This is a genomic window from Mycobacterium sp. ML4 (assembly GCF_054515735.1).
Genome location: NZ_JBTNSY010000006.1, coordinates 169083 through 225228 on the forward strand (window position 1 = coordinate 169083; position 56146 = coordinate 225228).

Annotated in this window: 56 protein-coding genes, 1 tRNA gene and 3 pseudogenes (1 of these 60 running past the window's edge); 28 read left to right on the forward strand and 32 right to left on the reverse strand. The window is 67.6% G+C overall.

From position 1 onward, the window contains the following. From ACX9NE_RS08570 to ACX9NE_RS08585, 4 genes and pseudogenes are all read right to left on the reverse strand, one after another. Positions 1 to 25, reverse strand: partial view of a PE domain-containing protein gene (locus tag ACX9NE_RS08570; protein WP_459361256.1) — the 5' portion only. The gene continues 2057 nt to the left of window position 1, outside the view; the window shows 25 of its 2082 coding nt (coding positions 1–25); its start codon is at positions 23 to 25; its stop codon lies beyond the left edge, outside the window. Positions 26 to 425: 400 nt separating this feature from the next. After that, positions 426 to 1094: pseudogene (locus ACX9NE_RS08575) on the reverse strand (ketopantoate reductase family protein); the annotation flags it as partial. A gap of 29 nt (positions 1095 to 1123) precedes the next feature. Continuing rightward, positions 1124 to 1465, reverse strand: a complete 342-nt coding sequence (locus tag ACX9NE_RS08580) for a hypothetical protein (RefSeq protein WP_459361257.1) — start codon at positions 1463 to 1465, stop codon at positions 1124 to 1126. Continuing rightward, positions 1462 to 1857, reverse strand: a complete 396-nt coding sequence (locus ACX9NE_RS08585) for a nitroreductase family deazaflavin-dependent oxidoreductase (RefSeq protein ID WP_459361258.1) — start codon at positions 1855 to 1857, stop codon at positions 1462 to 1464. The genes ACX9NE_RS08580 and ACX9NE_RS08585 overlap by 4 nt, the downstream gene beginning before the upstream one ends. A 58-nt stretch (positions 1858 to 1915) precedes the next feature. On the opposite strand from ACX9NE_RS08585, the gene hemL reads away from it, so the two are divergent. The 7 genes from hemL (at position 1916) to ACX9NE_RS08620 (ending at position 9265) form a co-directional block, all read left to right on the forward strand. After that, positions 1916 to 3235, forward strand: a complete 1320-nt coding sequence (gene hemL / locus ACX9NE_RS08590; RefSeq protein ID WP_459361259.1) for a glutamate-1-semialdehyde 2,1-aminomutase — start codon at positions 1916 to 1918, stop codon at positions 3233 to 3235. After that, complete coding sequence (locus ACX9NE_RS08595; protein ID WP_459361260.1) at positions 3235 to 3843, forward strand: histidine phosphatase family protein; 609 nt, start codon at positions 3235 to 3237, stop codon at positions 3841 to 3843. Before hemL ends, ACX9NE_RS08595 begins: the two co-directional genes overlap by 1 nt. After that, positions 3840 to 4442, forward strand: coding sequence for a TlpA disulfide reductase family protein (locus ACX9NE_RS08600; protein WP_459361261.1), 603 nt, complete (start codon positions 3840 to 3842; stop codon positions 4440 to 4442). Before ACX9NE_RS08595 ends, ACX9NE_RS08600 begins: the two co-directional genes overlap by 4 nt. Then, positions 4439 to 5224, forward strand: coding sequence for a cytochrome c biogenesis CcdA family protein (locus ACX9NE_RS08605; protein ID WP_459361262.1), 786 nt, complete (start codon positions 4439 to 4441; stop codon positions 5222 to 5224). Before ACX9NE_RS08600 ends, ACX9NE_RS08605 begins: the two co-directional genes overlap by 4 nt. A gap of 116 nt (positions 5225 to 5340) precedes the next feature. Next, positions 5341 to 6897 (forward strand): cytochrome c biogenesis protein ResB, encoded by a 1557-nt coding sequence (gene resB / locus ACX9NE_RS08610; protein WP_459361360.1) that lies wholly within the window; start codon positions 5341 to 5343, stop codon positions 6895 to 6897. Further along, positions 6894 to 7868 carry a c-type cytochrome biogenesis protein CcsB gene (ccsB, locus tag ACX9NE_RS08615; protein ID WP_459361263.1) on the forward strand — a complete coding sequence of 325 codons (975 nt, stop codon included), beginning with the start codon at positions 6894 to 6896 and terminating at the stop codon, positions 7866 to 7868. Before resB ends, ccsB begins: the two co-directional genes overlap by 4 nt. Before the next feature lie 56 nt (positions 7869 to 7924). Beyond that, positions 7925 to 9265, forward strand: a complete 1341-nt coding sequence (locus ACX9NE_RS08620; RefSeq protein ID WP_459361264.1) for a MinD/ParA family ATP-binding protein — start codon at positions 7925 to 7927, stop codon at positions 9263 to 9265. Here ACX9NE_RS08620 and ACX9NE_RS08625 read toward each other — a convergent pair. Next, a complete protein-coding gene (locus ACX9NE_RS08625) occupies positions 9262 to 9417 on the reverse strand; it encodes a hypothetical protein (RefSeq protein ID WP_459361265.1) in 156 nt (51 codons plus the stop codon). The genes ACX9NE_RS08620 and ACX9NE_RS08625 overlap by 4 nt on opposite strands. A 46-nt stretch (positions 9418 to 9463) precedes the next feature. Between ACX9NE_RS08625 and ACX9NE_RS08630 the strand changes: the two genes are divergently transcribed. Beyond that, on the forward strand, positions 9464 to 9814 hold the full coding sequence (locus ACX9NE_RS08630; RefSeq protein ID WP_459361266.1) for a DUF4229 domain-containing protein: 351 nt from the start codon (positions 9464 to 9466) through the stop codon (positions 9812 to 9814). 147 nt (positions 9815 to 9961) lie between these two features. Here ACX9NE_RS08630 and hpnD read toward each other — a convergent pair whose 3' ends face one another. Continuing rightward, on the reverse strand, positions 9962 to 10825 hold the full coding sequence (gene hpnD, locus ACX9NE_RS08635; RefSeq protein ID WP_459361267.1) for a presqualene diphosphate synthase HpnD: 864 nt from the start codon (positions 10823 to 10825) through the stop codon (positions 9962 to 9964). Next, the gene (gene hpnC / locus ACX9NE_RS08640; RefSeq protein WP_459377715.1) at positions 10822 to 11697 is read right to left on the reverse strand and encodes a squalene synthase HpnC; all 876 of its coding nucleotides are present in this window, start codon (positions 11695 to 11697) and stop codon (positions 10822 to 10824) included. Before hpnC ends, hpnD begins: the two co-directional genes overlap by 4 nt. On the opposite strand from hpnC, the gene ACX9NE_RS08645 reads away from it, so the two are divergent. Then, positions 11651 to 13189, forward strand: coding sequence for a glycosyltransferase (locus ACX9NE_RS08645; protein ID WP_459377716.1), 1539 nt, complete (start codon positions 11651 to 11653; stop codon positions 13187 to 13189). The genes hpnC and ACX9NE_RS08645 overlap by 47 nt on opposite strands. A 55-nt stretch (positions 13190 to 13244) precedes the next feature. On the opposite strand, the gene fabH is transcribed toward ACX9NE_RS08645, so the two are convergent. Together fabH and ACX9NE_RS08655 are read right to left on the reverse strand one after the other, a co-directional pair. Then, positions 13245 to 14258: a beta-ketoacyl-ACP synthase III gene (fabH, locus tag ACX9NE_RS08650; protein ID WP_459361269.1), complete on the reverse strand. Its 1014-nt coding sequence runs from the start codon at positions 14256 to 14258 to the stop codon at positions 13245 to 13247. 120 nt (positions 14259 to 14378) lie between these two features. Further along, positions 14379 to 15251, reverse strand: a complete 873-nt coding sequence (locus tag ACX9NE_RS08655) for a 1,4-dihydroxy-2-naphthoate polyprenyltransferase (protein WP_459361270.1) — start codon at positions 15249 to 15251, stop codon at positions 14379 to 14381. Between the two features lie 16 nt (positions 15252 to 15267). On the opposite strand from ACX9NE_RS08655, the gene ACX9NE_RS08660 reads away from it, so the two are divergent. Together ACX9NE_RS08660 and ACX9NE_RS08665 are read left to right on the forward strand one after the other, a co-directional pair. Beyond that, positions 15268 to 16062 (forward strand): S-methyl-5'-thioadenosine phosphorylase, encoded by a 795-nt coding sequence (locus tag ACX9NE_RS08660; RefSeq protein WP_459361271.1) that lies wholly within the window; start codon positions 15268 to 15270, stop codon positions 16060 to 16062. Further along, the gene (locus tag ACX9NE_RS08665) at positions 16059 to 17090 is read left to right on the forward strand and encodes an NAD-dependent epimerase/dehydratase family protein (RefSeq protein WP_459361272.1); all 1032 of its coding nucleotides are present in this window, start codon (positions 16059 to 16061) and stop codon (positions 17088 to 17090) included. Before ACX9NE_RS08660 ends, ACX9NE_RS08665 begins: the two co-directional genes overlap by 4 nt. A gap of 6 nt (positions 17091 to 17096) precedes the next feature. On the opposite strand, the gene ACX9NE_RS08670 is transcribed toward ACX9NE_RS08665, so the two are convergent. Further along, complete coding sequence (locus ACX9NE_RS08670) at positions 17097 to 18800, reverse strand: DUF7937 domain-containing protein (protein ID WP_459361273.1); 1704 nt, start codon at positions 18798 to 18800, stop codon at positions 17097 to 17099. Positions 18801 to 19112: 312 nt separating this feature from the next. Between ACX9NE_RS08670 and ACX9NE_RS08675 the strand changes: the two genes are divergently transcribed. From ACX9NE_RS08675 to ACX9NE_RS08685, 3 genes are read left to right on the forward strand one after another with little or no spacing between them, the layout of a single operon-like run. After that, positions 19113 to 21206, forward strand: a complete 2094-nt coding sequence (locus ACX9NE_RS08675; RefSeq protein ID WP_459361274.1) for a hypothetical protein — start codon at positions 19113 to 19115, stop codon at positions 21204 to 21206. A gap of 27 nt (positions 21207 to 21233) precedes the next feature. Then, entirely contained in the window at positions 21234 to 21884 is a 651-nt protein-coding gene (locus ACX9NE_RS08680; RefSeq protein WP_459361275.1) for a glycosyltransferase family 2 protein, read from the forward strand. Continuing rightward, complete coding sequence (locus ACX9NE_RS08685; protein WP_459361276.1) at positions 21881 to 22543, forward strand: TIGR04282 family arsenosugar biosynthesis glycosyltransferase; 663 nt, start codon at positions 21881 to 21883, stop codon at positions 22541 to 22543. Before ACX9NE_RS08680 ends, ACX9NE_RS08685 begins: the two co-directional genes overlap by 4 nt. A gap of 114 nt (positions 22544 to 22657) precedes the next feature. Here the strand turns inward: ACX9NE_RS08685 and ACX9NE_RS08690 are convergent, their stop codons facing one another. The 13 genes and pseudogenes from ACX9NE_RS08690 to ACX9NE_RS08750 all read right to left on the reverse strand — a co-directional run. Further along, positions 22658 to 24010, reverse strand: a complete 1353-nt coding sequence (locus tag ACX9NE_RS08690; protein ID WP_459361277.1) for a hypothetical protein — start codon at positions 24008 to 24010, stop codon at positions 22658 to 22660. An 11-nt stretch (positions 24011 to 24021) separates the two neighbouring features. Beyond that, positions 24022 to 25101 carry an o-succinylbenzoate--CoA ligase gene (gene menE, locus ACX9NE_RS08695; RefSeq protein WP_459361362.1) on the reverse strand — a complete coding sequence of 360 codons (1080 nt, stop codon included), beginning with the start codon at positions 25099 to 25101 and terminating at the stop codon, positions 24022 to 24024. A gap of 59 nt (positions 25102 to 25160) precedes the next feature. Continuing rightward, positions 25161 to 25469, reverse strand: coding sequence for a DUF3349 domain-containing protein (locus tag ACX9NE_RS08700; RefSeq protein WP_459361278.1), 309 nt, complete (start codon positions 25467 to 25469; stop codon positions 25161 to 25163). A 63-nt stretch (positions 25470 to 25532) separates the two neighbouring features. Then, a complete protein-coding gene (locus tag ACX9NE_RS08705; RefSeq protein ID WP_459361279.1) occupies positions 25533 to 25820 on the reverse strand; it encodes a hypothetical protein in 288 nt (95 codons plus the stop codon). Then, the gene (locus ACX9NE_RS08710; RefSeq protein ID WP_459361280.1) at positions 25817 to 27055 is read right to left on the reverse strand and encodes an inorganic phosphate transporter; all 1239 of its coding nucleotides are present in this window, start codon (positions 27053 to 27055) and stop codon (positions 25817 to 25819) included. Before ACX9NE_RS08710 ends, ACX9NE_RS08705 begins: the two co-directional genes overlap by 4 nt. Positions 27056 to 27173: 118 nt before the next feature. Then, positions 27174 to 27560, reverse strand: a complete 387-nt coding sequence (locus ACX9NE_RS08715; RefSeq protein WP_459361281.1) for a VOC family protein — start codon at positions 27558 to 27560, stop codon at positions 27174 to 27176. Positions 27561 to 27570: 10 nt separating this feature from the next. Further along, the gene (locus ACX9NE_RS08720) at positions 27571 to 28191 is read right to left on the reverse strand and encodes a maleylpyruvate isomerase family mycothiol-dependent enzyme (protein WP_459361282.1); all 621 of its coding nucleotides are present in this window, start codon (positions 28189 to 28191) and stop codon (positions 27571 to 27573) included. A gap of 16 nt (positions 28192 to 28207) precedes the next feature. Further along, positions 28208 to 29089 carry an SDR family oxidoreductase gene (locus ACX9NE_RS08725; protein WP_459361283.1) on the reverse strand — a complete coding sequence of 294 codons (882 nt, stop codon included), beginning with the start codon at positions 29087 to 29089 and terminating at the stop codon, positions 28208 to 28210. Positions 29090 to 29265: 176 nt separating this feature from the next. Next, complete coding sequence (locus tag ACX9NE_RS08730) at positions 29266 to 30168, reverse strand: 1,4-dihydroxy-2-naphthoyl-CoA synthase (protein WP_459361284.1); 903 nt, start codon at positions 30166 to 30168, stop codon at positions 29266 to 29268. Then, positions 30165 to 30869 carry a hypothetical protein gene (locus tag ACX9NE_RS08735; protein WP_459361285.1) on the reverse strand — a complete coding sequence of 235 codons (705 nt, stop codon included), beginning with the start codon at positions 30867 to 30869 and terminating at the stop codon, positions 30165 to 30167. Before ACX9NE_RS08735 ends, ACX9NE_RS08730 begins: the two co-directional genes overlap by 4 nt. Continuing rightward, positions 30869 to 31321, reverse strand: a complete 453-nt coding sequence (locus tag ACX9NE_RS08740) for a nitroreductase family deazaflavin-dependent oxidoreductase (RefSeq protein ID WP_459361286.1) — start codon at positions 31319 to 31321, stop codon at positions 30869 to 30871. Before ACX9NE_RS08740 ends, ACX9NE_RS08735 begins: the two co-directional genes overlap by 1 nt. A 90-nt stretch (positions 31322 to 31411) precedes the next feature. Continuing rightward, positions 31412 to 33013 carry a fatty-acid--CoA ligase FadD8 gene (gene fadD8 / locus ACX9NE_RS08745; RefSeq protein ID WP_459361287.1) on the reverse strand — a complete coding sequence of 534 codons (1602 nt, stop codon included), beginning with the start codon at positions 33011 to 33013 and terminating at the stop codon, positions 31412 to 31414. Between the two features lies 1 nt (position 33014). Beyond that, a pseudogene (locus ACX9NE_RS08750) lies at positions 33015 to 33083 on the reverse strand (16S rRNA (guanine(966)-N(2))-methyltransferase RsmD); the annotation flags it as partial. A 71-nt stretch (positions 33084 to 33154) separates the two neighbouring features. On the opposite strand from ACX9NE_RS08750, the gene ACX9NE_RS08755 reads away from it, so the two are divergent. From ACX9NE_RS08755 to ACX9NE_RS08765, 3 genes are read left to right on the forward strand one after another with little or no spacing between them, the layout of a single operon-like run. Continuing rightward, positions 33155 to 34759, forward strand: coding sequence for an amidohydrolase (locus ACX9NE_RS08755; protein ID WP_459361288.1), 1605 nt, complete (start codon positions 33155 to 33157; stop codon positions 34757 to 34759). Between the two features lie 50 nt (positions 34760 to 34809). Next, positions 34810 to 35727, forward strand: coding sequence for an o-succinylbenzoate synthase (locus tag ACX9NE_RS08760; protein WP_459361363.1), 918 nt, complete (start codon positions 34810 to 34812; stop codon positions 35725 to 35727). Continuing rightward, complete coding sequence (locus ACX9NE_RS08765; RefSeq protein ID WP_459361289.1) at positions 35724 to 36512, forward strand: alpha/beta fold hydrolase; 789 nt, start codon at positions 35724 to 35726, stop codon at positions 36510 to 36512. Before ACX9NE_RS08760 ends, ACX9NE_RS08765 begins: the two co-directional genes overlap by 4 nt. A 52-nt stretch (positions 36513 to 36564) precedes the next feature. On the opposite strand, the pseudogene ACX9NE_RS08770 reads toward ACX9NE_RS08765, so the two are convergent. Next, positions 36565 to 36781, reverse strand: a pseudogene (locus tag ACX9NE_RS08770) (protein kinase domain-containing protein); the annotation flags it as partial. 78 nt (positions 36782 to 36859) lie between these two features. Between ACX9NE_RS08770 and menD the strand changes: the two are divergent. From menD to ACX9NE_RS08790, 4 genes are all read left to right on the forward strand, one after another. Then, positions 36860 to 38509: a 2-succinyl-5-enolpyruvyl-6-hydroxy-3-cyclohexene-1-carboxylic-acid synthase gene (gene menD / locus ACX9NE_RS08775; RefSeq protein ID WP_459361290.1), complete on the forward strand. Its 1650-nt coding sequence runs from the start codon at positions 36860 to 36862 to the stop codon at positions 38507 to 38509. Positions 38510 to 38535: 26 nt separating this feature from the next. Continuing rightward, the gene (locus ACX9NE_RS08780) at positions 38536 to 39018 is read left to right on the forward strand and encodes a DUF3592 domain-containing protein (RefSeq protein WP_459361364.1); all 483 of its coding nucleotides are present in this window, start codon (positions 38536 to 38538) and stop codon (positions 39016 to 39018) included. A 71-nt stretch (positions 39019 to 39089) separates the two neighbouring features. Further along, positions 39090 to 40235, forward strand: coding sequence for a glycosyltransferase family 4 protein (locus tag ACX9NE_RS08785; protein WP_459361291.1), 1146 nt, complete (start codon positions 39090 to 39092; stop codon positions 40233 to 40235). A 159-nt stretch (positions 40236 to 40394) separates the two neighbouring features. Beyond that, positions 40395 to 41084: a demethylmenaquinone methyltransferase gene (locus ACX9NE_RS08790; RefSeq protein ID WP_459361292.1), complete on the forward strand. Its 690-nt coding sequence runs from the start codon at positions 40395 to 40397 to the stop codon at positions 41082 to 41084. A gap of 221 nt (positions 41085 to 41305) precedes the next feature. Here ACX9NE_RS08790 and ACX9NE_RS08795 read toward each other — a convergent pair whose 3' ends face one another. The 3 genes from ACX9NE_RS08795 to menJ all read right to left on the reverse strand — a co-directional run bounded on the left by ACX9NE_RS08795 (position 41306) and on the right by menJ (position 43716). Next, a complete protein-coding gene (locus ACX9NE_RS08795) occupies positions 41306 to 41641 on the reverse strand; it encodes a DUF732 domain-containing protein (RefSeq protein ID WP_459361293.1) in 336 nt (111 codons plus the stop codon). Between the two features lie 45 nt (positions 41642 to 41686). After that, on the reverse strand, positions 41687 to 42373 hold the full coding sequence (locus tag ACX9NE_RS08800; protein ID WP_459361294.1) for a class I SAM-dependent methyltransferase: 687 nt from the start codon (positions 42371 to 42373) through the stop codon (positions 41687 to 41689). A gap of 104 nt (positions 42374 to 42477) precedes the next feature. Further along, a complete protein-coding gene (gene menJ, locus ACX9NE_RS08805) occupies positions 42478 to 43716 on the reverse strand; it encodes a menaquinone reductase (protein WP_459361295.1) in 1239 nt (412 codons plus the stop codon). Between the two features lie 21 nt (positions 43717 to 43737). On the opposite strand from menJ, the gene grcC1 reads away from it, so the two are divergent. Both grcC1 and htpX read left to right on the forward strand, forming a co-directional pair. Then, positions 43738 to 44745, forward strand: a complete 1008-nt coding sequence (grcC1, locus tag ACX9NE_RS08810) for a nonaprenyl/(2E,6E)-farnesyl/geranylgeranyl diphosphat synthase (protein ID WP_459361296.1) — start codon at positions 43738 to 43740, stop codon at positions 44743 to 44745. 79 nt (positions 44746 to 44824) lie between these two features. After that, positions 44825 to 45688, forward strand: coding sequence for a zinc metalloprotease HtpX (gene htpX, locus ACX9NE_RS08815; RefSeq protein ID WP_459361297.1), 864 nt, complete (start codon positions 44825 to 44827; stop codon positions 45686 to 45688). Positions 45689 to 45839: 151 nt separating this feature from the next. On the opposite strand, the gene ACX9NE_RS08820 is transcribed toward htpX, so the two are convergent. Together ACX9NE_RS08820 and ACX9NE_RS08825 are read right to left on the reverse strand one after the other, a co-directional pair. Then, positions 45840 to 47390: a SulP family inorganic anion transporter gene (locus ACX9NE_RS08820; RefSeq protein ID WP_459361298.1), complete on the reverse strand. Its 1551-nt coding sequence runs from the start codon at positions 47388 to 47390 to the stop codon at positions 45840 to 45842. Positions 47391 to 47595: 205 nt separating this feature from the next. Further along, positions 47596 to 48621 (reverse strand): NAD(P)H-dependent glycerol-3-phosphate dehydrogenase, encoded by a 1026-nt coding sequence (locus ACX9NE_RS08825; protein WP_459361299.1) that lies wholly within the window; start codon positions 48619 to 48621, stop codon positions 47596 to 47598. A 100-nt stretch (positions 48622 to 48721) separates the two neighbouring features. Here ACX9NE_RS08825 and ACX9NE_RS08830 point away from each other — a divergent pair, with 100 nt between their 5' ends. Then, the gene (locus ACX9NE_RS08830; protein ID WP_459361300.1) at positions 48722 to 50131 is read left to right on the forward strand and encodes a trypsin-like peptidase domain-containing protein; all 1410 of its coding nucleotides are present in this window, start codon (positions 48722 to 48724) and stop codon (positions 50129 to 50131) included. Here ACX9NE_RS08830 and ACX9NE_RS08835 read toward each other — a convergent pair. Continuing rightward, positions 50128 to 51633, reverse strand: a complete 1506-nt coding sequence (locus tag ACX9NE_RS08835; RefSeq protein ID WP_459361301.1) for a flavin-containing monooxygenase — start codon at positions 51631 to 51633, stop codon at positions 50128 to 50130. The two genes, ACX9NE_RS08830 and ACX9NE_RS08835, sit on opposite strands and share 4 nt — an antisense overlap. Positions 51634 to 51719: 86 nt before the next feature. Next, positions 51720 to 52211 (reverse strand): YajQ family cyclic di-GMP-binding protein, encoded by a 492-nt coding sequence (locus ACX9NE_RS08840; protein WP_459361302.1) that lies wholly within the window; start codon positions 52209 to 52211, stop codon positions 51720 to 51722. A gap of 69 nt (positions 52212 to 52280) precedes the next feature. On the opposite strand from ACX9NE_RS08840, the gene ACX9NE_RS08845 reads away from it, so the two are divergent. Next, positions 52281 to 52364 (forward strand) — tRNA-Tyr (locus tag ACX9NE_RS08845). A gap of 396 nt (positions 52365 to 52760) precedes the next feature. Continuing rightward, positions 52761 to 53444, forward strand: a complete 684-nt coding sequence (locus ACX9NE_RS08850; RefSeq protein WP_459361303.1) for a class I SAM-dependent methyltransferase — start codon at positions 52761 to 52763, stop codon at positions 53442 to 53444. An 84-nt stretch (positions 53445 to 53528) separates the two neighbouring features. On the opposite strand, the gene ACX9NE_RS08855 is transcribed toward ACX9NE_RS08850, so the two are convergent. Continuing rightward, on the reverse strand, positions 53529 to 53924 hold the full coding sequence (locus ACX9NE_RS08855; protein WP_459361304.1) for a DUF4189 domain-containing protein: 396 nt from the start codon (positions 53922 to 53924) through the stop codon (positions 53529 to 53531). Positions 53925 to 54047: 123 nt separating this feature from the next. On the opposite strand from ACX9NE_RS08855, the gene ACX9NE_RS08860 reads away from it, so the two are divergent. After that, positions 54048 to 55865, forward strand: coding sequence for an AMP-dependent synthetase/ligase (locus tag ACX9NE_RS08860; protein ID WP_459361305.1), 1818 nt, complete (start codon positions 54048 to 54050; stop codon positions 55863 to 55865). A gap of 33 nt (positions 55866 to 55898) precedes the next feature. Continuing rightward, positions 55899 to 56132: a hypothetical protein gene (locus ACX9NE_RS08865; protein ID WP_459361306.1), complete on the forward strand. Its 234-nt coding sequence runs from the start codon at positions 55899 to 55901 to the stop codon at positions 56130 to 56132. The last annotated feature ends 14 nt before the right edge of the window (positions 56133 to 56146 follow it).

The window sequence follows — 56146 nt, forward strand, 5'->3', positions numbered from 1 at the left end:
TTGGGTTTGCCACCAGAAACGACATCGCTTCGGCCCCTTTGCCCGACGGGGTTTCCTGAGCACACCAGGACTCCGGATACCACCGTCGCGCAATCGCGGCTCCCGCGTCCTCGCCTCACTGGAGGGTTCGCAGGATGAAAATTCCTCCCCCCATGGGGGGAGGACACCACCGCCGTCGTTGGCATCCAGCAGCACGGGCCGGACGGCATCCGGCAGAGCCGTGGCGTCAGCGGGTTGTGGGTAGGGACAGCTGTTATGTCAGTGAGCGCGCGCCAGGCGAGGGTTGCCGAGCGCAGCAGGCCCGCGTGATAAGTGCGTCGATGAGCCGGTCGTTGTGCACGAACGGGGGCCGGGCTGGGGCAGTAGCCGGCTGGTCGAAGTGCTTATGGCCGTGAGTATCTGCCGATTACTTGACGCTAAGCCGGCTACTGCCACTGCCTTTCGACGGCCTTGACCAACGCGGCGAGCGTCGCGTTCACCGGTGCGTCAACGCCCACCCGCGCTCCCTGCCGCGGCACGGCGCCGTTGATGACGTCGATCTCACTGACCCGCCGCGAATCATGATCGAGCAGCGCCGAGGGCTTCGCATCCGGCATCCCGGCGCCGAACGCGCGGACGTGCTCGACGGGATCGGCCACGTCGATGGCGATGTCGGAGGCCCAGGCGACCCGTCAGGCCTCCGTCGCCGCCGCCCGGCTCACCGGGCCCATCTGCGGGTCGTCCATCACTTGGCCGACCGTCATCCCGGTCAGCGCACAGGGCGCACTGTAGGCGACATTGCAAATCAGCTTCTCCCACTGCATGGCAGCGATGTCGGTCACCGCCGCGGCGTCGAATCCGGCCTGCGCCCATACCCGCGCGACCGACTCCACCGCCGAATGCGCCAGGGTCGAGTAGGCGCCGAAACGCATTGCGCGCATGGCGTTGTGGTGGACATGACCCGGGGCGACCCGGGCGGCCCCGAAGCCGCTGGCGATCCCGACGATCAGGCGCTGGTCACCGACGATGCCGGCAACGGCCTCCGCCGAGCCCAGACCGTTCTGGATGGTCAATATCGTGGTTTCCTCGCCCAGCATCGGACGGGCGATGGTCGCGCAGGCGGGTTCGTCGTCGAGTTTGGCGTTCAAGTCCCAGCACGCCAGTTCCAGCGCCGCGGCCGCGGCGGCCCGGTCGCCGCGCGCTTCTCGTCGCGCAGGGCACACGCCGATACCGCTGCCGGGTCGAGCCGTCCGGAGTCATTCAGCAGCGTGTCGGCAGGCGCGGCGAGCAGCCGCGGAATCATCCGGTCGCGCAGGATCCCGCTCCGCGCGACGCGGCCGATCGAGTTGAACGCGACGCCTTCGACGCGCTTTCCGCGGTGGACGCCGATCAGCGCGACGTCATGGCCGGAGAAGTTGACCAGCGAGTTCGCCGGGCTGCCGGCCAGGTTGACCGCTCGCTCACAAATCTCGGTGAGTTTCGTCACTCGCTTTTGGTGAGCAGCACGGCTTGTTCGAACGGCAGCCTGGCGAACACCGGCCGCAGCCCGCGGCTGACATACGGTGCCGCGTCAAGCTTGGTCATCACCCGCGGGCCGGTCACGCCGAAGGTCTTGCCGTACCGCTGCAACCGCCCGCCACCGGCCGCTTTGAGGTTCTTCAGCCAGTCCCGGTCGGGCCCGTAAGTCAGCATGATCGCCACCCCGGGCCGTCCGTCGATCTCCGCGGTGAACACCACCAGCGGCGTGCGGAACGGCTTGCCCGAGCGACGCCCGACGTGTTCGAGAATGCCGTGCAGAGGAATCCAGCCGGCCCACAGTCGCTGGATGGGATTGGTCACGTAACGGTTGAACCGCGCCAGCCATTGCGGAAGTTGCATGACGTAACTCTTACACCCTGTAGTTGAACCCGTCGGCGCGGCTGGGACACTGGTCGGCATGGGTAGTGACCAGGCAACCGGGCGGGTGCGCGCCTCGGCGCAGCTGTTCTCCGATGCCTGCGCGGTGATACCGGGCGGAGTGAACTCGCCGGTGCGGGCTTTCACCGCGGTGGGCGGCACTCCGCGGTTCATCACCGAGGCGCACGGCTGCCGGCTCACCGACGCCGACGGCAATATTTACGTCGACCTGGTCTGCTCGTGGGGGCCGATGATTCTGGGTCACGCACACCCGGCCGTCGTCGACGCCGTCACCAAGGCCGCGGCCCACGGTCTGTCGTTCGGGGCCCCGACGCCCACCGAGACCGAACTGGCGAGCGAGATCATCGCCCGGGTAGCCCCCGTTGAGCGGATCCGGCTGGTGAACTCCGGCACCGAGGCCACCATGAGCGCGATCCGGCTGGCGCGCGGCTTCACCGGCCGGCCCAAGATCGTCAAGTTCTCCGGTTGCTACCACGGGCACGTCGACGCGCTGCTGGCCGACGCGGGGTCCGGGGTGGCCACCCTGGGGTTACCGTCCTCGCCCGGGGTAACCGGTGCGGCCGCCGCGGACACGATTGTGTTGCCCTACAACGACATCGACGTTGTCCGGAGTACTTTCGCCCGGCTCGGGGAGCATATCGCCGCGGTGATCACCGAGGCCAGCCCCGGCAACATGGGCGTCGTCCCACCGGCGCCGGGCTACAACGCGGCACTGCGCGCGATCACCGCCGAGCACGGCGCGCTGCTGATCTCCGACGAGGTGATGACCGGATTTCGCGTCAGCCGAAGCGGTTGGTACGGAATCGATTCCGTCGATGCTGACCTGTTCACGTTCGGCAAGGTGATGAGCGGGGGACTGCCCGCCGCGGCGTTCGGGGGGCGGGTCGAGGTGATGGAGCGACTCGCACCGCTGGGGCCGGTGTATCAGGCCGGCACCCTCTCGGGCAACCCGGTTGCTATGGCGGCCGGGTTGGCGACGCTGCGGGCGGCCGATGACGCGGTGTACGCCGCGCTGGACGCCAATGCCGACCGGCTCGCCGGGCTGCTCGCCTCAGCGTTGACCGAAGCCGGTGTCGCGCATCAGATTTCGCGGGGCGGCAATATGCTCAGCGTGTTCTTCGCCGACGCGCCGGTGACCGACTTTGCGTCCGCGCGCGCCAGCCAGACCTGGCGTTATGCGCCGTTCTTTCATGCCCTGCTCGATGCGGGCGTCTACCCGCCGTGCAGCGCTTTCGAGGCGTGGTTCGTCTCGGCTGCTCTGGACGACAGCGCCTTCGAGCGGATCGCTGACGCGCTACCCGCCGCGGCCGCCGCCGCGGCACAGGAGGAACACCCCTGATGGCCGAACAGACCCGGGTCCACGTCATACGGCACGGGGAGGTGCACAACCCCAGCGGCATCCTCTACGGCCGGTTGCCCGGTTTCCGCTTGTCGGAGAACGGCGCCGCGCAGGCCGCCGCGGTCGCCGATTACCTGTCGCACCGCGACATCGTCGCGGTGATCGCCTCGCCGCTGCAGCGGGCCCAGGAGACCGCGGCGCCCATCGCCGCCCGGCACAACCTGACGGTGGACACCGACCACGACCTGATCGAATCCGCCAACTTCTTCGAGGGCCGCAGGGTAAGCCCGGGCGACGGCGCCTGGCGTGACCCGCGGGTGTGGTGGCACCTGCGGAATCCTTTCACCCCGTCCTGGGGAGAGCCATACACCGAGATCGCGGTCCGGATGGCGGCCGCGACGGACAAGGCGCGGGTGCGGGCCGCCGGTCACGAGGTGGTATGCGTCAGCCATCAGTTGCCGGTCTGGACGTTGCGCATGCACGTGACGGGCCGGCGGCTCTGGCACGACCCGCGGCGCCGGGAGTGCGGGTTGGCGTCGGTGACATCGCTGATCTATGACGGTGACCGGCTGGTCGACGTGCAGTACGCAGAACCGGCGGCCCGATGATTCGTTGGTTGATCGCAGCGGTGCTCGCCGGGCTGCTCACGGGCTGCTCCGGGCGTGACGCTGTCGCGCAAGGCGGCACCTTCGAATTCGTCTCCCCGGGCGGGAAGACGGACATCTTCTACGACCCGCCGGACAGCCGCGGTCGTCCGGGCTCGCTATCCGGGCCCAGTCTGACGGACCCGGCGCGGACCATCTCCCTGAACGACTTCGCGGGTCGGGTCGTCGTCATCAATGTGTGGGGTCAGTGGTGTGGCCCGTGCCGGGCCGAGATCGCCCAGTTGCAGCGGGTGTACGACGCGACCCGCGACTCGGGCGTCGCGTTCCTCGGGATCGACGTCCGCGACAACAGCCGCGAGGCCGCGCAGGACTTCGTCAACGACCGGCACGTCACGTTCCCCTCGATCTACGACCCACCGATGCGCACCCTGATCGCCTTCGGTGGCAAGTACCCCACGACGGTCATACCTTCGACGCTGGTGCTCGACCGTCAACACCGAGTGGCGGCGGTCTTCCTCCGCGAGCTGCTCGCCGATGACCTGCAGCCGGTGGTCCAACGGATCGCCGCCGAAGCTCCGGCCACGACGTCGAGACCACAGTGACCGGGTTCGCCGAGATCGCTTCCGCGGGGCCACTGGTGGTGGCTCTAGGCGTGTGCCTGCTGGCGGGTCTGGTGTCGTTCGCGTCGCCGTGCGTGGTGCCGCTGGTGCCCGGCTACCTGTCCTATCTGGCGGCGGTGGTGGGGGTGGACGAGGACCAGGCAGATGGTCGCGGCACCCTCAAGGCGCCCCCGGCCGCACGCTGGCGCGTCGCCGGATCCGCGGCCCTGTTCGTTGCCGGGTTCACCACGGTATTCGTGCTGGGCACCGTCGTCGTGCTCGGCATGACCACCGCGCTGATCACCAACCAGCTGCTGTTGCAGCGAGTCGGCGGCGTGCTGACCATCGTGATGGGGTTGGTGTTCGTCGGGCTCATCCCTGCGCTGCAGCGCCAGGCCCGGTTCAGCCCTCGGCAGCTGAGCACGGTCGCGGGAGCTCCGCTGCTGGGCGCGGTGTTCGCGCTCGGGTGGACGCCGTGCCTGGGGCCGACGCTGACCGGGGTGATCACGGTGGCCTCTGCCACCGATGGCGCCAACGTGGCCCGCGGCATCGCGCTGGTGATCGCGTACTGCCTGGGGCTGGGCATCCCGTTCGTGTTGCTGGCGTTCGGCTCGGCCGGGGCGGTGGCCGGGCTGGGCTGGTTGCGCCGCCACACCCGGGCGATTCAGGTATTCGGTGGCGTGCTGTTGATCGCGGTCGGGGCCGCCCTGGTCACCGGGGTGTGGAACGACTTCGTGTCGTGGCTGCGCGATGCCTTCGTCTCTGACGTGAGGCTGCCGATCTGATGGCGCGAGCAGACACAAAATCGCACAAAACCGGGGGTTTTGGTGCGATTTTGTGTCTGCTCGCGCCAAAAGCGGTCGCCGGGAAGGCGCGCAACACCTGGCGGTCGCTGACGTCGATGGGCACCGCGCTGGTGCTGCTGTTCCTGCTCGCGGTGGCCGCAATTCCCGGCGCGCTGCTACCGCAGCGCAGCCTCAACACCGGCAAGGTCGACGAATACCTGCGGGCGCATCCGATGATCGGGCCGTGGCTCAACGAGTTGCAGGCCTTCGACGTGTTCTCCAGCTTCTGGTTCACCGCCATCTACGTGCTGCTGTTCGTGTCGCTGGTCGGCTGTCTGACCCCGCGGATCTTCGAGCATGCCCGCAGCCTGCGGGCCACGCCCGTGGCCGCGCCGCGCAACCTGAGCAGGCTGCCCAAACACGCCGAAACCCGTGCCGTCGGCGACCCGGAAGCCCTGGCCGACGCCGTCACCGAGCGGCTGCGCGGCTGGCGCACCGCCACCCGCCGCACCGGCGCCGCCGTCGAGGTCTCGGCCGAGAAAGGCTACCTGCGCGAATTCGGCAATCTCGTCTTCCATTTCTCGTTGCTGGGTCTGCTGGTCGCCGTCGCCGTCGGCAAGCTGTTCGGCTACGAGGGCAATGTGATTGTCATCGCCGATGGCGGGCCCGGGTTCTGCTCGGCGACGCCGGCGGCATTCGACTCCTTCCGTGCGGGCAACACCGTCGACGGTACATCTCTGCACCCGGTTTGCTTGCGCGTCAACAACTTTCAAGCCAATTATCTGCCGTCCGGGCAGGCCACCTCGTTCGCCGCCGATATCGCCTATCAGGCGGGGGACGATCTGATATCCAACACTTGGCGGCCCTACCGGCTCGAGGTCAACCATCCGCTGCGGATCGACGGCAACCGGGTCTACCTGCAGGGCCACGGCTACGCCCCCACCTTCACGGTGACCTTCCCCAACGGCCAGACCCGCACCTCGACCGTGCAGTGGCGTCCGGACAACCCGCAGACCCTGTTGTCCTCCGGTGCGGCGCGCATCGATCCGCCGGCCGGCAGCTACCCCACCGCTGAGGAACGCCGGCAGCACGAGATCGCGATCCAGGGCCTGCTGGCGCCGACCGAGCAACTGGATGGCGCCCTGCTGTCCTCGCGGTTTCCGGCGCTCAACGACCCCGCGGTGGCCATCGACATCTACCGGGGTGACACCGGCCTGGACACCGGGCGGCCCCAGTCGTTGTTCAACCTGGATCCGCGGCTGATCCAACAGGGCCGGTTGACCAAGGAGAAGCGGGTCAATCTGCGTGTCGGGGAGCAGGTGCGCATCGACCAGGGACCCGCGGCCGGCACCACGGTCCGATTCGACGGCGCCGTCCCGTTCGTCAACCTGCAGGTCTCCCACGATCCTGGTCAGGTCTGGGTGCTGCTCTTCGCGATCACCATGATGGCCGGACTGCTGGTGTCGCTACTGGTGCGCCGTCGCAGGGTGTGGGTTCGCCTCACGCCCCGGCCCGACACGCCGGGTACCGTCGGGATCGAATTGGGCGGCCTGGCGCGCACCGACAACTCTGGATGGGGCGACGAGTTCGAGCGGTTGACCGAGCGATTGACGGCCGGTTTCGACCGCGACCCCGATGCCGAACGAGCCGAAACGAAAGTGGACGTCACATGAACACCCAGCACATCAACATCGGCCTGGCCCGATATTCCGACTGGGCCTTCACTTCGGCCGTGGTGGCGTTGGTGGTCGCACTGCTGCTGCTGGCCTACGAGCTCGCCTACGTCCGTGCCCGCAAGCTCGAACCGGTCGCCGTACCGGCCGGAACCGTCTGCAGCGACAGCTCCGCACCTGGCATCGTGGCCGAGCATCCGCAGCGGCCGCTCGACGAACGGGTGGGTCGCGCCGGGCTGGCCGTGCTCTACCTCGGCATCGGTCTGCTGTTCGCCTGCATCGTGCTGCGCGGACTGGCCACCATGCGGGTGCCGTGGGGCAACATGTACGAGTTCATCAACTTGACCTGTATGTCCGGGCTGATCGCCGGCGCCGTCGTCTTGAGACGCCCACAGTACCGGCCGCTGTGGGTGTTCCTGCTGCTGCCGATCCTGATTCTGCTGACCGTGTCCGGACGTTGGCTGTACGCGAATGCCGCACCGGTGATGCCGGCGTTGCAGTCCTATTGGCTGCCGATTCACGTGTCGGTGGTCAGTCTGGGCTCCGGGGTCTTCATGGTCGCGGGCATCGCCAGCATCCTGTTCCTGATGCGGACGTCGCGGCTGGGTGAGCCGGACGCCCAGGGCAAGCTACCGCGTCTGGTGCAGCGGTTCCCGGACGCGCAGACGCTCGACCGGATCGCGTACCGCACCACGATCTTCGCCTTCCCGGTCTTCGGCTTCGGGGTGATCTTCGGGGCGATCTGGGCCGAGGAAGCGTGGGGCCGCTACTGGGGCTGGGACCCCAAGGAGACAGTGTCGTTCATCGCATGGGTGGTGTACGCCGCCTACCTCCATGCCAGGTCAACCGCGGGTTGGCGGGACCGCAAGGCCGCCTGGATCAACGTCGCGGGGTTTGTCGCCATGGTCTTCAACCTGTTCTTCGTTAACCTGGTGACGGTCGGCCTGCACTCCTACGCAGGCGTGGGCTGACCGACACCAACCGACCCGATCCCAGGGGCCGCGGGGCCGACAGAGGGGGAGCAGCAGTGTCAGAGCATCCGACGCCGGGCGCGGGGGCGCCGCGAGTCATCCCGGGCAATGGAGTCGACGCCGAGAGCGGAGAGCCCGCGAGCCCGGACCAGCCCACCGCAGAGTTCCAGCCACCGGCGGATCCCGCCGCCGAGGCGCCCACCCGGGCGTTCACCGGGTTCCGCACTGAGCGGCGGATACCGCCCGCCGACCACGGCACGGCGAGCATGGCACCCCCTCCCCAACCCGTCGAACTCGACCGCCCCCGGTGGGATGCCGGTCCAACGACCGGGCCGGTGACCGGCGTGACGCGGGTCGACCCGACGGCCTACGGCGCCTACTACCCGGGTCCGCCGGACGCGCCCAGCACCCAGGAAAGGCCTCAGTTCCGCCCGGAGCCGCTGCCGCACGCGCCGTATCCCGAGTTGTCCACGACCATGCTGTTGCGTCCGGTCAAGCCGCCGCCGTCGGAAGGATGGCGTCGCCTGCTCTACGTGATGTCGGGTCAACTGATCAACCTGGGCGAGAGTCCCCGCGCGACCCGGCACAACAACCTGGTGGCCCAGATCAACCGGCCCCTGCGCGGTTGTTACCGCATCGCGGTGCTGTCACTCAAAGGCGGTGTCGGCAAGACCACCATCACCGCCTGCCTGGGTTCCACCTTCGCCTCGGTGCGGGGCGACCGCGTGGTCGCGGTGGACGCCAACCCGGACCGCGGCACCCTGAGCCAGAAGGTTCCCCTCGAGACGCCGGCGACGGTACGGCACCTATTGCGTGACGCGGACAGCATCGACCGCTACAGCGACGTCCGCGGCTACACCTCGCAGAACTCTGACGGGCTGGAAATACTGGCGTCCGAAAGCGATCCGGCGGTGTCGGAGGCCTTCAACGGCGACGACTACACCCGGGCCGTGGACATCCTGGAGCGGTTCTACGGGCTGGTGCTCACCGACTGCGGCACGGGCCTGCTGCATTCGACGATGCCGGCGGTCCTGGCCAAATCCGACGTGCTCATCGTGGTCGCCTCCGGGTCCATCGACGGGGCCCGCAGCGCGTCGGCGACGCTGGACTGGCTGGAGGCCCACGGCCACGAGGACCTGGTGCGCAACTCCGTCGCGGTGATCAACGCGGTACGGTCGCGTTCCGGCAAGGTCGACATGCAGAAGGTGATCGACCACTTCGCCCGGCGCTGCCGAGCGGTGCGGGTGGTGCCGTTCGACGGCCACCTCGAGGAAGGCGCCGAAATCAGCCTCGACCGGTTGAAGCGCGATACCCGCGAGGCGGTGGCCGAGTTGGCCGCGGTGGTCGCCGACGCGTTTCCCAGCGACCCGCGACGGGCCGTCGCGAGCTTCGCCTAGCGCGGCTTGTTATCGCCCAATCGCCGCAAGAACTCCGGATCGTCGTCGGGCCCGATGACGCGGGTCTTCGGCGGCTTTGTCTGCGACCGCGCCGCGCGCCAGCCAAGATAGATCAACGTCCCCAGAACAAGGACGACGAGCAGGTACAGCACTCGACACCTCCTTTGGGCAAATATACCCGCGCCGTAGGCTCAGGCTGTGCCAGAAGCGCTCAGCGACAAGACCGATGATGGTGCAAACGCCGGCCGGGGTGTATGGGTCATCGGGCTCTACGTGACCGCCCGGCTGTTGCTGTTCGCGGTGATCACCGCCGCGATCTACGGGCTGGCCCGACTGCTCGGCGTGGCCGACTTCCCGCTCGTGTTGGCCGCCCTGGGCGGCCTGATCATCGCCATGCCACTGGGAATGTGGGTGTTCAGCCCGTTGCGGCGGCGCGCCACCGCGACGCTCGCCGTGGCCGGTGAGCGCCGGCGTCGCGAGCGCGACCGGCTCAGGGCCCGGCTGCGGGGAGATGCGGTCGACGCGGAACAAGATGAGGACGAGTCGTGACACCCGGAAGCGCCGAACTAGGACTGGTCGCAGATTCCGTTGTTTTGACCCTGCGGGGTTCCGCGTCGGGGCCTGCGCGGCTGGCGCCGCGAGAAACGATGGATCTACGTGCCGCCGTCGGACGGTCGAGGATGACTCGCCGCTTGTTCAGACTGCCGCCCGCGCAATCGCGGTCGCCGCGACGCGGACTTTTGCCGTGCCGGACAGCGACAGCCGGCGATCGTAGATGATGACCGGTGAGGACTTGATGCACGCCAGCAGTTGCCGGTAGATGCCCGCCATGGCAAGACAGCAGGCACCGCTGCGCCGGTCCAGATGTGGAATGAGCCTCAACCCGAGCGAGTACCAGTCCTCGGCGCGATCCGCGCACGCACGGACCAGCGCGGCGAGGGCACCGTTGGGGTCGTCGAGCACGCCGCGGTCGTCGACGGCCAGTCGCACCCCGGACCGGTCCAATTCGTCGCGGGGGAGATAGATCCGCCCGTTTAGCAGGTCTTCGCGGACATCGCGCAGAATGTTGGTCTGCTGCAACGCAATCCCCAACTGGTCGGCATACAGGGCCGTCTCCCGGTTGACCGGACCGAACACCGACAGGCACAGCCGGCCGATCGAGCCGGCCACTCGGCGGCAGTACACCACCAGCTGGCTGAAGTCTTCATAAGTAGTGCCGTCCACATCCATGCGGACCCCGTCGATCAGTTCGCCGAACGCCGGCAGGGGCACCGGGTAGCGCCGTGCCGCGTCAGCAAGGGCAGTCAACACCGGATCGACCGAAACGTCCGCGTGCTCTAACGATTCGCGCGTCGATGCCAGCGCCGAGCATTTGTCCTCCACCGGCATATCACCGTCGCCGATGTCATCGATGCGTCGTGCCATCGCATACAGGGCGCAGAGCGCCAACCGCTTCTGAGTCGGCAGCAGGCGAATGCCGTAGTAGAAGTTCTTGGCCTGCGTCCGGGTGATCCCTTCGCTGATCCGGTACGCCTCTGCCACCGTCCCTAGCTGCCTCATGGCCAGATACCGTTGTCGCCGCTCGGCCATACGAGCAGCGTCGCGGCCGCGCGCGCGGTGTCGCGGCGACGTGTGCGGGGTACGGCGCCGAGTACGTCATATCCAGCGCGCCGCAGCGCGTCCGCGGCGGCACGACCTCCCGCGATGTAGCCCGCGACGGCGACCCTGGCCCAGCCGTGCAGGCGGGAAAGCAGCGGCACGCCAGATTCGAGCAGACGGACGGCCCGGCGCGTCTGGAATTCCAGGAGCGCACGCAGCGCCGGACTGGCGCTCGGGGCGTCCAGATCGGTGACACGCACCCCGAAAGCGTCGAGGTCTTCAGCTGGTAGGTAGATGCGTCCCGCACGGCGGTCTTCGTCGACGTCCATGCAGTGCTCGAGAAGCTGCAGCGCAGTGCACACCCGGTCGGACAGCTCGGCGGCGGCGCGCGAGCTCTGGCCGAAGATATCAAGCACAAGCCGTCCGACGGGGTTGGCCGACAACCGGCAATAGCCGAGCAAGTCATCGAAGGTCTGGTAGTGGGTGACCCGTTGATCGGTCAGATTGGCCTCGATCAGCAAATCGAACGGCTCGGGGCTCAAGTCATGGGCCCGTACGGTCGGAGCCAGCGCACGCAGAACCGGTCGCCGAGGGCTGCCCCCCGCCCAGATCCGGTGCAGATCCTCACGAAAATCGTCCAGCGCCGCGATGCGGTTCCCGGCTTCTCGGTCGCCCAGGTCGTCGATGGTGCGGGCCACGGCGTAAAGGGCGTGCAGATCTGTGCGCAGCCCGGCGGGCAGAAATCGCATCGCCACCGGAAAATTCTCGTCTCGCTCGCGTTCGGCCATGGCGGCGGCGGAGCGGCGTGCGACACGCGAGCCACCACGCATCATATGCTGCGTCGAATGTCGCAAACCGCTGAGCGCATTCCCGAACGATAGTCCTGTACCGCACCAATTTGTCGCTTCCGACTCAAAATCTCGAAGACAACTCCGTCCACCATCGGCAAACAATTGGCTACGATTGCCTCGCGCTGGGTCAGAGATGTCAACGACCCTGGGTAGATCTGACACGCCGGGCATCAAGGGGTTGCGAATGCGCATCGCAATTGCCTGTGTCGGTACACGTGGGGATGCGCTACCGCTGCTGGAAATCGCGAAACGTCTCCGGGATGCGGGCCACGATGTGGCATTCGGCGGCAATGCCGACGTCGCGTTCCTGGCGGAACGTTTCGGATTCGCGCCGGTGATCCTCACGGCTCTTGATCTCAGCGCGTTTCTTGCCTCACCGGAGGGGCAACGAGCATTTTTCGAACGCGGAACCGTGGCTCAATTGCGGGCCATCGGGGACCAGTACCGTCGACACAGTCCGGAGATCGATGCCGCCCTGATCGAGTTGTGTCGCGGGACTGACTGCGTGATCACCATGCGAACGCTGCAGGAGAAGGTGGCGATCATCACCGCCGCCGCCGACGTGCCGATCGTATCCCTGCATTTACAGCCATTATCGCCGGCTGCGCCGGTGGCCCATCCCCTCGTCACTCCGGGCCTCCAGCGGCTTCCGTACCCGCTGTCCGGGCTGACCTATCAGCTGTTCGATCTGGGGCTGGACCTCAGTATTTGGCGCGATACCCGACGTCTGGCGCGACGCATCGGGTATCCGCGACCGGTCCTGCGGCCGTCGAAGACATTCCAGCGCAGTAAGCATCTGATCGTGGAAGCCTTCGGCACCGCCATCGTTGCCCGCAACAAGCGCGATTCCGCTGACTGCCGACGGATCGGGTTCATCCGTCCGGCCGGACAGCATGCCCCGTCCATGACTCCTGATCTGGTGAGATGGATCGACGCGACCGAAGAGCCCCTGGTCTATATCGGATTCGGCAGCACCCCGATGCCACGGTTGGGGCGGCTGTTGACCGAATTCGACACGGTCTGCGGTGTCCGTGGCTACCGCGCGATTGTCGCGGTCGGCTCATCGCAAATGAACACGATTACAGCGCCGTCGAATCGGATCCGGCTGGTGTCGGAGGTCGACCACACCGCTCTGTTCCCACGTTGTGCGGCGGTCGTGCACCACGGTGGCGCAGGTACCGTTGCCGCCGCGGCAGCCAGTGGCACCCCCTCAGTCGTGTGCAGCCAGGTGACTGATCAGTACTTCTGGGGACGGGCACTCAGGCGTCTGGGGGCCGGTGAACTCGTTCCACGAGGAACGTTGAGCGCGGTCGTCCTCGCCGATGCCGTCGAGCGGGTGCGAGCCGACCGGGTGCAGCATGCCGCAAAGCGGCTGGCCGCACGGATCCGCGGTGAACTCCGCGGTGCCGATCAGTTCATGACGGTCTTCGACGAGATGATCGCCGGGCGCACGTTTGATGCTCAGGCCTATTGACTAGTGCCGGCGGCCGAACTGTTCGACATCCATCCGCGCAGACCGCGCTGATCGTTCAGTCGCTGTGCAACGGCATCCGCACGACCTGCGCGGCGTAGGTCAGACCGGCACCGTAGCCGATCAGCAGAGCCAGATCACCCGGCTTTGCCGCGCCCTTGTCCATCAATTCCGCGATGGCCAGCGGGATGGAAGCCGCGGAGGTGTTCCCGGCGTGCTCGATGTCGTTGGCGACGACGGTGTCCGGGCGCAACTCGAGGTTCTTGACCAGCAGGTCGTTGATCCGCGTATTGGCCTGGTGGGGCACGAACACGTCGATCTGATCGGGCGCGACGCCGGCCGCCTCGAGCGCCCGGCGGCCGACATCGCCCATCTTGAACGCCGCCCAACGGAACACCGCCGGACCTTCGAGTCGCACGAACGGGCGCGGACCGCTCGGGTTCTGCGCGAACGTGATCCAGTCGATGTCCTGGCGGATCGCACTGGACTGCTCACCGTCGCTGCCGGCGATCGTCGGGCCGATGCCCTGGAACGGTGTCTCGCCCACCACGACCGCGGCGGCGCCGTCGGCGAAGATGAAGCAGTTCCCGCGGTCGTACATGTCGATGGTGGGTGACAGCTTTTCGGTGCCGACCACCAGCATCGTGCGGGCGCCGCCGCCGCGGATCATGTTTGTCGCGGTGCTCAACGCGTAGCCGAATCCGGCGCAACCCGCCGAGATATCGAAACCCAGCACATCTTTGGCACCGAGCGCGGCCGCGACCATGGGTGCTGCCGGCGGCGTCTGCAGGAAGTGGGTATTGGTCGTGACGATCACGCCGTCGATGTCAGCCCCGGACAGATCGGCGTTCTTCAGAGCCCGCCGGCACGCCTCGGCCGCCATCGAGGCGGCCGACTCATCGTCGGCGGCGAACCGGCGCGTTTTGATTCCGGTGCGGGAGTAGATCCATTCGTCGGACGAGTCGATCTTCTCGCAAATCTCGTCGTTGGTGACGACCCGCTCGGGACGGTACGCGCCGACACTGAGCAGTCCGATGTTCGTGGGGCCACTGACTGTGGCGATCTCGGTCATCAACCTCGTCCTTCCCGCACGCCGCAGCACCATCGCTTATGCCGCGGCGGGCGTGATCGACTCTAGGCGTGCTTGCTGAGCGCGTGCACCGGGGCCTTGGACACGCAGGGTCGAGAAGGCTTACCGGTTCAGCGCCAGCGCGCCGGCGACGGCGACGGCCCACACCACCATCGCCAGCCCGGTGTCGCGCAGCACCGGGATCAGCTCTGGGCCGCCGCTGCCGGAGCGCACCGGCCGGTCGGCCCGCACGGCCAGCGGGGCGGCCACCAGACCCACCGCGCACCAGGGCGTCGCAATCATCAGGACCAACGTCAGCAGGGCCGGGACGACCAGCAGCGTGTGGTAGAGCACACGGGTGCGGCTGTCCCCCAGGCGTACCGCCAGGGTGATCTTGCCGGACTGCGAGTCAGTGGGGATGTCGCGCAGGTTGTTGGCCACCAATACCGATGACGACAGCGCCCCAATGCCCACCGCCAGCACCAGACCCACCCAGTCCACCCGCAGGGCTTGCGTGTACTGCGTGCCGAGCACCGCGACCAGACCGAAGAAGATGAACACGGCGGCCTCACCCAGCCCCGCATAGCCGTACGGCCTGGACCCTCCGGTGTACAGCCAGGCGCCCAGCACGGATACGGCGCCCACGGCGATCAGCCACGGCGCGCTGAGCAGCGCCAGTGCCAGCCCGGCCACGCAGCCGACCGACAAGCTCACCAGCGCCGCGGTCAGCACCGCCCGCGGGGTCGCCGACCGCGAACCCACCAGCCGCATCGGGCCGGCGCGCTCGTCGTCGGTGCCCCGGATGCCGTCGGAGTAGTCGTTGGCGTAGTTGACCCCGACGACGAACGACACGGCGACACCGAAAGCCAGCAGCGCCTTCCACCACACCGCCGCGTGCAACCACGCCGCGGCACCGGTGCCCGCGATGACGGGGGCAACCGCGTTGGGCAGCGTGCGCGGACGCGCCCCGGAAACCCATTGGGCAAAACTGGCCACCAACGCATCCTGCCCTATGCCTAAGATTGCGCGGGTGCTCGGAGTGATCGGCGGTACCGGTTTCTATACGTTCTTCGACTCGGACGTCCGCACCGTCCGTCCGGAAACTCCGTGGGGTGAACCCAGCGCCCCCATCACCGTCGGTGCGATCGGCGAGCACGAAGTCGCCTTTCTGCCCCGGCACGGCACGGGGCACGAGTATTCGGCGCACACCGTCCCCTACCGCGCCAACCTGTGGGCCCTGCGCGCGCTGGGCGTGCGGCGGGTGTTCGCGCCGTGCGCGGTCGGCAGCCTGAGGCCCGGGATCGGGCGGGGCACGGTGGTGGTGCCCGATCAACTCGTCGACCGCACCACCGGTCGGGCCGATACCTACTTCGACACCGGCGGGGTGCACACCAGCTTCGCCGACCCGTACTGCCCGACACTGCGCACCGCGGTCACCGAACTGCCCGAGGTGGTCGACGGCGGCACCATGGTGGTGATTCAGGGCCCCCGGTTTTCCACCCGGGCCGAAAGTCAGTGGTTCGCCAGCGCAGGTTTCAGCGTGATCAACATGACCGGATACCCGGAGGCCATCCTGGCGCGCGAACTCGAATTATGTTATGCAGCAATAGCTTTGATTACCGACGTGGATGCGGGGGTGGCTGTCGGCGAGGGCGTGAAGGCAGAGGACGTCTTCGCTGAATTCAAACAGAACATGGGGATGTTCAAGGAGCTGGTGCGCACGGCGATCGGCCGCGTCGCACCCGAGCGCACCTGTACCCACTGTCTGCAGCATGCCGGGGTTTCGCTGCCGTTCGAGCTGCCATGAGGGTGCTGCTCACCGGCGCGGCCGGGTTCATCGGGTCCCGGGTGGATGCCGCGCTGCGCGCAGCCGGCCACGAGGTGATCGGTGTGGACGCATTGCTGCCCGCCGCGCACGGCCCCGATGCCGTGCTCCCGCAGGGCTGTCACCGGGTCGACGTGCGCGACGCCGACGCATTGGCTCCGTTTCTGGCGGGTGCCGACCTGGTGTGTCACCAGGCCGCGATGGTCGGTGCCGGGGTCGATGCCGCCGATGCACCCGAGTACGGCGGGCACAACGATCTGGGCACGACCGTGCTGTTGGCCCAGATGTTCGCCGCCGGGGTGTCGCGCCTGGTATTGGCGTCGTCGATGGTGGTGTACGGGCAGGGGCGGTATTCCTGCGGCGAGCACGGACTGGTCGACCCGCGGCCCCGGCGCCGCAGCGATCTGGACGCCGGGGTATTCGAGCACCGCTGCCCGTACTGCGGCGACCCGGTCGGTTGGCAACTGGTGGACGAGGACGCGCCGCTGCGACCGCGCAGCTTGTACGCGGCCAGTAAAACCGCGCAGGAGCACTATGCGCTGGCGTGGTCAGAGGCCACCGGCGGCTCCGTCGTGGCGCTGCGTTACCACAACGTGTACGGCCCGGGCATGCCACGGGATACGCCGTATTCCGGGGTGGCGGCCATCTTCCGCTCGTCACTGGAAAAGGGTGAACCGCCGCGGGTTTACGAAGACGGCGCTCAGATGCGTGACTTCGTGCATGTCGACGACATCGCCGCCGCCAATGTGGCGGCGGCGACGGCGGAGGTGCAGGGCTTCATCGCGGCCAACGTCTGCTCCGGTCGCCCCATCTCGATCCGCGAGGTGGCCGTCGCGTTGTGCCAGGCGCGCGGCGGGGAATCGTCCCCGGTCGTCACCGGGCAGTACCGCAGCGGGGACGTGCGCCACATCGTGGCCGATCCTGCCCGCGCCGCCGATGTGCTCGGGTTCCGAGCCGCCATCGAGCCCGCGCAGGGACTGCGGGAGTTCGCCTTCGCTCCGTTGCGGTAGCCGTCCTTAGGACGGGTTGCCGGGCGGCCGGTAGATCTTGGGGCGCACCGGTCCGGTGGTTTCGCTGGACCGGAAGATCCGCGGCGCCGGCCCCGGCGCGGACAGCACCGCGTTCGGGGCGTCGTGCTGGGTTCGGGCCGCCCCGAACTGCATCGTCCCGGCCTCCGACGGCGGCGGGGCAGGGCCGGGGCGGGTGGGGATGGGCACCGGCGGGCGGGTCGTGGGACGCTGGGCCGGACCCTGCCGGCGCGGGCGTCGCCGCGGCTTGCGGATCCGGGCCGCGATGATGACCGCGGCGAAGACGCACAGCGCCAGGCCGCACAGCGTCACGTCGAAGGTGCTGGTGATCTGCTGGGCCAGACTGTTCCCGTAGACCGGGTTGACGGGCCCTTGCGGCGCGAAGCGCGGGGCCAGCACGACCCCGAGGATGACGCGCGAAAACATCAGGGAGACCACCAGTCCGCTCAACACGGTGATGAGCCGCGACCGCAGCGGGCCGGACGTCAGCCGCGCGCGCAGCCACAGCGCCAGCGCCGCAGCCGTCACATCGAACGTCGCCAACGTCAGGGAGGTGTAGGGGAAGGCGGGATAGTTGAGCATCACCGCGACCACCAGATCGGTAATCCGCATCAGCGCCGAACCCGCGCACCCGACGACTATCAACATCAACGCTTTTCTGATCGCGCCGCGCCACACCTCCCGGTCGTTGCGCACCTCCGCGCCGCAGAACAGGGTCAGCGGAACAAACAGGGCCGCTGCCGCCACCCAGGCCAGATAACCCTCGTAGCCCACTCCCGCCATCGAGGTGTTCTGAGCGATGCCGTGAAACGCGTCGATCTCACGGCCGACCGGAAGAAGCCACACCGTCATCGCGGCCACCAGCGCAGAGCCGGCCAGCGCGACGGTGGCGAACCGCGACGCCGGGGTGTTGCGCAGGATCCACCGTGAGGCCACCAGCACCGCGGTCAGGGCCACCACGCCGTACACCACCGCGGTGAGAATGACCGCGGTGTTGCGGGTACCGAATTCCGAGCCGTCGACGCCCTGCAGGGCGTAACGCACGCGCCAGCACAGGTTGAACCCCGCGGTCAACGATGCCCCGAACATCGATGCGTAGCCGATGATCCGGGCGGCGCGCAACCATCTGTGGTAGCTCGCTTCGTCCATGGTCGGGCTGGTCAACATCGGTTGCGCCGCCAGCAGCGCACCCGCGACCCCCAGCCATCCCCCCGGGCCGATGCCGCCGGGCACGTTGACCTGACCGCCGAACCGGATCGACTCGAATACATCGAAGACTACGAAGCCCAGCACCAGCAGCAGGTAGGGGATGTTGAGTGCGAGCCGCAGACCTGCGCCCCGGCGGGGTTCCGAGCGGGCAAGCGACACGATCGCCGATGTGACGGACAGCGCGGTGACCGACCACAGCAATATCCACAGCACCGTTCTGCTGTCCGGGACTGCGTAACCGAAGTACAGGTTCCACGGAAAAAGCAGTGCCAGGGCGAGGAAGACGATGGCGACCAGATCACGAAGGACGTTGCGCGCCCGGGTGAGTCGCCGGGAATTCTGCGGGCCGGGGACCGGCGGCTTGAGGCTGACGTCGCTGGGCCCGCTGTCCGGCCCCGGCTGCGGCTGCCGGCCGGCACCCGGGGGCGCCTGTCGCACACCCGCGATGGGTCCGGTCGGCGTGTCGTCGGTGTTCAGGCTCACGATGCCCCCCAGGGATCGAGGTCGGGTGCTGCCGGGGCAGGTTCGGCGGTGTTGTCAGGGAACCCCCTGCCGGGCCCGCTGCGTTGTTCCCTTGCGAACATATTCTCCATTCGGATGTGCGGCCGTGGCTGTGAACAGGTTATGAACGTGGACGGGATCCTTGGTGAGCATCCCTAGGAGTGGAAATCCGATTACGCTGCGCTCATGGGGTTGCCTTGACGCCCGAATGACGAATATTTGCCGACGGTACAAAGTGTAATGATGCCGGGACATTGCTGGTCGTGGGGTGGCCGGCCCGAAGGGGAGCCATAAATGGACGTCGTGTTGGGGGTGGCCGTCACCGGCCGGGTCGCACGCCTGGCTCTGGTCGCCGCGGGCGGCCGCGGTAACCAGGTGATCGACCAGTCCACGGTCGAACTGTCCCATGACCCGGTCGCGGACCTCACCGAGACGGTCGTCGGCACGAATCGACTGCTGGCCGACGAGGGCCACCGCCTGCGGGCCACCCGACTGGTCTGGTCGGACCCGTACCTGGCCCGCCAGCTGCGGGATGCCCTGGATTACGCCCGTCTGGCGAACGTCGAGGTGGTGTCGGAGTCGCGGGCTGCCACGGCCTTGCTGAACCCCGGGCGCGGCGCCGCCGCCGTGCTGTTGGTCGGCAATGAGACCGCCAGCCTGGCGGTGACGGGGGATCCGGACTCGCCGCCGACGGTACTGGCGTCGACGCCGATGGAGAGTGATCCCGGGGCAACGTTCGACACCCTGATGTCCCAGATCCCCGGTCAGGCCGGTAGCCCGAACGATGTGCTGGTGGTGGGTAGCTCCTCCGAGAACACGGCCATGTTCGCCGACCATCTGCAGTCTGCCTCGACCATGGGCGTACAGATCCCGGCGGACCCCGACTTTGCACTGGCCCAGGGTGCGGCCGCCGACGGCGTCAGTGCCACGACGGCTCACCCGGCGTTGCCCGCCGACGCGACGATGGCGGCGCCGGTGATACCTGCCGACGGGCCTGGCGCGGCCGCGGGTTCTTCAGTCGACGCTCCCATGGCGCATCAGGGTTGGTCGTCCGGGGCGCCCGGGGGTGGACCGACGTCGTCGCCGGACGCGCCGGGGTGGTCGGCCGGTGGACCGACGTCGTCGCCGGACGCGCCGGGGTGGTCGGCCGGTGGGCCGGGCGGTGGGCCCGGTGGCCCGACGTCGTCGCCGGACGCGCCGGGGTTGGGTGCGACGATGGCGCATCAGGGTTTCGCCCAACACGCGCACGGACATCAGGGCTTCGCCGGCGACGCGACGATGGCCGCGCCCACCGCGTCCCCGGACGCGACGATGGCCGCACAGGTCCCCGGCGATGCGACCGCCTACTTGTCCTCGCCCGACGCCGGGCAACCCGGCACCGGAGGCGAGCAGCTGGCCTATTCGGAGGCCAGTGAGTACGACATCCTGCCGATGGACACCGACGGCTTCGGTGAATACGGCGATGAGTACGACGAATTCGACGACGGCGTCGACGAGGACGACCCGGAAGCCGGCGGACAGCCGCACAATCTGCGGCGACTGCTGATCAGCAACGCGGTCATGGGGTTCGCGGTACTCGGATTCGCTTCGCTGGCGGTCGCGGTCGCGGTCACCGTCCGCCCCACCGCGTCGACACTTCCGGTCGAAGGCCACCAGAACGCTCAGCCGGGCAAGTTCATGCCGCTGCTGCCCACCGAACAGCAGGCTCCGGTTCCGCCGCCGCCGCCCGACCTGCCTACCGCGGGCTTCCAGGGCGGCAGCATTCCGGCCGTGCAGAACGTTCCTCGACAGGCGCCGGTGCAGCCGGCACCCGCGCCTCAGCCCGCCGCGCCGGTGCCCGTCCCGGCGCCGATTCCGGTTCCGATCGTTCCGCCCTACCCCGGCTGGGTGCCGGGCATGCCTACGTGGCCGGTGGTGACGCCGACCTACACGACGCCGCCGACGACGCCCTACACCACGCCGGTGACCACCACACCGCCGACGACGCCCCCCACCACGCCCCCCACAACGCCGCCCACCACCCCGCCCTCTACGACGGTTCCGACGACCACGCCACCGACCACGCCGGCGACGACTCCGCCCACCACCGCACCGACGACGCAGGCCCCGTATTCGACGACGATTGCGCCCACCACGGCCGCGCCGACCACCGTCGCGCCGAAGCCGACTACCGCTGCGCCGCAGCCCACCACGTACGCGCCGCAGCCCACCACGTACGCGCCGCAGCCCACGCAGGCGCCGCAGCCCACGCAGGCCCCGCAGCCCAGGACGCAGGCACCGCAGACGCAGGCACCGCAGACGCAGGCGCCGCAGACTGTGGCGCCCAAGCCGCCGACGCAGCAGGCGCCGAAACCGCCCTCGGGCGGCAGCAGCGGCGGGCCACGGTGATCTGATCCGGCCGCGACAGGATTTCCCGTGTCCGCTGTGACGGTTGTGCTGCCCTGCCTCAATGAGGAGGAGTCGCTCCCTGCGGTGCTGGCCGCCATTCCGCCGGGCTACCAGGCGCTGGTGGTGGACAACAACAGCACCGATCGCACCGCTGCCGTGGCCGCCAGCCATGGTGCCCGGGTAGTCACCGAGCCGCGGCCGGGATACGGCGCGGCGGTCCATGCGGGTGTGGTCGCCGCGACGACACCCGTCGTGGCTGTCATCGACGCCGACGGATCGATGGACGCCGCAGAGCTGCCCAGGCTGGTCGCCGAATTGGACCGAGGCGCCGACATGGTGACCGGCCGGCGCCGCCCGGTGCCCGGACTGCACTGGCCGTGGGTCGCACGGGTGGGCACCGTGGTGATGAGCTGGCGACTACGTACCCGCCACGGTCTGCCGGTACACGACATCGCGCCCATGCGGGTTGCCCACCGTGAGGCGCTGTTGAAGCTGGGTGTCACCGACCGGCGCTCTGGCTATCCGCTGGAGCTGCTGGTCCGGGCCGCGGCCGCCGGCTGGCAGGTGGTCGAACTCGATGTCAGCTACGGCCCGCGGACGGGCGGCAAGTCCAAAGTGAGCGGGTCGCTGCGAGGCAGCATCACCGCGATTCTGGACTTCTGGAAGGTGATCTCGTGAATCTGCCGGTCACGGTGCTGGTGGTCGCCAAGGCGCCGCAGCCGGGCCGGGCCAAGACCCGGCTGGCGGCGACGGTCGGCGACCGCCTCGCCGCCGAGATCGCGGCCGCCGCGCTGCTCGACACACTGGATGCCGTGATGGCGACCCCGGTGGCCGCGCGGGTGGTCGCACTGACCGGTGACCTGGACGCCGCAGCGAACGCCGACGAACTCCGGCGGCGGCTCGAGTCGTTCACGGTGGTCGCGCAGCGCGGCGACGACTTCGCCGATCGCCTGGCCAACGCGCACGCCGACGCCGGCCGCTGCGGCCATCCCGTGTTGCAGATCGGGATGGACACGCCGCAGGTGAGCGCGGGGCTGCTGACCCAGTGCGCGCGACGGTTGCTGCAGTCCGCGGCCGTGCTGGGGATGGCGCTCGACGGGGGATGGTGGGTGCTCGGCGTGCACAACCCGGCTTTGGCCGGCTGTCTGCGCGGCGTCCCGATGTCACAACCGGATACCGGTGAACTGACGCTGAAAGCTCTGCGCGGCAGCGGTATCGAGGTCGATCTGGTGCAGCGGCTGGCCGACGTCGACGTCATAGACGACGTCGCGGCCGTGCGCGAAGCCTGCGGTTCGGACAGCCGCTTCGTGCGCGCGACGCGTGCCGCCGGTCTTTGAGGTGCCTGACTCCCGACGGCTGGGTTGGACCGACGTGCCTGTTCCGGCTGGATCGTGTGTTGTCCGGCGCGATTGGGAGTAGCCGCGACCGGATGGTGGCGGTCTTGCGTGCTCCTACCAGTTGGTGAAGATCACGGTATTGAGCAGCATTGCCCCAGTGGCGTTGATCGCCAGCCATACCCGATGTGATCGCACCGGTAACAGCGCCGGCGCCGCGGTCAGCCACACGGTGAACGGCAGCCAGATCCTTTCGGTCTCGGCCTTGCTCAGCATGCTCAGGTCGGCGCAGATGATTGCGGCCAACGTGGCCAGCAGCAGCAGGTGCAGCCCGGATCGGCGTCGGATGGCTGCTCTGTCGAAAACGCGACTGATTCCGGCGACGGAGCCCAGCCCGATCGAACACACTACGCACGCCAGGTTGGCCCAGCTCCAGTACTGGAATGGCCGGTCCTTCGCGATGCCTTGCCAATAACGTTGGTGCACAAAGGTATACCCGTCGAACCAGTAAAACCCCGCCACCGCGAAGGTCGCCGCCACCGATACCGCAGCCAGCGCGGCCGGTCCCAGTGCGCGCAGCGCCGCGCGCCAGTCGGCCGCCGAGACCAGCACCGCCACGGCCGGCAACCCGATCAGCACCAGGCCGTAGCTCAAGAAGATGCCCCAGCCGAGCACCAGTCCCGCTCCCGCGCCGGTCAATGCGGGAAACCGAACCCCACCGTGAACCGCCAACGCCAGCAGCGCGATCCCCCAGGCCGCCACGCCGGCGAAGTATCCATCCGCCGATACCGCGACCCAGATCGCCGTGGGGGCAACGGCGACAAACGGGGCCGCGCGCCGCGCCGTGCTCTCGCCGGCCAGTGCCCGCACGGCGACCACCGCGGCCGCGGCCGCACTCGAGCCCAGCAGTAGACACCAAAGCCCGGCCCAGGCACCGCCGTGCAGGCCGATCCGGTCCAGCCAGACGAACGTCAGCACCGCACCCGGAGGATGGCCGGAGACGTGGGTGGTCCACGAATGCGGCTGGAAGTCGACGATCCGACTGGCGAACGTACGCAGCGTCGCCGGGATGTCCGTGATGCCCGGCACCTCCCACAGGTACTCGTCACGGGTGGTCAAGCGGCCTGCGAAGCCGCGCTGCCAGCCATCGATCATGGCCAGCGAAAACGCCCACAGCGCCGCCGTCGCCCACGCGGCCAGCGTCAGTGCGCGCCACGAAACGCGTTGCGCCACAACCGGCCCCCACCACACCGCAACTACCGCGATAACAAGCGCCGCCATCGTGCCCCAGCCGAAGTGAACATCCCAGTACCCGAAGATCGGCGCGGCGCCCGCGCGCATGGCGAACCGCTCCAGCCCGATGTCCGACCTCGGTTTGACGCCGACGTCCATTCGAGGCAGCACGAACGCGGCCGCAACCAGAATGGCCGCGACCGCGACCGCGAATATTTCCCGGCGGGCAGTCTTCACGATCGATCAGCCTATTGACCGAACCGTTGCCTCAGCGCCCGGCGGTCGACCTTCCCGATACCGCGCCGCGGTAGCTCCGCGACCACATGCAGCTCCCGCGGTGCGGCGCTGGCATCCAGCATGCGTGCGACGTGGGCCCGCAGCTCCGCCAGCGTCGGCGCCGTGGATCGGGCACCGACCACCACGGCGGCGACCACGCGTTGGCCGAGCCGCTCGTCGTCGACCCCGAACACCGCACAGTCGTGGACCGCGGGATGGGTACACAAGGCGGCCTCGACGGGTCCGGGCAGCACGGTCAGCCCGCCTGTGTTGATCGCGTCGTCGCTGCGGCCGAGCACAGTCAAAACACCCGAATCATCAAGGGAGCCAATGTCATCGGTCAGAAACCAGCCCGCTTCGAACGGGTTGGGCTCGACCGGGTTGCGATACCCCTTGGCCAGGGTGGCACCGCCGAGTGCGATCCTGCCGTCCTCGCGGACCCGCAACTGCACGCCGTCCAGCGGCACCCCGTCGTACACGCAACCGCCTGCCGTCTCGCTCATGCCGTAGGTCCGTACCACGCTGATGCCCGCCGCTTTTGCGGCATCGAGCACCGGTCGCGGCGCCGGTCCGCCACCCAGCAGGATGGCATCCAGTTCCCGCAGCGCGGCCGTGGCGGCCGGGTCGGCCAGTACCTTGGCCAGCTGATTGGCGACTAGCGACGTGTATCGCCGCCCCGACCCCAAACGCGCTACCGCAGTTGGCAATTGGCGGACATCGAAGCCGGCCGACACATCGAGCTCGACCGGCTCGGAATCGGCCAGCGCACTGCGGATCAGCACCTGCAGCCCGGCGATGTGGTACGGCGGTATGGCAAGCAGCCACCGCCCCGGGCCGCCGAGGCGGTGGTGGCTGGCCGTCGCGCTCGCGGTCAGCGCGGCCGACGTCAGCAATGCGCCTTTGGGCGCTCCGGTGGTTCCTGATGTCGCCACCACCAGCGCGACGTCATCATCGATCTCCTCACCGACCCGCAAGCCACCCACGACGGACTCGAGATTGTGCTCCGGCGCGGCGACGAGCGCGCCGTCCCGACCGTCGAGAACTCGCCGCAGGGCGGGCAGCAGCTGCCGGGTCGCCGAACCCGGTGCGACGCGCAGCGCCCGCAGGACCGCTATAGGTGGTCTCCATTGTCGCGCACGTCATCGAGCGGCCAGCCCTGGACGGCCAGTCGCTGCCGGACGCGCTCGACGTCCGCGGGGGAGGGCAGTTCGTCGGTGAGCTGAGTGATCGCCACGCCGATGTCGATGTTGTCGATGTGGAATTCGCCGCGCCGCATCAACTCGCTGGCCACCGTGACGATTTCGTCGTTGGTCAGGCGACGCGCCAGCAACGCCAGCACGGCAAAGGTATCCGTCGGCGGAATGCCCTCCGGATATCCCGCGCGCAGCCACGAGACGATCGAACTCAGGAAATGGTTCATTGTGCGATCAACTTACCCCCAGTGTCGTCGCCGAAACTTGAGTCTTGTCGAGGGGGATCCGGGTTACGGTTTGGCGCCCAGGAATGGATAGTGCGTGTGGTGGGCGATAAAGTCGCGGGCGATGTAGAGCACGCCGAGGATGACGACCACGAGGACCACCGCGTAGATCGCCCAGGCAATGGCTGTCAGCAACGGCCGCTGCTTTCCGGCGAGCCCGTTGGTGTTCAGGGTGCCGCCCCCTGCGGCCTGCAGTCTTACACCCAGCGCGAACAGTCCCGGCAATGCCGCGCCCGCCAGCAGGCTGAAGATCAGGATCTTCCCGGTGGCTTCGTAGTTGAACCAGGCGTTCATGAGACGTTCCGTGCGGGGATCTGGCCGTCGGAACCGAACTGCTGGGCTGGACCTCCTGGCTTGGACCCCGTGTCGGGTGGTTGCGGCGGCTCGGTGGCGTCCAGTCCGGCCGTCAGGTGGCCTTCCCATTCGGCGTTGACGTTCTTGTGGTCGATCTTCGCCCTGCGCGACCGGAGGTAGATGGTGGCCGAAACCGCGATCAACAGCGAGAAGCCGATGATCGCGCCGGGGTATCCGCCGATGAAGTGCACTATCCAGTAGGTGAGCGCACCGACCAGACCCGACAACGGCAGCGTGACCAACCATGCCGTGGCCATCCGACCGGCCACTCCCCAACGCACCTCGGCGCCGGGCTTGCCGACCCCGCTGCCCAGCACCGAGCCGGTGCAGACCTGGGTGGTCGACAGCGCGTAGCCGAAATGAGCCGACAGCAATATCACTGCGGCCGAAGATGATTCGGCGGCCATTCCTTGCGGCGACTTTATCTCCACCAGGCCCTTGCCCAGCGTGCGGATGATCCGCCAGCCGCCGAGGTAGGTGCCGCCCGCCATCGCCACGGCGCAGGCCACGATCACCCACAGCGGCGGCATCACGTCGGTCTTGCTAACCGCACCGTAGGACATCAACGCCAGGAAGATCACCCCCATGGTCTTCTGTGCGTCGTTGGTGCCGTGCGCCAGCGAGACGAGTGACGCCGAGCCGATCTGTCCCCGCCGGAACCCGGACTCGGTGCGCTCGTCCGTGGTGCCGCGCGTGATCCGGTAGACCAGCCAGGTGGCCGCCGCACCGACGACGATCGCCAGCAGCGCGGCGATGACGGCTGGGATCAGCACCTTGGAGACGACGCCTTTCCAGATCACTCCATGTCCGCCGACCGCCGCGATGGTCGCGCCGACAATCCCGCCGATTAGTGCGTGTGAGGAGCTCGAGGGAATGCCGAGCAGCCAGGTGAGCAGGTTCCAGACGATCCCGCCCACCAGCCCGGCGAATACCAGCTCGAGCGTCACCAGGTTCGCGTCGATCAGACCCCTGGCGATGGTCGCCGCCACTGCCGTGGACAGGAAGGCGCCGATGAGGTTCAGCACCGCCGACAGCGCGACCGCGACCTTCGGCGCCAGCGCGCCGCTGGCGATCGAGGTTGCCATGGCGTTACCGGTGTCGTGGAATCCGTTGGTGAAGTCGAACGCCAGTGCGGTGATCACGACGATGATCAAGAGGAACAGCTGAATGTTCACAGGGCCTGATTCTTGTGGTCGGAGTATCCCTTGTCGAACGGATGAACAGGATGAACGCAGGAATATCGCGAGTCGTCGCCGAATGTTACCCGGTAGTTCATCTTTGCTTCGCCGGGACTCATTGCCGGGTGTCGGTCCGTAACGGATGACCCGGCGGGATCTCGATGAAGATCAGCGTGACGCCGTCGGGATCGGTCACGTGCATCTCGTGCAGGCCCCACGGTTCGCGGCGCGCCTCGCGGGCGATGGGCACGCCCCGGTCTCTGAGCTCGTCCTGGGTTGCGGCCAGGTCGCGCACCTGCAGCCACAGCGCGCCGGGAAAGGGTCCCCGGGAATGGTCCGGTTCGTCGTAGCCGGTCAGTTCCAGCAACGACTGCCCGGCGAAAAATACTGTGCCTGCGCCGTATTCACGAGCGATCGCCAACCCGATCTCGTCGCGGTAGAAGGTCAGCGAGCGTTGATAGTCCGCCGGTCGAAGCAGCATCCGGCTCGCCAGAATCTCCATGTTGTCGTGTCTAGCACCGCTCGCGCAGGGTCGCCACGCCGGGTCCGGTCAGGTCGTCGCAGGCCGCCGCCCGGCCGGTGATGGCCAGCAGCAGCGAGAGCACGGGACCTTCGACCGGCTCGCCCTGCCCGTGTCGCCAGTCCTCGTCGGTGGCCTGCAGCGCCAGGCCGGCGGCCCGGTTCTTGGCACCGCTGAGCATGTTGGAGCCTTTGTAGAAGTCGATCACCTGGCGCACCGCACCGGGTTTGTAGGTGTGCGCGATGCCCAGCGGACGGCGGATGTCGGCGCTGTGGATCACGATCTCGCCCAGCCAGGAGACTTTCGGCCCAGGCGGCGACGAAGTGGAGTCCCGCAGGCTGCGGAAGTCGGCCAGGGTGGCGGCCGGGTCGGGGCCGCGGTGTCGCGCCAGCTGAGCCGCGGAGAACCTGGCGAAGCTGAATCCGGCCCTGGCCATCCCGGCGAAGAATCTGCCGGGGCTCATCGAGGCGGTGGCGGACAGGTGCGCGACAACGTCGCGGACCGTCCAGGCCGAGCAGAGTGACGGCGTGTCCCATTGCGCCGGGGTCAGCGCGGCCAGGTCGTCGGCGAGGGCGCCGCGCTCGGCGGCGATCGTGGTCCAGATATCGGTCATCGGGATCCTTCCTGGCTCAGCCGTGCTGGTTGTTGCGTCTTTGCATCAAAGTGTTGACCCAACGGGGCCCGACGGTGTTGAGCGCTTTGGCCGCAATGGCCATCCGGGGCGCAATCTGCACCGGCCGGGTGCGGGCGGCGGTGATCATCCACTCTCCCGCCTCCTGCGATGTCAGCGCCGGCATCCCGTCGTAGGCCTTGGTCGGCGCGATCATCGGGGTGGCGACCAGAGGGTAGTACAGCACCGTCGAGTGCACACCCCTGGGGCCCCACTCCGTTTCGGCGATCCGGGTTACCGCGGTCAGGGCCGCCTTAGAAGCGTTGTAGACCGAGAACAGTGGCGCCGCCTCGTTGAGCACCCCCCAGGTGGAGACGTTGATGATGTGCCCGTCGCCGCGCTCGATCATCCCCGGCGCCAGCCCGCGGATCAGCCGCAGCGGCGCGTAGTAGTTGAGCACCATGGTGCGTTCCACGTCGTGCCAGCGTTCCAGCGATTCGCCCAGCGGCCGGCGGATGGACCGGCCTGCGTTGTTGATCAGAATGTCGATGCCGCCGATGCGCTGTCTCACCTCGGTGACCAGGGCATCGATGGCGTCCATGTCGGAGCAGTCGCAGGGCATCGACATCGCGGTCCCGCCGGCGGTCGCGATGTGGTCGGCGAGTTCGTCCAGCAGGTCCTGACGCCGGGCGACGACGACCACCGAGGCCCCGCGGTCGGCGAACTGTGCCGCCGCCGCTGCCCCGATGCCCGATGAGGCTCCGGTGAGGAGCACCCGCTTGCCGCGCAGCTCCACGGGCTTGATCGCCGGCCGGTTGAACAGCACCTGAGGCGCAACCGGCGGGCGCATGCTGGCCAACACGATCTGGTCGGACAGGCGGCGCAGCGGACTCTTGCTCACGGTGGGAGTTTAGGCGGGCGCAGTTGGCGATTGCTGGCCGAGCATCGCACCTGCGTCGGTGGCGCGATCACGACAGGCGAATCTTGGCGCCACGCGAAAACGCCGAGTCATGGACTTCGATCGTGGCGGGTTGCAGTCAGCGCTAACTCGGTTCCGCGCTCAAGCCGCAAAACCGCTCAGAAGTACCGCGGGAACGGGCTCCAGTCCGGCGGACGCTTCTGCAGGAACGCGTCGCGACCCTCCACGGCTTCGTCGGTCATATAAGCCAGCCGGGTCGCCTCCCCGGCGAACAATTGCTGACCCACCAGGCCGTCGTCGAGAAGATTGAATGCGAACTTCAACATCCGTTGTGCCTGAGGCGATTTGGCGTTGATTTCGGCAGCCCACTGGATTGCGACGGCTTCCAGGTCGGCATGATCGACGACCTCGTTGACCGCCCCCATGCGGTGCATCTGCTCGGCGGTATACGCGCGGCCCAGGAAGAAAATCTCGCGGGCGAACTTCTGGCCCACCTGCCGGGCCAGATACGCGCTGCCGTAGCCGCCGTCGAAGCTGCCGACGTCGGCATCGGTCTGCTTGAAACGCGCGTGCTCACGGCTTGCCAGGGTGAGGTCACAGACCACGTGCAGGCTGTGACCGCCCCCGGCCGCCCACCCGTTGACCAGGCAGATCACCACCTTCGGCATGAACCGAATCAGCCGCTGCACCTCGAGGATATGCAACCGCCCGGCCCGCGCCGCGTCCACGGTGTCCGCCGTCTCGCCACTGGCGTACTGATATCCGCTGCGGCCGCGGATGCGCTGATCGCCGCCGGAGCAGAACGCCCAGCCACCGTCTTTCGGCGACGGCCCGTTACCCGTCAACAGGACCACCCCTACGTCCGGCGACATCCGCGCATGATCGAGCACGCGGTAGAGCTCGTCGACGGTGTGTGGCCGGAACGCGTTGCGCACCTCGGGACGGTCGAATGCCACGCGCACCGTCGCGTCACGCAGATGACGGTGATAGGTGATGTCGGTCAGATCATCGAAGCCGTCCACGAGCCGCCACTGCGCAGCGTCAAAGGGGTTGTCGGTCAAGGCTCTTGAACTCCATCCTGGTCAATGTTGCGGTCCCCGCAGTTGATCGTCTGAGCGGTGGTCACAGCGGGGTCGTGCGCGGACGTGGCCGCCAGGGTATCGGAGCGTCCATAGGTGGCCTCTATTCCGTTCAGGTCGACTTCCATTCCGTTCAGGTCGACTTCGGTGCGCCGCACGGTCCACTGGCCGCCGCCTTCGAGAGCCTGTAGCGCGACGAGGCGCCGGCCGTCGCCGAAGTCGTCGCATCCCACGCCGGTGCCGGTGCCCGCCAGATTCTCCAGGTCGAACACGAACGGCCGGCCGCGGCGGGCGTCGACGGCGCTGTGCAGCCGGCACTGGGCGAATGCGTACAAAGGTGCGCTGCGGCCCAGACCGGCGATCACCAGGTGAGCGTCTGCCACGTCAACCGCGAACGCGCGCAGCGGGATTGGGCTTGCTGAGGCGACCTGAACCTGGCTGGTCGATCCGCTGGCCGTGGTGATGCCGACGGTCCTCGTCATGGCGCCGTTCGGGCCGCGGGATTTGCCGACCCACAGCATGTCGGGCAGGCCGTCTCCGTCGACGTCGCCGATCTGCCGGGTATTGACGTCAAGTGGTGACGGGTTGCCGCCGGGTGCACACCCCGGCGCGGCTTGCGCGGGTGCTGCCCCGGCCACGCCGGCGGCGGCGAACAGTCCGGCAGCCATCAACACGCGCAGCATCAGATCGGATCGAAACGGAACACGGCGCAGCGCCCGGCCAGGGCCTCGAATTCCTCGGGGCGCCCATCCTTGACCAGTCCGGAACGCTTCATGAAGCCCACACCGGTCGGCACTTCGGTGGGGAATGCGCGCAGCACGGGCCTGGCCTCCGTCGCGGGAAGTTCCACCAACCGGACACGTTCGCTCTTGCGTCCGCGGTTAAGCGTGACTTCGCCCGCGGCCCTGACGTTTTTGACGCAGTCGGCGCCCGGGAAGCCGGCCACCACGTATTGCTTGCCGTCCAACGTCATCGGGGTCACCGGCGTCGAGCGTGGCTTGCCCGACCTGCGCCCGGGCACCGTCAACACGACGGGGCTTTCACCGCCGAAGTTCATGCCCAGCTTCGACATCTGGATGAAGACCTTGTTCAGCGGCTTGAGCCACCAGGGTGGCTTGATGTTGTGCTCGCTCATGCCCGCCAGCGTAGCCACCGTCGCCGAACGTGAAGCCAGCTTCACGCTGGGCCGCGAGCGTGAAGCTGGCTTCACGCTCGGCACCACGGGTCAGCCGACGGCGCGCCCGGCGCCCTCCCAGAACTGCGCGCGCACCGCTTTCTTGTCCGGCTTGCCCAGCCCGGTCAACGGCAGCGCGTCGACGACCACAACACGTTTCGGCGATTGCACCGAGCCCTTGCGTTCCTTGACCGCGGCCTGGATCTCGGCGGTCATCACCTCGATCGCCGTGTCGTCGCGGGCGGCGTCGGCGCGCAGCACCACCACTGCCGTCACGGCCTCGCCCCACTTCTCGTCGGGCGTGCCGACCACACAGGTTTGCGCGACGGCCGGGTGCTCGGCGATGACGTCCTCGACCTCGCGGGGGAAGACGTTGAAGCCGCCGGTGACGATCATGTCCTTGACCCGGTCGACGATGAAGTAGAAGCCGTCCTCGTCCTCGCGGGCCATGTCCCCGGTGTGCAGCCAGCCGTCTTTGAAAGCCTCCGCGGTCGCCTCGGGTTTGTTCCAGTAGCCGGCCGCCAAAAGCGGCCCGCTGACACAGATTTCGCCCGGCTCACCCTGCGGCACCGGCCTTCCGTCCTCGCCCAGCAGCGCCACCCGCGCGAACAGCGTCGGGCGTCCGCACGAGGTCAGTCGCTTCTCGTCGTGGTCGGCCTTGGCCAGGTAGGTGATCACCATCGGGGCCTCGGACTGGCCGTAGTACTGGGCGAAGATCGGGCCGAAGCGGCGGATCGCCTCGGCCAGCCGTACCGGGTTGATCGCAGAGGCCCCGTAGTAGACGGTCTCCAGCGAGGACAGGTCCCGGGTGTGCGAGTCCGGGTGGTCCATCAGCGCGTACAACATAGACGGCACCAGCATGGTGGCCGTAATGCGTTGTTCCTCAATGACTCTCAACACCTCAGCCGGGTCGAACTTGGCCAGCACCACCATCTCGCCGCCCTTGACCACGGTGGGGGTGAAGAACGCCGCGCCGGCGTGCGACAGCGGTGTGCACATGAGGAATCGCGGGTGCTCCGGCCATTCCCATTCGGCCAGCTGGATCTGGGTCATGGCGGCGATGTTTCCGGTGGTGCCGATCACGCCCTTGGGTTTGCCGGTGGTGCCGCCCGTGTAGGCCATGCCGCCGATGTTGTCCGGCGGCAGGTCGGCCACCACCAACGGCTTGGGCTCGAACTTGGCCGCCTCCGCAGACAGGTCGACCGCCACCCCGCGCAACGCTTCCGGCACCGGGCCGATGGTCAGGATCTGTGTGAGCGAGTCCACCTTCTCCAGCAACCCGAGCGCGCGCTCGACGAACATCGGGTTGGGGTCGATGATCAGCGCGCTGGCGCCGCAATCGGAGAGCACGTAGGCGTGGTCGTCCAGCGAGCCGAGCGGGTGCAGCGCGGTACGCCGGTAACCCTGGGTCTGGCCGGCGCCCAGGATCATCAGGACCTCAGGGCGGTTGAGCGACAACAGGCCGACCATGACGCCGGAACCAGCGCCGAGCGCCTCGAAGGCCTGGACGTACTGGCTGATCCGCTCGGCGAGCTGACCACCGGTCAGCGTGGTGTCGCCGAGGAACAGCACCGGCCGGTTCTTGTGGCGCTTGAGGGCGCCCGCGAGCAGATGGCCGTTGTGGGTCGGGTTGCGCAACAAATCGACACTCATGGCGCCGCTCCTCCTCATCGCTTCGTCCCCCGCCAGCGGGAGGTGCCCCCACTGCATCGTCGCTGGCGCGACTCATGAAGCAAGACTAGAACGTGTTGCAATTCGGCTTTTTCGCGCCCTCGATCAGTAGGATTTGCCCACATGAGCGCTGCTGACACGGTCATCACCGGAACCGTACTGACCGTCGACGAAACCCGCCCCACCGCCGAGGCGCTCGCCATCGCCGACGGCCGGATCGTCGCCGTCGGAGACCGCACCGACGTCGCGCAGTACATCGGGGCCAACACTGCGACCATCGACATCGGCGACGGCTGCGTCATGCCGGGATTCATCGAGGCGCACGGCCACCCGCTGATGGAAGCCATCGCGCTGTCCGACCGTATCGTCGACATCCGCCCGGTCACCATCCGCGACCCGGATGACGTCGTCGAGACGATCCGGCGCGAGGCCGCGCGCCGGGGTGCCGAGGGCGCCTACCTCAACGGCTGGGACGCGCTGCTGCAGCCCGGGCTACCCGACCCGACGCTGCGCTGGCTCGACGACATCGCGCCGGACGGCCCGCTGGTGATCATCCACAACTCCGGCCACAAGGCTTATTTCAACTCGCGCGCCGCCGAACTCAACGGCCTTACCCGCGACACGCCCGACCCGAAAGGCGCCAAGTACGGCCATGACGCGAGCGGCGAACTCGACGGCACTGCCGAGGAGATCGGTGCGGTGTTTCCACTGCTGGGCGGCGCTGTTCAAGCCGGCGACTATCCGGACATGCTGCGCGCCGAGTGTGCGCGCCTGAACCGCGCGGGCCTGACCACCTGTTCGGAGATGGCCTTCGACCCGAAGTTCAAGCCGCTGGTCGAGCAGCTGCACAACGACCTGACCGTGCGACTGCGGACCTACGAGGTCTCCAACGCCCAGATGTCCACCGACGCCACCCCGGGCGAGGGTGATGACATGTTGCGTCAGGTCGGCATCAAGATCTGGGTGGACGGTTCGCCGTGGATCGGCAACATCGCGCTCTCGTTTCCCTATCTGGACACCGCGGCCACCCGCTCGGCCGGCATCACCCCGGGTTCCTGCGGCTGCGCCAACTACACCAAAGAGCAGTTGACCGAAATTGTCGGCGCGTACTTCCCGCACGGCTGGCAGATGGCCTGCCACGTGCAGGGGGACGCCGGTGTGGACACCATTCTCGACGTCTATGAAGAAGCCCTGCGACAGCATCCGCGCAACGACCATCGGCTGCGGCTCGAGCATGTCGGCGCCATCCGGCCCGAGCAGCTGCGGCGCGCCGCCGCGCTGGGCGTCACGTGCAGCATCTTCGTCGACCAGCTGCACTACTGGGGAGATGTCATCGTCGACGGGCTGTTCGGGCCGGAGCGCGGATCCCGCTGGATGCCCGCCGGATCCGCAGCTGCCACCGGCATGCGCATCTCGCTGCACAACGACCCGCCCGTCACCCCCGAGGAGCCGCTGCGCAACATCAGCGTGGCCGCGACCCGGGTGGCCCCCTCCGGACGGGTGCTGGCCCCCGAAGAGCGGCTCACGGTCGAGCAGGCGATTCGGGCACAGACCATCGACGCCGCCTGGCAGCTGTTCGCCGACGACGTGACCGGCTCGCTCGAGGTCGGCAAGTACGCGGACCTGGTGGTGCTGTCGGCCGATCCCCGCACGGTACCGCCCGAACAGGTCGCCGACCTGCAGGTGCGGGCGACGTTCCTGGCCGGTAGGCAGGTCTACAGGCAGTGAAGCCGGACTTGCAGGATCTGCTGGACCGCCTGCACGTGGTGGCGCTGCCCATGCGGGTGCGTTTCCGCGGCATCACCACCCGGGAACTGGCGCTGATCGACGGCCCTGCCGGCTGGGGCGAGTTCGGGGCGTTCGTCGAATACGAACCGCCCGAGGCCGCGCATTGGCTGGCAGCGGGTATCGAGGCCGCGTACCACGAGCCGCCGCCGGTGCGACGTGACCGCATCCCCGTCAACGCGACCGTACCGGCCGTCGATGCCGCCGAGGTACCTGATGTGCTGGCGCGATTTCCCGGCGCGCGCACCGCCAAGGTGAAGGTCGCCGAACCGGGACAGAGCCTGAACGACGACGTCGACCGCGTCGATGCGGTCCGGCAATTGGTCGCCACCGTGCGGGTGGACGCCAACGGCGGCTGGAGCGTCGAGCAGGCGGCCGAGGCCGCGCGGGCCCTGACCTCCGGCGGACCCCTCGAGTACCTCGAACAGCCCTGCGCCACCGTTGCCGAGCTCGCCGAGCTGCGGCACCGGGTCGGGGTGCCGATCGCCGCTGACGAGAGCATCCGCAAGGCCGACGATCCGCTGGCCGTGGTCCGGGCCGGCGCCGCCGATGTCGCGGTGCTCAAAGTTGCTCCGCTGGGCGGTATCTCGGCGATGCTGCAGATCGCCGCGCAGATCGACATCCCGATCGTGGTGTCCAGCGCACTCGACTCGGCGGTCGGCATCGGCCGCGGTCTGCTTGCCGCCGCGGCCTTACCAGAGCTGCGGCACGCCTGCGGTCTCGGCACCGGCCGGCTATTCGTGGACGACGTCGCCGAGCCGGTCGTGCCCGTCGACGGGTTCCTCCCGGTGCGCCCGGTGACGCCCGATCCGGCCCGGCTGGAGGCGTTGAGCGCCTCGGCGGATCGGCGGCAATGGTGGATCGACCGGGTCAAGGCGTGCTACCCACTGCTTGTACCGTCGATCGGGTGATCAACCTGGCTTACGACGACAAGGGGACCGGTGAGCCGGTTGTCTTCATCTCCGGTCGCGGCGGTGCCGGACGCACCTGGCACCTGCACCAGGTTCCGGCGTTTGTGGCGGCCGGCTACCGTTGCGTCACCTTCGACAACCGTGGTATCGGTGCCACCGAGAACGCCGAAGGCTTCACGACGCAGACCATGGTCGCCGACACAGCAGCTCTGATCGAGTCCCTGGACATCGGCCCGGCGCGGGTCATCGGGGTGTCGATGGGCTCCTACGTCGCGCAGGAACTCATGGTGGTCCGGCCCGAACTGGTCAGCGCGGCGGTGCTGATGGCTACCCGCGGCCGGCTGGACCGCACCCGCCAATTCTTCCACCAGGCCGAGGCTGACCTCGATGACGCCGGCGTCGGGCTGCCCGCCACCTGGGACGCCAAGACCCGACTGCTGGAGAGTTTCTCCCGCAAGACCCTCAACGATGACGCCGCCGTCGCCGACTGGATCGCGATGTTCAGCATGTGGCCGACCAAGCTCACCCGCGGCTACCGTTGTCAGCTCGATATCGCCCCGCAGGAAAACCGGCTGCCGGCATACCGCAACATCGCCGCCCCGGTACTGGTGATCGGCTTCGCCGATGATGTGATCACGCCGCCCTATCTGGGGCGCGAGGTCGCCGACGCACTGCCTAACGGCCGGTATCTGCAGATCCCTGACACCGGGCACCTCGGGTTCCTGGAGCGACCGGAGGCGGTCAACGCCGCGATGCTGAAATTCTTCGCGAGCGCCCAGACCTGATCGGGGGTGTTGGGGGAGTAGCTCAGCACGTTCACCGTTCCGGTGCCTGGGTGAGCCGCTCGGGAGCCGCGTACGCCATCGAGCCGATACCGTCGCGTTCGTTGCCGTCAGTCCGCTGATATCGTCCGCCTGCGCGGAATGCCCAAGTCGGCCAACAAGATTCGTCGGCGTTCCGGGTCGAGGCGGGTGAGCAGGATGTTGGCGGGCTTGACGTCGCGATGCAGCAGGTCGCGCTGATGCGCGTAGTCCGGCGCATCGGCGACGGCCGGGCATACCGCCCGGGCAACAGCAATTGCCACTGATCGGCTCGATCGATCATCGTCGGTCGGTTGTGACACCCTGTAGAGGTGAACCCCTCGACGACCCAGGCTCGCGTCGTCGTCGACGAACTGATCCGCGGCGGCGTCCGCGACGTGGTGTTGTGTCCCGGGTCACGCAACGCGCCGCTGGCGTTCGCCCTGCAAGACGCCGACCGGGCGGGCAGGCTGCGGCTGCACGTCCGCATCGACGAGCGCACCGCCGGATATCTGGCCATCGGCCTGGCGATCGGGGCGGATGCGCCGGTGTGTATCGCCATGACGTCGGGCACCGCGGTCGCCAACCTGGGACCTGCGGTGGTCGAGGCCAACTACGCCCGGGTGCCGCTGATCGTGTTGTCCGCCAACCGGCCGTATGAGCTGCTGGGCACCGGAGCCAACCAGACGATGGAGCAACTCGGCTACTTCGGCTCGCAGGTGCGCGCCACCATCAGCCTGGGCCTGGCCGAGGACGCGGCCGAGAAGCTGCCCTCGCTCAACGCCACCTGGCGTTCGGCGACCTGCCGCGTATTGGTGGCCGCCATGGGTTCGCGCACCGCCAACGCGGGGCCGGTGCACTTCGACATCCCGCTGCGCGAACCCCTGGTTCCCGATCCGGAACACCTGAACGCACCCACCCCGCCGGGTCGCCCCGACGGTAGGCCGTGGACGTACACGCCACCGGTCACCTTCGATCAACCGCTGGACATCGACCTCACGCCCGACACCGTTGTCATCGCGGGCCACGGCGCGGGCGCGCACCCGAACCTCGCAACACTGCCGACCGTCGCCGAGCCGACGGCGCCGCCCGCGGCAAACCCGTTGCATCCGCTGGCGCTGCCCCTGCTGCGCCCTCAGCAGGTGATCATGCTGGGCCGCCCGACGCTGCACCGACCGGTGTCCGCGCTGCTGGCCGACGCGGCGGTGCCCGTGTTCGCGCTGACCACGGGGCCGCGCTGGCCTGATGTCTCGGGCAATTCCCAGGCCACCGGCACCCGGGCGGTGACCAGCGGCGCTCCCCGCCCGGCGTGGTTACGCCGCTGCGCCGAGCTCAACGAGCACGCCGTCAAGGCCGTGCGCAGCCAGCTCGCCGAGCATCCGCTGACCACGGGTCTGCACGTCGCCGCCGCGGTAGCCGACGCGCTGCGGCCCGGTGACCAGCTGGTGCTGGGTGCATCCAACCCGGTCCGCGACGCTGCCCTGGTCGGGCTGAAGACCCGGGGCATCCGGGTGCGGTCCAACCGCGGTGTGGCCGGTATCGACGGCACCGTGTCCACCATCATCGGGGCCGCGCTCGCATTCGAACGCATCGGCAAACCCGAGGACCCGCCGCGCACCGTTGCTCTCATCGGCGACCTCACCTTCGTGCACGACAGCTCGGGCTTGCTGATCGGACCCACCGAACCCACTCCGCGACAGCTGACGATTGTGGTCTCCAACGACAACGGCGGCGGCATCTTCGAACTGCTCGAGCAGGGCGACCCGCGGTTCTCGGATGTGTCCGCGCGGGTCTTCGGCACCCCGCACGACGTCGACGTCGGTGCGCTGTGCCGCGCATACCACGTGGAGAGTCGACAGATCGAGGCGGACCAGTTGGCCGCCGCCCTCGACGAACCTGGCTCCGGCGTTCGGGTGCTGGAGGTCAAGGCGGACCGGTCGTCGCTGCGACGGCTGCACGCGGCCATCAAGGCCGCGTTGTGAAGAAGCTCGCCCGTTCGTCAAAACAGTTGCTGCGCATCCTGATTCATGGCACCACCGAGGCGTTGCCGGACACGCGGCCCCGAATGGTGGTGCGGTGGGCGCGAATAGCCGTTTTGATCGTCATCCTCCTCGTCACGCTTCAGTCCGTGCTTCTGGTGGCCGGGGCGTGGCGCAACGACCTGGCCATCCAGCGCAATATGGGTGTCGCGCAGGCCGAAGTGCTCAGTGCCGGGCCGCGGCGCTCCACCATCGAGTTCGTCACCCCGGAGCGCGTCACGTATCGGCCGGAACTCGGGGTGTTGTATCCCTCGGAGCTGGCCACCGGCATGCGGATCTACGTCGAATACAACAAGAAGGACCCCAATCTGGTGCGGGTTCAGCACCGCAACGCCGGTCTGGCGATCATTCCGGCGGGCTCCATCGCGGTGGTGGCCTGGCTGATCGGCGCGGCCGCGTTGATCCTGCTGGCGGTGCTGGACACGCGGCTCAACGAGTCCGCGCGTTCCTAGCCCGCACAGATTTCGCGCCGCGTATTCCCGGCCGCAACCTTGCCGACAATCGATGCTGCCACTGTGTGGACGTGCGCGTTGCAATCGTCGCCGAGTCGTTCCTCCCGCAGGTCAACGGCGTGAGTAACTCCGTAGTCCGGGTTCTCGAGCATCTGCGCCGCACCGGTCATGAAGCCTTGGTGATCGCGCCGGACAACCCCCCGGGAGAGCCGCGTGCCGACCGCCTGCACGACGGCATCCGCATTCACCGAACGCCATCGCGCATGTTCCCCAGGGTGACGACGCTTCCGCTGGGGGTCCCTACCCTGCGGATTCTGCGTGTCCTGCGTGGCTTCGATCCCGACGTGGTGCACCTGGCCTCACCGGCGCTGCTGGGTTACGGCGGGATGCTGGCCGCGCGCCGGCTCGGGATTCCGACCGTCGCCGTCTACCAGACCGATGTGCCGGGATTCGCGGCCAGCTATGGCATTCCGATGACCACCCGGGCTGCCTGGGCGTGGTTCCGGCACCTGCACACTCGCGCCGACCGCACTCTGGCACCATCCATACCGACCATGGAAGCGCTTGTCGCCCAAGGTTTCCCACGCGTCCATCGGTGGGCGCGCGGAGTCGACCTGATTCGGTTCGCACCCTCGGCCCGCGACGAGGCGCTCCGCCGGCAATGGTCGGCCGACGGCAGGCCGATCGTCGGGTTCGTCGGCCGGCTTGCCCCGGAAAAGCATGTCGAGCGGCTTGCCGTGCTCGCCGCCGGCGGTCAGGTGCAGCTCGTCGTCGTTGGTGACGGGGTCGACCGCGCCAAACTTGAAAAACTCATGCCCACAGCGGTTTTCACCGGCGCGATGTACGGCGACGAGCTCGCCACAGCGTACGCCAGCATGGACGTCTTCGTGCATCCCGGTGAACACGAGACGTTCTGTCAGGTCGTGCAGGAAGCGCTGGCGTCAGGGTTGCCGGTCATCGCCCCCGACGCCGGCGGCCCGCGTGATCTGGTTGCCCCCTGCCGCACCGGGATGCTGCTGCCCGTCGGTGAGTTCCAAGCGCGGTTACCGGAGGCTGTCGATCACCTGTTGGCGGAACGTCAGCGTTACTCCCAGGCGGCTCGTCGCAGTGTTCTGGGCCGAAGCTGGTCGGTGATCTGCGATGAGTTGCTCGGCCATTACGAGGCGGTGTTGTCACCGGCGGCCCGGGCTCGCGCCGCCCAGCGGCGCGGTGCCTGAAACCCGTCGGCCCGGGGCTAATTCGGCGACCGGCTGCCACTGTTCTCAGGTGCGCAACCGGCTTACGTGGCCGGCCCTGGTGATAAACCAAACTTTCTCGCTCACGCCGGCTTGCAACGCAGGGACCGCTGGCGAACGGCGCCAGGTAGCGTTTGAGACGTGAGCCGCGCCGACCTCGACAAGGATCCCCGGGACGTCGCGTCGATGTTCGACGGGGTCGCCCGACGATACGACATCACCAACACCGTGTTGTCGTTGGGCCAGGACCGGTTCTGGCGCCGCGCTACCCGCTCGGCCCTGAAGATCGGGCCAGGTCAGAAGGTGCTGGACATCGCCGCGGGCACCGCGGTGTCGACGGTCGAGCTGGGCAAGTCCGGAGCGTGGTGTGTGGCTGCCGACTTCTCGGTCGGCATGCTGTCGGCAGGCGGCGCCCGCAATGTGCCCAAGGTCGCCGGCGACGCGACCCGGTTGCCGTTCGCCGACGAAGTGTTCGACGCGGTCACCATCAGCTTCGGGTTGCGCAACGTCGCCGACTTTCCCGCCGGTTTGCGTGAGATGGCCCGCGTCACCCGGCCTGGCGGCCGGCTGGTGGTATGCGAATTCTCTACTCCCACAAGCCCGTTGTTCGCTACCGCGTATAAGGAGTACTTGATGCAGGCGCTGCCGCGGGTGGCGCGCGCGGTGTCGAGTAACCCCGATGCCTATGTCTACCTGGCGGAGTCGATCAGGGCCTGGCCCGACCAGGCGGCGCTGGCCCGGGAAATCACGCGTGCGGGGTGGTCAGCGGTGCGGTGGCGCAACCTGACCGGCGGGATCGTGGCACTGCACGCCGGGTACAAGCCGCTCTGACTCGCTTTCATCATCGAGCCTGCAGTTTTGCAGGCCTTCACTCGCACTTTCGCTGCAGATTTTCAGCCTGGGTGAGGCCGGGGGTCTGGGGATGACGCGCATTCGCCGAGCCTGCAGTTTGCGGGGCGCCATGGGCTGTTGCGAAATGGGTGATCCCATTTCGCAACAGCCCGGCCACTCGCAATTTCCTGCAGATCGTCAGGCACGACGATCCGGGCGCGTCAGGTCCCCGCGCGCTGAAGGAAGCCGACCTGCTCGGGGCAGTAGTGATCGAGCGCCGCGCCAAGGAACTGAAACGCCTGCCCCTGGGTGGTGCCCAGCGGCAAATTGCGCTGCAGGAAGGCTGCCGACTTGTACGGGTCCTTGTCGACACCACGCTCGATCCGCTGACAGCTGATTTTGCCCAACCATGCGTTGTAGTCCTGCGGTCCGTAGATGCCGTAGGTGTGCAGTTGGGCGTTGAAAGGAGCGTCGTAGTCGTCGGCCTGGGCGGGTGCCGCCAATCCGACAGCGGCGACCGCCATGGCCGCGAAAGCACCCAGCCTCAATGACTTCATTAGACGGACTATACACCCGCGGCCGGTCTGTGATCATGCCCCCTATCAGCCCAGATGGGCCGAAAGCAGCCAGGCGCCGACCGACTTGCGGCCGTCGGCTTCGTCGCGAGCCTGGAAGCCGGGCACAAGGGGCGTATCGGCCGGAAGTTGAGCGTGGATGCGCGCCGGGCGGATGTCGTCGACGACCCAGTATTTGGAGACAACCTCGCGCAGCTCGTCCTCGGTGACCGCGTTGACCGGCCCTTGCGTTACCGCCGCCTTGTCGAAGACCAGCACGAAGTACGACGCCCCCGGCGCCGCGGCGCGCACGATGGACTGCTGATAGCCCTCGCGCAGTTCGACGGGCATCGAGTGGAACAGGGTGCTGTCCACGATGGTGTTGAAACGCCCTTCGGATCCGGCCGGGTAGCTGCTGAAGTCGCTGATGTCGGCTACGGCGAAGCTCGCGTTGGTCAGCCCACGTCGTTGGGCTTGCGCCTTGGCCAGCTCGATGGCGGTCGGCGAGGCGTCCAGGCCAACGGTGATGTGCCCCCGCGCGGCCAGCGTCAGCGAGATCGCGCCTTCTCCGCAGCCGGCGTCGAGAACGTTGCCGTGGAAGTGGCCCTGCTCGATGAGGGCTGCCAATTCGGGCTGCGGTCCGCCGAGACTCCACGGCGGGCGGACGCGCTCGCCGAGCTGCCCGGAATCGCCGCGGTAGGCCTGTTCGAATTCGAAATCCACTGGTGAAGTCATGCTGCGAACATATCAATGCGCCTGATATATGTCAATCAACTTGATATAGGACGGGGTTCCCCCTGGCGCGCGTCTGCTCGCCCCCCCAGCCCTCGCCCAAGCCCTCAGCTGAACGGCGGTCGTCGGTCGATGAGGCGTGACACGCGTCCGCCGCCGCGCCACACCCGCGCCACCCAGTCGGCATCTTCATCGGTGACCAGATTCGCCATGACCCGCACCGCGATACGCATCAAGGTGGTGGAGCGCATCGCGATCGGCCCGGTCGCCGGCAGGAACCGCTGGAAGGTCAGCAGCAACGCCAACCGGCGCGCCACCGAAAAGCCCCGGGCATAGTGATCGGCCAACAGCGCCGGCCACAGCCGCGACAGATCGCGCGCGTCCAGCACCGCGGCGGCCAGTCGCCCCGTCTCCAACCCGTAGTCGATGCCCTCGCCGTTGAGCGGGTTGACGCAGGCGGCGGCGTCGCCGATCAACACCCAGTTCGGGCCCGCCACACCCGAGACCGCGCCACCCATCGGCAGCAGCGCCGACGCCACCGCTCGCGGCGGCCCCTCGAATCCCCATTCGTCGCGGCGCAGGTCGGTGTAATACGAGATCAGCGGCCGCAATGCCAGATCGGCCGGTCGCTTCTTCGTTGACAGCGCGCCCACGCCGATGTTCACCTCGCCGTTGCCCAACGGGAAGATCCAGCCGTAACCGGGCAACACAGCGCCGTCGGGTGAGCGCAGTTCCAGATGCGACGTCAGCCACGGGTCGTCGCTGCGCGCGGTCGCCAGGTATCCGCGTGCGGCAACCCCGTAGACCGTCTCCTGATGCCAGCGGCGACCCAATTTGCGGCCGAGTGGCGACCGCGCCCCGTCGGCGACGATCAGCTGGTCGCACACCACCTCGGTGCGGTCGGCCAACGTCACCGACGTCACGCGCCGCGATGAGTCATGATGAACCTTAACCACTTTGGTGCCCAAGAGCATGCGCGCGCCGGACTCCTCGGCCACCTTGCGGATCCTGTCGTCGAGCTCCAGACGAGCCACCGCGCTGCTGTACGACGGGAACGACCGGCCCGGCCAGCGCACTTCCACTTCGCCGCCGAATCCGCTCATCCGCAGGCCGCGGTGCTGGATGCGACCGCAAAGCCAGTCGCCCATTCCCAGCCGTTCCAGCTCCAGGATCGCCCGGGGAGTCAGCCCGTCACCGCACGCCTTGTCGCGGGGAAAGCTGGCCGAGTCGATCACAAGGACGTCCCGGCCCGCGCGGGCGGCCCAGGCGGCCGCCGCCGACCCGGCCGGTCCGGCACCCACGACCACCACCTGGGCGCGCAGGGCTCGGGGGACTACGGTGTTCACGCTCCCCAGTATGTTGGTCGAATGAGAACTCCGGCGACGGTGGTGGCGGGCGTTGACTTCGGCGACGCCGGATTCGCCGCGACCGTACGTGACGGTGTCGCCCGGGTGGAGCGGCTGATGGACGCTGAGCTGCGGGGTTCCGACGACGTGATGACCGAATCGTTGCTGCACCTGTTTCAGGCCGGCGGCAAGCGGTTCCGTCCGCTGTTCACCGTGCTGGCCGCGCAAACCGGGCCGGACCCGGACAACGCGGACGTGACCGTGGCCGGCGCGGTGGTCGAACTCATCCATTTGGCGACGCTCTATCACGACGACGTGATGGACGAGGCCGAGGTCCGTCGCGGAGCGCCCAGCGCCAACGCGCGCTGGGGCAACAACGTCGCCATCCTGGCCGGTGACTACCTGTTGGCAACGGCGTCCCGGCTGGTGTCCCGGCTGGGACCCGACGCGGTGCGGATCGTCGCGGACACGTTCGCAGAGCTGGTGACGGGGCAGATGCGGGAGACCCGGGGCACTCCCAAGGGTGTCGACCGTATCGAGCAGTACCTGAGGGTGGTCCACGAGAAGACGGGCAGCCTGATCGGTGCCGCGGGCCGGTTCGGTGGAATGTTCTCCGGCGCCGACGGCGAGCAGGTCGAACGGCTGAGCCGGCTGGGCGGCATCGTCGGCACCGCATTCCAGATCGCGGACGACATCATCGACATCGACAGCGAATCCGACGAGTCGGGCAAGCTGCCGGGAACCGATCTGCGCGAAGGGGTGCGCACCCTGCCGATGCTGTACGCGCTGCAGGAAACCGAGCCCGACGGTGCCCGGTTGCGGGAACTCCTGGCCGGGCCCATTCGCGATGACGGCGAGGTAATGGAGGCGCTCAGCCTGCTGCGGACGTCGTCGGGCATGGCGAAGGCCAAGGAGACTCTGGCCGGTTACGCCGCGCGCGCACACCACGAGCTGAGTCTGTTGCCCGAGTGCTCCGGCCGGCGCGCGTTGCAGGCGCTGGTCGACTATACGGTCAGCCGGCACGGTTGATCCGGTTCGCTCAGGTCGGAACCCGAACCGTCCTCCCAGGCGTTGATCGGTTGTAATCAAGTCGTAGGAGGACACACACATGACCTGGCATCCGCATGCCAACAGACTGAAGACGTTCGTGCTGTTGGTCGGTATGTCCGCGATGATCGTGTTCGTCGGCGCGCTGTTCGGCAGAACGGCGTTGATTATCGCCACGTTGTTCGCCGTCGGGATGAACGTCTACACCTACTACAACAGCGACAAGTTGGCGCTGCGGGCCATGCACGCGGTACCGGTCTCGGAGTTGCAGTACCCCGCGATGTACCGAATCGTGCGTGAACTCGCCACCGCGGCCCACCAGCCCATGCCGCGGCTCTACATCAGCGACACCAATGCCCCCAACGCATTTGCCACCGGTCGCAATCCGCGCAACGCCGCGGTGTGTTGCACCACCGGCATCCTGCAGATCCTGAACGAGCGTGAGCTGCGTGCTGTCCTGGGGCATGAGCTGTCCCACGTCTACAACCGGGACATCCTGATCTCCTGTGTGGCCGGTGCGCTGGCCTCGGTGATCACCGCGCTGGCCAACATCGCCATGTGGTTCGGCGCGTTCGGTGGCAGCCGTGAAGGGGGCGCCAATCCCTTTGCGCTTCTTCTGGTTTCGCTGCTCGGGCCGATCGCCGCGACGGTGGTGCGGCTGGCGGTGTCGCGTTCGCGGGAATACCAGGCCGACGAATCGGGTGCGATGCTGACCGGCGACCCCCTTGCGTTGGCGTCCGCGCTGCGCAAGATCTCCGGCGGGGTGCAGGTGGCACCTCTGCCGCCCGAGCCGCAGTTGGCCAGCCAGGCCCACCTGATGATCGCCAACCCGTTCCGGGCCGGCGAGCGCATCGGGTCGCTGTTCTCGACGCACCCGCCGATCGAGGACCGCATCCGCCGGCTGGAGCAGATGGCGCGGGGCTGACCTGCCCTCGCGCGGCTTTGCGCGGCGTACGGAGATATTCGGTCCCACCGTCGCCGGTCGGCTGGCCTGCGTGACGTGCCTTTGATCGACGGTATGGGGGCGGCGGCATATGCCGGCCAGATCGAATGCGGACCTGCTGCCTAGCTGAGCGCTAGGTAGCCGATTCCCGTCCCTCCTCGGATTCGACGAGGTCGTTCATCGCGCGGCGGGCACGGTGACCGGTATGGACGCCCCCGTGGATGTGAACCACGCCGCCCGTCGCTTGATGTCGTTCCTGCCAGTCGGCGACCGCCTGATGCGCGGCGTGGTCCAAGTAGATCACCGACATGGTGACAGTGACCGTCTTGCCGGTAGGCACAGACGCCAGCACCTCGGTCAGCCGCGGCAACGAGAGGAAGGTGCACGCCCCCTCGACGTCCACGCGCCACTCGTCACCGTCAGGTCGAGCCTGGATCCGGAACCACATCACCCGCCATGCGGTGAGCGCCACGGCCAGAACAAGTCCGATCAGCACGCCTTTCATGAGGTTGAGAAACACGACACCGACGACGGTCACCAGGTAGACCGCCAGGTCACCGTTGCGCATGGCTGTTTCGATATGGGCCGGCTGCAGCAGCCTGATTCCGACGAAAACCAGCAGCCCGGCAAGTGCGGCGCTGGGGATTTGCTGGATCAGCCCGGCGAAAAACAGGGTGAAGATCAGGATCCAGATACTGTGCATGATCGTCGACGCACGGGTTCTGGCGCCGGCCTGCACATTCGCCGAGCTGCGAACGATGGCGGCGGCGATAGGAAGGCCGCCGATCATCCCGGAGGTGATGTTGGCAACGCCCTGCCCGGCCAACTCGCGGTTGAAGTTGGTGGGCGTCCCGGGGTGCATTCTGTCGATCGACACCGATGCCAGCAGGCTCTCGACGGTGGCGATGAAGACGACGGTGAGAACGCTCGTGGCGAAGGCGCCCCAGTTGCCGTCGGGCAGGCCGGGAAGCTGGAACGCATCCAGCGGCGACCCGGTGAGCGTGATCCTGGACAGTTCGAACGGGAAAATCACGGAGATGATGGTTGCCGTGACGATGGCGACCAGCGGCCCTGGGATGGCTGCCAGCTTGGCTGGCGCCCAACGCCAGGCGAGCATGATGACGATCACCAACACACCCAGAAACATTCCCGGCTTATGCGCGCCGAGAATCTGGTCCGGCAGCTCGACGACGTTTTCCCACGAGGTGCTGTGGGACGCCCCGCCCAGCAGGACGTGCGTTTGTTGAAGCGCGATCGTGATTCCGATACCGGCCAGCATCGCGTGCACGACAACCGGCGAGATCGCCAATACCGCTCGCGCAATCCGGCTGAGCCCCAAGATGAGCTGCAGCACACCGGCGGCCACGGTGATCAGGCAGGTCGCCCGCCAACCAAACTGAGCGACGAGACCGGCGGTGACGACCATCAACCCGTTGGCGGGACCGCTAACCGACAATGGCGACCCGCCGATGATGCCAAGGACGATTCCGCCGACGACTGCCGAGATCAGGCCCGAAAGCACCGGTGCGTCCGAGGCGATCGCGATCCCCACCGAGAGTGGGAGCGCAATCAGAAATACGACAAGCGACGAGGGGAGGTCGTGCCGGACGACTGACCGCACTCGTTCACTGCGTGAAACCGCCTGCTCCGGCGCCGGGCCGTCGTGTGGCTCGTCGGGCTGCATGGGTCATTTCCTGGTCTGGTCGTTGAGCGGCTCGGTCCCACCGGCGCCGTTTCGTCCAATCACCTGCTCGTATGTTGTTGGTGCACAAGCACATACGCCCCGTAGTGTCGACGGCAGGCGCGTGCCGCTGCCTCGACAGTATGCGCGCGGCCAGAGACGGGTCAAGCCCACGAACAGCGCGCATACCGAACACAGATATGAAGCACTAGAACCCCGAGCCATGCACCTCGTGTCCGGGTTCCTCGGCGGCCAGGCCGCTGTAAGCCTGTTCGACGGTCGAGCCGTGGTTGATCACGGCGTCGACCTCGCGCGCAATCGGCATGCTCAACCCGAACTCGTCGGCGAACTCCATGATGACGCTGGCGGCCTTCACACCCTCGGCGACCTGGTTCATCGACGCGATGATCTCGTCGATGGGCTTGCCCGCGCCCAGTTGTTCGCCGACGTGGCGGTTGCGGCTGCGCTGGCTGGTGCAGGTGACGATCAGGTCGCCCAGACCCGCAAGGCCGGGGAATGTTTCGGCATTACCGCCCATCGCGACGCCGAGCTTGGTCATCTCGCGCAGCGCGCGGGCGATCACCAGTGCCCGGGTGTTCTCGCCGATGCCCAGCGAATAGCCCATTCCGACCGCGATCGCGAAGACGTTCTTGAGTGCACCCGCCATCTCGACACCGATCACGTCATCGGTCGTGTACACGCGAAAACGGCGGGTGCGGAACAGGGTTGAGAGTCGGGTGGCGAGGTGTTGGTCCGGCATGGCCAACACCGCGGCGGCGGCGTAGCCCTCAGCCACCTCGCGGGCGATGTTCGGCCCGGCCAGGATGCCCGCCGGATGCCCCGGCAGGATTTCCTCGATGATCTGCGACATCCGCATGTTGGTGCCCTGCTCGAGGCCCTTGACCAGCGAGACCACCGGCACCCAGGGCCGCAGTTCCTTTGCCAGTTCGGTCAGGACCCCCCGGAAGCCGTGCGACGGTACACCCATGACGAGGACGTCGGCGCAGTTGGCCGCTTCGGCGAAGTCGGTGGTGGCGCGCAGTGAGCTGCTCAGCGCGACCGCGTCCCCGAGGTAGCGGCTGTTGCGGTGGTTTTCGTTGATGTCTTTGGCCGTCTCTTCCGAGCGCACCCACTGCAGTGTCGGCCCGCGACGCGCGCAGATTGAGGCCACGGTGGTGCCCCAGGAACCGCCGCCGAGGACAACGACCTTGGGTTCGCGTTTCTCAGCTGCCATGAACGTCAGCCTATTGCGATGACCGTGGAATACCAACGACCTCTGGGGGAGAGGACTTCGGGCCCTTACCGTGGGCCGTCGCCACCGGGATCGTGAAGGTGTGAAGCCCCGAGCGTTGATGAGGCTGGCCGTGGCCGCCCTCGTCCTGTCGGTGTCATGGCCCGCGACTGCCGTCGCCGACGGCGGCCGTCCGCAGGGCAACGCGGCGCAGATCGCGGCGGCGCGGATCCGTCCGGCCGTGATGTTCCTCGGCGCCGAGGCGTACGGGATGGTGCGGCTGCCCGACGGCAAGACGCTGTCGTTCTTCGGCGAAGGGACCAACGCACCCTTCGTCGCCACATGGACCTGTACCGGCTTCGTTGTCAACCCGGACGGCTGGGTGGCTACCGCGGGCCACTGTGCCGATCCGGACACCGCGAAGGAGCAGATACTCAAGCGCGCCGTCAGCGAATACCAGGCTCAATACCCTGGATCTCCGGTCAGTCAGGACCCACTGGCGACGCTGGAGTGGCTGGCGAAGAATGCACGTGTCGAAGGCACCCTGCCCGGGCAGGGGCCGCAGGTCGACCTGACGCTGGTGTACGGCACGGGGACGAAGATCGCCGAGAAGATGCCTACCACCGTCGTGGACTTCCGGCCGATCGGTAAAGGCGACGTGGCGCTGCTGAAGGTCGACAAACACAATCTGCCATCGTCGGAACTCGGCACCGATGCCGACGTCAGCATCGGTACCCCGGTGCTGGCTGTCGGTTACGCCGAACCCACCGCGCGGCTCACCGGGCGGTCGCTGGACCCGACCAACAAGAGCGGCAAGGTGAGCAAGAAGTCGACCGTGAAATCGACGCCGGTTTACGAGATCGACGCCGCTTTGGCCGAAGGGATGAGCGGCGGCCCGACCGTCGACCTCAACGGCAACGTGATCGGCGTCAACAGCTTCGGTCCTGCTGGCGAATCGCAGCCGTTCAACTTCATCGTTCCCGCAGACACCTTGGCGACGTTGATGGCGGCCAAAGCCGTCAAGGCCACGCTCGGGCCCGCGGACCGGTACTACCGGCAGGGACTCAGCCATTACTACGCGGGCCGCTACAGCGACGCGATCAAGGATTTCGAGCAGACGCTGATTCTCTCGCCGGACTATCCCGGCGTCGCCGATCTCAAGACCAGCGCGGCGAATCTGCGCCAGCAGTACGGCGACGTATCGATATTCGAACGGTCAAACCTGTTGTGGTACATCGTAAGTGGGGCACTGCTGGTAATTATCGCCGGGAGCTGGTTGACCCTCATGGTCGTCCGGGGCCGGCGGCAACTGCGCGACGAAGCAGAAGAGGACGAACCGGTGTCGCCTGAGGATGCCGAGGACTTGGCCGGCACGGTGCGACCGCTGGGCCTGGCACCGCCGCCGGCGACCGACGAACCGCACTTCTGTGCTAACTGCGGCGCCCAGCACCACCACGCCGAGAAGTTCTGCCCGAACTGCGGCAAGAAGATCTCGCTCGGCGAGTCGGCCTAACCGACTACCGCCGCCCGGTCGGCCGCCCGGCCGAACACCATGGCCTCGTCGATCCGGTCCAACCTGTAGTCGATGGCGTCGGCGAAGTAGTTCTGCCGCACGTTCCAGGGCCGTTTGGTGCCCGACTTGGGCAGCGCGTGCAGTGCCCGCTTGACGTAGCCGGCCTGGATGTCCCATGCCGGTTTTTCGGCCATCGGCTGGTCGCCGAGGTGAGGGCTGGCGTGTGTGTAGCCGTGCTCGGCCATGTAGGCCAGCAGCTTGGCGGTGGCCCGCGCGGTCATGTCGGCCCGCAGTGTCCAGGAGGCGTTCGTGTAGCCGACGCACCAGAAGAGGTTGGGTACGTCTTCGAGCATGTGCGCCTTGTAGACGAAGCGTTCCGTGGGGTTGATCTCGACGCCGTCGATGCTGATGGTGGCGCCGCCCAGGGCCTGGAGTTGCAATCCGGTGGCGGTGACGATGACGTCGGCATCCAGATGCCGTCCGGACTTCAACGCGATGCCGGTGGTGTCGAAGTGGTCGATCTGATCGGTGACCACCTCGGCCCGACCGTCGGCGACGGCGTGGTACAGGTCGGCGTCCGGGATCAGGCACAGCCGCTGGTCCCACGGTTTGTATCTGGGCTTGAAGTGGGTGTCCACGTCGTAGCCCTCCGGCAGGTTTTGCACCGCGGTGCGGCGGAGCAGCCACTTGATCAGCGGCGGCATCTTGCGCGACAGGAACCACAACACCCCTTCCATCAGCGCGTTGTAGAACCGGATCGTCAGGTGGGCGGCCCTGCGCGGCAACAACTTTCGGCTCAGCCAGGCGACCTTAGTGTATTTGGACGCCGAGATCAGGTACGTCGGCGAACGTTGCAGCATGATCACCTTGCCGGCCTGCTGCGCCATCGCTGGAATGAGCGTCACCGCGGTGGCACCGCTGCCGATCACCACCACGTTCTTGCCGGTGTAGTCCAGGTCCTCCGGCCAGTGCTGGGGATGCACGACGGCGCCGGCGAACTGCTCGATGCCAGGGAAGTCGGGGGTGTAGCCGGCGTCGTAGTCGTAGTAGCCGCTGCCGAAGAACACGAACCTGCTACGGCACTGCTTGGTGACGCCGTCCTGCTCGAAGCTGACGGTCCAGATATCGGTGGCCGAATCCCAGTCGGCGCCACGCACATAGCTACGGAATTGGATGTGCTTGTCGATGCCGTACTTGCGGGCCATGTCGGTGAGGTAGTCACGGATGTGGTCGCCGTCGGCGACGCCTTCTTCGCGGGTCCACGGTTCGTAGGGGAAGCTCAGCGTGAAGATGCTGCTGTCCGAGCGCACGCCGGGGTACCGGAACAGGTCCCAGGTGCCGCCGATGCGCTCGCGTCGCTCCAAGATGGTGTAGCTCAGCCCCGGGTTGCGCTGCAGGATGCGGTAGGCCGCGCCCAGGCCGGAGATGCCGGCCCCGACGATGAGGACGTCGACGGATGCGGTCTCGGCGGGCGCAGCGGCCTCCTCTGGCGTCACGGTCATCATCAACCTCGCTTCTTCTTTGGGACGTTCAGCCTGCGCTCTGGGCGGCCATGTGTTGGAGAAATCCGCCGCTGACGCAGGGTCAACTACCGGTAGTTGACGAACTGCAGCGCGACATCGAGGTCGGCCTGCTTGAGCATCGAGATGACTGCCTGCAGGTCGTCTCGCTTCTTGCTGGTGACCCGGACCTCGTCGCCCTGGATCTGGGTCTTGACCGTCTTGGGCCCCTCGTCGCGGATGAGCTTGGTGATCTTCTTGGCGTTCTCGCTGCTGATGCCCTGCTTGAGGGTGCCGGTCACCTTGTAGGTCTTGCCGGAGGCCTGCGGCTCGCCGGCCTCGAAGGACTTCAGCGAGATGTCGCGGCGGATCAGTTTCTCCTTGAACACGTCGACCGCTGCCTTGACCCGCTCTTCGGTGGACGAGGTCAGCTCGATGCCCTCCTCGCCTTTCCACGCGATCTTGGTGTCGGTGCCGCGGAAGTCGAAGCGGGTGGACAGCTCCTTGGCGGCCTGGTTGAGCGCGTTGTCCACTTCCTGCCGGTCAACCTTGCTGACGATGTCGAACGATGAGTCCGCCATTGCGGTGCATCCCTTCCTCGGTGCTGGCCGTTTGTGAACTGTCTACCCCGTCGTTGTACCCTGCTAGGCGGCAGGTTGCCCGAGCGGCCAATGGGAGCGGACTGTAAATCCGTCGCGAAAGCTTCACAGGTTCGAATCCTGTACCTGCCACCACCAATCATCGGGAAATGATGCCTTCGCGGTAGCGCTGATTTCCCTAGCACCGCAATCGTTTCGCGCTGGCTGGGCCGGCTGCTCCGCTATGGCGGGCAGATGAGCGCAGGGATTGAACCGGCCATCGGCTTCTCTAGCAACCCATTCCACCTCAGACAACTTTGGGGCCTAGCGGCGGACGCAAACTGGGATATAATCAACCATGGTTGACAGTTAGGAGGTGAGTGATATGGAGTACGAGTCCTTGTTCCGCGACGTCGAGATGACCTGCCAGAGTGCCTTCTTCGTGGTCGGCGATGCGGCCGAGTGAAGCGGTTTAGCCCGTCGCTGGGGCGTTTCCACCCCTGAGGCGAATGCCCCGGCGACCATCGCTGCGCCCACTGAGAGGAGCACCCGATGCTGCGCAGCTCGACAACGACCGACACCAGCCTGGTGACTGCCGACGGCAGCTCGGTCGAGGTCTACAGCAGGATGCCGTCGATGGGGGAGGTCGAGCACGTCCAGTCGCTCCTGGTACCCCACTGTTCGGTGGTCGATCTGGGTGCCGGCACCGGACGCGTCGCTGACGCTCTGGCCTCGTTCGGCCATCGAGTCACCGCCGTCGACGACTCGCGCGACATGCTCGCCTACGTCCGCAGGGCACGGAAAGTCCTCGCCCGCATCGAGGACGTGCGCTTGCCCGAGCGGTTCGACGCTGTGTTGTTGATGTCGAACCTGATCAACTACCCGGACCCGCTACTGCGCAGATCCATGATGGCAACCGTGGCTTACCACCTGGCACCGTACGGCCGGGCGATCATCCAGTGGGTGCCGCCCTCCCTGCTGGCCTCTCGGCCCACGGGTTGGACGAAGACGCTGACTTTCGATGCGGTGCGGACGACCCTGACGATTCACTCCAACCGCGGCGGGATCACCACCGGGGAGTTCGTCTTGGCTGCCGACGGCCAACAGTGGCGCCAGTCGCTGGTTCTGCAGCGCGTCAGCCCCGGCATTGTCCGCGCAGAACTTGCGCAGGCGGGGCTGTCGCTGACAACCAGGCACCCCGGTTCGACGCGTTGGTTGCTGGCCAAGAAAATGTGACTGTGGACCAGACGCCACAATCCACAGATCGGGCCGGCCCCAGCTTCGGTTGATCGACGTCGTGCACCCGTCACCAGAACCTGTTCACCCGGTGCAATGCAGCTCCACGATGCGTCCGGCTGTGACCATCGCCAGCGCGTTGGCCCTGGCCGCGTTCGCGTTCGGCCCCCAGGCGCCGCCCCAGCGGCCGGAACCCAAGGCCAGTGCGGCACAACCATTGCGCGCCCACGACGTCACCTGACAGCCGCTGCCGTGCGGCTGGCAATTGCCCAGCGCGATATGGGTCGCCTCCTCCATCGTCGAGGCGTTGTTGGCCCACCCGGTGTACCCGGTGACCGGGGAGTAGGCGATCACTGTATACAGGCCACCCGCGGTCGTCCCTGTTGCCCGGGCTGGGGGTGAGACGGCGGCTGCACCGCCGAAGAGAGCCACAATGGCCGCGGTCAAGGCGACCGTAGAAAACATGCGGTTACCGCTCATGGGAGATCCTTGCCGTCTAGCGTTGGTGACCGACTCAGCATCAGATCCGCGGCTGAACAGATTCTCTGGAAATGCTTGGTGCGGCTCGCATACTTCCTACGGAAAGAAGTGACAAGGAGGGGGATGGCAATGTCCTCGGCAACCACTCACCCCAAGACGTCATCGAATTTGGCTTCGATGTTCTTGGATCGAGTCGGCGCTTCAGCCGGAAAGGAGTCATTCAGGCACTTGCGCGATGGCCGGTGGGTGTCGGTGACGTGGCAGCAGACCGCCGATGACGTACAGCAGCTGGCGGCGGGATTGCTGGCGTCGGGCATCGAACCCGAACAGCGCGTCGCGATCATGGCCGGTACCCGGTACGAGTGGATCCTGGCCGACCTCGCCGTGATGTGCGCCGGTGCGGCGACGACGACCGTTTACCCGAGCACGCACGCCGCCGACGCCACCTACATCGTGGCCGACTCGGAGTCGCAGATCGTCTTCGCCGAGGACGCCTCGCAGGTCGCCAAACTCGCCGACCATCGCGACGAGCTGCCGGACGTGCGCCTGATCGTGATCATGGACGGCGAGGGCGACGGCGACTGGGTCATCACCTTCGACGAATTCACCCGCCGCGGCGCCGCTTACCTACAGGAACACCCGACGTCCGTCTCCGACGCCGCAGCCACGGTGACGAGCGAATCGCTGGCCACTCTGATCTACACGTCAGGTACCACCGGACGCCCGAAGGGGGTGCGCCTGGCGCACCGGTCATGGGCCGCGGCGGCCGAGTTCATCCGCGACGAGGGCCTCCTCGGCGAGGACCACCTGCACGTGCTGTGGCTGCCGCTCGCCCACTCATTCGGCAAGGTGCTGCTCGCCAGCCAGCTCGCGTGTGGATTCGTCAGCGCGGTCGACGGGCGTGTCGACAAGATCGTCGAGAATATGGGTGCGGTGAAACCGACGTTCATGGCCGCGGTTCCCCGCATCTTCGAGAAGGCGCACGCCCGGATCGTGATGACAAGCCAAAGCGGCGGCGGCATCAAGGCCAGACTCTTCGATCAGGCGTTCCGAGTCGGCCTCGACGTAACCCGTCGGCACCGCGACGGCAGCCCGGTGCCGCTCCCGCTGCGGCTTCAGTATCAGCTGTTCGACCGTTTGGTGTTCAGCAAGGTCCGCGACGTCTTCGGCGGCCGGCTGCGGTTCTTCGTCTCCGGGTCCGCGCCGCTCAACCGCGAGATCGCCGAATGGTTCCTCGCAGCCGGGGTGCTGGTCCTGGAAGGCTACGGGCTCACCGAATCCGCCGGCGCCGGCTTCATCAACCGACCCGACAACTACAAGCTCGGCACGGTCGGGCTGCCCTTCGACGGTACGGACGTGCGCATCGGTGACAACGGAGAGGTGCAGCTGCGCGGTCCTCTGGTGATGACCGGTTACCACCACCTACCCGACAAAACCGAAGAGGCGATGACCCGCGACGGTTGGCTGCGCACCGGCGATCGCGGCAGCCTCGATTCCGACGGGTTCCTCACCATCACCGGCCGCATCAAAGAGTTGTTCAAGACGTCCGGGGGCAAGTACGTCGCGCCACCGGCCATCGAAGCGAAGTTCATGGCGCTCTGCCCCTACGCCAGCCAATTCATCGTGTTCGGGGAGGCGCGCAACTATTGTGTCGCGCTGATCGCGCTGGACGGCGACTCGGTGGCGAAATGGGCTGCAGAGCAGGGGATTTCGGAGACGTCTTTCGCGGAGCTCACCCGCAACGCCCAGGTGCGCGAGATGGTCGAGGGCTACGTGCAGCAGTTGAACAGTGAACTCAACCGCTGGGAGACGATCAAGAAGTGGGAGCTGATCGACCACGAATTGTCGGTCGACACAGGCGAACTCACTCCGTCGCTGAAGCTGAAGCGAGCGGTGGTCGAGCAGAACAACAAGGAGATCATCGACGGGTTCTACGTCTGAGGGGTGATGGCGACACCTTGACAGGCAGCGACTATGCAAGCTCCTTCCGAGTCGCCGAACACCCCACTGGGTATCGCGCGCTTCGTCGGGTCGCTACCCAACCCCGACATATTTGCCACCGGCGACCTCGAGCTATATCACGTTAGCCCGCCGTTGTGCGGATTCAACGTGGTTGCGGCCTCGAAATCATTGTGGGCCATGCATTTCCATCCTCCGGACTCGCCAAAAGCTCCCGAGGACCCGGTCTCGACAGCCTTCTACGCGTGACGGGAGAAGGCCCG

Coding starts and splice junctions, on each gene's coding strand:
- ACX9NE_RS08585 (WP_459361258.1), bottom strand. CDS start 1,857: ATGCAACTTCCGCAATGGCTGGCGCGGTTCAACCGTTACGTGACCAAT.
- hemL (WP_459361259.1), top strand. CDS start 1,916: ATGGGTAGTGACCAGGCAACCGGGCGGGTGCGCGCCTCGGCGCAGCTG.
- ACX9NE_RS08595 (WP_459361260.1), top strand. CDS start 3,235: ATGGCCGAACAGACCCGGGTCCACGTCATACGGCACGGGGAGGTGCAC.
- ACX9NE_RS08600 (WP_459361261.1), top strand. CDS start 3,840: ATGATTCGTTGGTTGATCGCAGCGGTGCTCGCCGGGCTGCTCACGGGC.
- resB (WP_459361360.1), top strand. CDS start 5,341: ATGGGCACCGCGCTGGTGCTGCTGTTCCTGCTCGCGGTGGCCGCAATT.
- ccsB (WP_459361263.1), top strand. CDS start 6,894: ATGAACACCCAGCACATCAACATCGGCCTGGCCCGATATTCCGACTGG.
- hpnD (WP_459361267.1), bottom strand. CDS start 10,825: ATGAGGCAGCTAGGGACGGTGGCAGAGGCGTACCGGATCAGCGAAGGG.
- ACX9NE_RS08645 (WP_459377716.1), top strand. CDS start 11,651: ATGGCGGCGGCGGAGCGGCGTGCGACACGCGAGCCACCACGCATCATA.
- hpnC (WP_459377715.1), bottom strand. CDS start 11,697: ATGATGCGTGGTGGCTCGCGTGTCGCACGCCGCTCCGCCGCCGCCATG.
- fabH (WP_459361269.1), bottom strand. CDS start 14,258: ATGACCGAGATCGCCACAGTCAGTGGCCCCACGAACATCGGACTGCTC.
- ACX9NE_RS08660 (WP_459361271.1), top strand. CDS start 15,268: ATGCCTAAGATTGCGCGGGTGCTCGGAGTGATCGGCGGTACCGGTTTC.
- ACX9NE_RS08665 (WP_459361272.1), top strand. CDS start 16,059: ATGAGGGTGCTGCTCACCGGCGCGGCCGGGTTCATCGGGTCCCGGGTG.
- ACX9NE_RS08675 (WP_459361274.1), top strand. CDS start 19,113: ATGGACGTCGTGTTGGGGGTGGCCGTCACCGGCCGGGTCGCACGCCTG.
- ACX9NE_RS08700 (WP_459361278.1), bottom strand. CDS start 25,469: ATGAACCATTTCCTGAGTTCGATCGTCTCGTGGCTGCGCGCGGGATAT.
- ACX9NE_RS08705 (WP_459361279.1), bottom strand. CDS start 25,820: ATGAACGCCTGGTTCAACTACGAAGCCACCGGGAAGATCCTGATCTTC.
- ACX9NE_RS08715 (WP_459361281.1), bottom strand. CDS start 27,560: ATGGAGATTCTGGCGAGCCGGATGCTGCTTCGACCGGCGGACTATCAA.
- ACX9NE_RS08720 (WP_459361282.1), bottom strand. CDS start 28,191: ATGACCGATATCTGGACCACGATCGCCGCCGAGCGCGGCGCCCTCGCC.
- ACX9NE_RS08735 (WP_459361285.1), bottom strand. CDS start 30,869: ATGCTGCGCGTGTTGATGGCTGCCGGACTGTTCGCCGCCGCCGGCGTG.
- ACX9NE_RS08740 (WP_459361286.1), bottom strand. CDS start 31,321: ATGAGCGAGCACAACATCAAGCCACCCTGGTGGCTCAAGCCGCTGAAC.
- fadD8 (WP_459361287.1), bottom strand. CDS start 33,013: ATGAGTGTCGATTTGTTGCGCAACCCGACCCACAACGGCCATCTGCTC.
- ACX9NE_RS08755 (WP_459361288.1), top strand. CDS start 33,155: ATGAGCGCTGCTGACACGGTCATCACCGGAACCGTACTGACCGTCGAC.
- ACX9NE_RS08760 (WP_459361363.1), top strand. CDS start 34,810: ATGCGGGTGCGTTTCCGCGGCATCACCACCCGGGAACTGGCGCTGATC.
- ACX9NE_RS08795 (WP_459361293.1), bottom strand. CDS start 41,641: ATGAAGTCATTGAGGCTGGGTGCTTTCGCGGCCATGGCGGTCGCCGCT.
- ACX9NE_RS08800 (WP_459361294.1), bottom strand. CDS start 42,373: ATGACTTCACCAGTGGATTTCGAATTCGAACAGGCCTACCGCGGCGAT.
- grcC1 (WP_459361296.1), top strand. CDS start 43,738: ATGAGAACTCCGGCGACGGTGGTGGCGGGCGTTGACTTCGGCGACGCC.
- htpX (WP_459361297.1), top strand. CDS start 44,825: ATGACCTGGCATCCGCATGCCAACAGACTGAAGACGTTCGTGCTGTTG.
- ACX9NE_RS08820 (WP_459361298.1), bottom strand. CDS start 47,390: ATGCAGCCCGACGAGCCACACGACGGCCCGGCGCCGGAGCAGGCGGTT.
- ACX9NE_RS08825 (WP_459361299.1), bottom strand. CDS start 48,621: ATGGCAGCTGAGAAACGCGAACCCAAGGTCGTTGTCCTCGGCGGCGGT.
- ACX9NE_RS08835 (WP_459361301.1), bottom strand. CDS start 51,633: ATGACCGTGACGCCAGAGGAGGCCGCTGCGCCCGCCGAGACCGCATCC.
- ACX9NE_RS08840 (WP_459361302.1), bottom strand. CDS start 52,211: ATGGCGGACTCATCGTTCGACATCGTCAGCAAGGTTGACCGGCAGGAA.
- ACX9NE_RS08850 (WP_459361303.1), top strand. CDS start 52,761: ATGCTGCGCAGCTCGACAACGACCGACACCAGCCTGGTGACTGCCGAC.
- ACX9NE_RS08855 (WP_459361304.1), bottom strand. CDS start 53,924: ATGAGCGGTAACCGCATGTTTTCTACGGTCGCCTTGACCGCGGCCATT.
- ACX9NE_RS08860 (WP_459361305.1), top strand. CDS start 54,048: ATGGCAATGTCCTCGGCAACCACTCACCCCAAGACGTCATCGAATTTG.
- ACX9NE_RS08865 (WP_459361306.1), top strand. CDS start 55,899: ATGCAAGCTCCTTCCGAGTCGCCGAACACCCCACTGGGTATCGCGCGC.